The sequence below is a fragment of the Streptomyces corallincola genome (assembly GCF_019104725.1).
Taxonomy (GTDB): domain Bacteria; phylum Actinomycetota; class Actinomycetes; order Streptomycetales; family Streptomycetaceae; genus Streptomyces; species Streptomyces corallincola.
In genome coordinates this window covers 1-57,671 of record NZ_JAHRXF010000012.1, presented here as the reverse complement: position 1 = coordinate 57,671, position 57,671 = coordinate 1, and the positions used below count along the sequence as shown (strand labels likewise).

The following is a 57,671-nucleotide window of genomic DNA, read 5'->3' as shown; positions in this document are numbered from 1 at the left end:
TCGACACCGAGGGCGACCCCTCCTGGCGGCCCTACGTCGAGTCCGTCACCTGCGTACCCGCCGGGGCCACGCCCCGGCTGACCGGCTGGCGCGCGCCCATCGGTGGCCTCCGCCCCGGCCGGGAACCCGGCACGCTCCGGCTGGACGGGGACTGGCAGGTGGCGGTCACCCGCGCCGGACTCTGGGTCGGGCCGCACCGCACGCCCCTGCCCGCGTTCGCCGCCGCCCGGCCCGCCGACTCCGACGCGATGACCATCGACCTCGGCCACCCCGGTCACACTCTCGACGACGCCGGTCTCTGGCTCCCGCTCGGCCGCCTCCTCGCCGCCCTCCAGGACGACGTCCGCGAACGCACCGTGATCCAGGTCCACGGCGAGGCGTCCCCCGCGACCCACCGCGCCCTGCGCCGCCTGGCCGTGCAGCACGGCCTGGCCGTGACGGCACGGGGGTGGCGGGCGCCGGGTGCCGCGCCCGCGAGCGGATTCGTCAGCAGGAGTGTCGCGGGGGAGTCGGGTGCGGGGAGCGCCGTGTCCGTGGCCGCGACTCCGGTCACCCCTCCGGCAGTTCCGGACAGGGAAGCCGGTGCGGCGGTCAACGCGGCCTCCGCGCCCGTGGTTCCGGAGCCCGAGGCGCAGGACCCCGGCTCGGAACAGGGCCCCGGCTCGGAACAGGGCCTCAGCTCGGAACAGGACCCCGGCTCCGGGCGGGACGAGGTCTCGCCCGGTCCCGCTCCCGCCGCGCTGACCTCGGCCGGTGACGCCGGGATCGGCGCGGGTCCGTGTCCGATCGCGGTGGTGGGTACGGCTTCGGTGGACAGCGGGACGCCGAGCGGTGCCGGGGCTGCCTCGACCAGCCTCTCCGTAACGGGAGTTGATGTAAAGGCGACCGGTTCCGTCTCCCGGACCTCATCGCCGGTCGGTACATCCTGGGGTGCCGGTCCTGGCACCGGGAACGCCGGACCGGCCGCCTCCGAGCCCGCCCGCACCTCCGGCGACACCCCCTGGTCACCTCTCCCGCCCGCCGATGCCCCCGATGCCACCGCCCCGGACGAGGACCCCGAGGAACTCCCGGCGCCGGTGCGCCCCCTTCTCGTGTCCGAAGGCGACAGCACCCTGCCGGAAGGCGGCGCCGCCCAGGCCCCGGAACCTTCCCACCGGCACCCCGACCCCGAGCCCGAGTCCCGCACCGAGACCCCCGCCCCCCGGTCCCGCACCCTCACTCCCTGGACCGGTGTCCGCCCCTCCCGGCGCAGCACCCCCGCCGACCGGGACGCGGTGCGTGCGTTGCTCGGGGCCGAGTGGGACTCCCACAGCGCGGCCGTGTCGCGTGCGCTGACCCGGGTGCCCGGACTGCGCGGCGCGGCCGACCCGGAGGGCACCGCCGCCGACCTCGCCGCGCTGCACGCGTACCTCGCCGCCCAGGACGACTCCCCGTGGGTGCATGCCCGACTGCGCGACCACGCACCCGAGTTCGAGGCGTTCCTCGCCTCTCTCGCCTCGGCGCTGAACAGGCTGCCCTCGTTCCGGGGCACAGTCATGCGCCCGGTGGGAATACGACTCGGTGCCGTGGCCGAACTCCTCCTGCCGGGCGAGGAGTTGGGGGAAGCCGTGCCGGTGAGCGGGCTGGCGGTGGACCGGGCGTATCCGGTGCCGCCCGGCGACCACTACCTCATCTGGTCGGCGACCGGCCGCCGGGCGGGGCGGCTGTACGAGGCGGGCGCCGGTGCCGTGGACGAGGTGCTGTTCGCGCCCGGTACGCGGCTGCGGGTGCTGGCGGTGACGGAGGAGGAGGGCGCCACCGCCGTACTCCTGCGTGAACTGCCCGAAGCGGCGACGCGTTCGACTTCGGGCGAGCTGGACGAGGCCGACGAGGGCGCGCTCGCCCGGCTCCTCGCCCTCAAGGACCGGCCCGCCGCCACGGGTTCGGCTCCCGACTGGCCGGACCGGTGCTCCGGCCCGCTCGGTGTGCTCTCGACGAGCACATGAACCACGGCACCGAACCCCCCTTGCAAGCACACTACTTGAGGAGGACGGATGGCCCTGGACCATCAGGTGGGCGGCCCGTCGCCCACGGCGGGCACGGCGGCAGCGGCCGCGCCCCCGCGCATACGGCGGGCACTGGCCGTGCCCTTGGACGCGAACGACACCGGCGGCGCGGCGGCTTCCGCCGCGATGGCCGCCGTGCGGCTGGCCCCCGCGCCCGTGGCGACGGTCACCGGCGCGGCCTTCACGGCACCCCCGGCCGTGCCGGTACGGGAGGAGAGCTCTGTCACGGGCCGTCTGTTCCGCCCGGACGCCTGGCGACGGCAGCCGCAGGCCGCCGCCGGTGACGGGGACGGCCCGGACGCGCGGGCGACCGCCCGCGCGCGGGCCGCCGAAGCCGCCGAGGCGATCCTGACCGGTGGCCTGGCCGTCGCGGCGGCCGAGGGCCGTATCGTGCGGCCCGGTCGTACGACCGCCCAGCACCGCGCCAAGCAGGGCCGCTGGCCGCTGATGACCGCAGCCGCCTTCGCCGGGGCCGTGCTGGTGTCCGTGCCGTTCGTGCACAACAACAGTCGTCACGACAAGGTCGATTACGAGGGCGCCGCCGGACGCCCGGTGACCGTCGCCGGTGAGGGACAGGGGCGCGGAAGCGCCCCCGGCCCCGACGGCTACGCCAGCGAGAACCCGCAGCAGGAACAGCCCAGGGACACGGGCCCGCTCGTGCCCGAGTCCACGCCGCCGGGCAGCGGCACGGCGGCGGGTGAACCGCGCACCTTCGCCACGGGCCCGGTCGGCGCCGACCGGAACGCCTCCGGTGCGGACCCGGCCACCGAGGGCCCCGACCACGAGGGCGTCCACCCCAAGGGCGCCGGTCGGACCGAGGGCGCCGCCGACGCGCGTACCCCCGGCGACGACCTCGCGGGCGGACACCAGCAGCACCGCACCCCCGACACCAGCGCCCCGCACGCCAAGAGCGCGCTGGTGGGCGGCGGTTCGGCGGGCACCGCGCACGGTCTCGCCGGGACCGGGATCGCCCCGGAGCACGGCACCGGACGCGCCGCCCCGGACGACGACCGTGACCGCCGGAACCGCGCCACCGACCACCACGCCACAGACCGCCGCGCCACCGACACCACGACCGGTGAGAGCCCGGCGCACACCGTGAGCACCTTCGCGGTGAAGACCCCGGACCCCCGGTCGGGCCCCGCCTCCACGTCTGCCTCCACGTCCGCCTCCGCCTCCCCCTCCGAGTCCCGCTCGTCCACCGCGTCCGTCAGGGCCACGCCCCTGGTGACGCTCGCCGCCAGGACCCCGGCTGCGAGCGAATCCCCGGCCAAGGGCGAGGGCGTACCCGCCAAGGACACGGCCAGGGCCTTTACCACGGGCGATACGGTCAAGGCCACCCCGGCCGTGAAGCCCGCCGACATCGGTAAGACAGCCGACACCGGCAAGGCGGCCGACACTGGCCGGACCACCGCCGTTGACGAGGAATCCGGCGCGGCGTCCGCCCGTACGGGCCTCCGTGACCCGCAGCCCGCCACCACCGGGACCACGTCCGTCACCGGCGGGTCCACCGGGACCACGGCGGCCACGCCCGAGCGGACCGCCGAGGCCCAGCAGGCCCCGGCCGAGGGCCACCCGGCCGCCGCGCCGGTGGACGGCGGCGCCCCGGCGCACCCGCACACCCCGCACGCCGGGGCGTGGGTCCACGCCCGGCCCCCGGCGCACCCGCCGGTCCGCCAGGCACCGCCCACCCGCACCCCCTACGGCGTCTCCTCGGCGGCCGGATCGAACGCCGAGCCGTCCACGACCGCCATCGAGAACGCCGGCCGGTCCTCCGGCCCCCCGCCCCCGGCCACGCCCGCCACGGGCACGGACACCACGGACACCGCGGGCACGGACACCGGTACCACGGACACCACCGCGACCGACACCACGGCCTCCGGGACATCGGCGGACACCGCCACCGCCGACGCCACCGCCCCCGAGACGGACGCGGACACCGACCCCGCGTCCCCCGGGGACTGCGGCTGAGAGAGGCAGCCGCCGACCGGACCTGAGCCGCCCGCCCCCACGGGTAAAGTGGCAGGCCATCACTCCTGGCGATCAGGGAAGACGGGACCGAGACACCCGTCCCCGACCGGCGGACCCTTCCGACGAGGACGCTCCGGAGCGATCCGGGGCGGCCTCGTCGCGTCCCGGCGCCGTCGTCCGCGCAGTGCGGTCCACGCGACCAATCCGCGGGCCGCCCGGCCTCGGATCACACGGGGAGACCCCGGTCAGCCGCACCCTTGGAGCCCCGTAGTGAAGGAAGCCGTACACATCGGCCCACACCCCTCGTCCAAGCCGGACCTGCAACAACTCGTGCACGAGGCCGCGCTCGGCGACCAGGACGCGTTCGCCGCCGTGTACGACGCCGTGTCCGGTCCCGTACTCGGTGTGGTGCGCGCGGTGCTGCGCGACCGTGCCCAGTCGGAGGAGGTCGCGCAGGACGTGCTGGTGGAGGTGTGGCGCACCGCGCCCCGCTACCGGCCCGAGCTGGGCACCGCCATCAACTGGATTCTCACGCTCGCCCACCGGCGGGCCGTGGACCGGGTCCGTTCCGTGGAGGCCGCCGCCGCCCGCGACACCAAGGCCGCGCTGCTCGACCGTACCCCCGAGTACGACGAGGTCACCGAACAGGTGGAGACCCGCCTGGAACAGGAGCAGGTACGGCGCTGCCTGCGCACCCTGACCGACCTGCAACGGCAGGCCGTGACCCTCGCCTACTACCGCGGCCTGACCTACCGCCAGGTCGCGGAGTCCCTCTCACTGCCGCTCGGCACGGTCAAGACCCGACTGCGCGACGGCCTGATCCGGCTCCGAGACTGCCTGGGGGTGACCGCGTGACCATCATCGACCCGCACACGCTGACCGGTGCCTACGCGCTGCACGCGCTGTCCGACGAGGAACGCGCCGCGGTGGACCGCCACCTCGCGGACTGCGCGGCCTGCGCACAGGAGGTGGAGGAGTTCGGCGCCACCGCCGCCCGGCTCGCGCTGGCCGCCTCCACACCCGCCCGCCCTGCCATGCGCGAGCAGGTGCTGCAACGCATCACCACCGTCCGCCAGACACCCCCGGCCGACACCACGCCCATGCGTGCCGGGCGCGCGCTGCGCGGCGGCGCCGTCCGCTGGGCCCTCGCCGCCTGCATCGCCGCCGCGGCCGCGCTCGGCGGTACGACGTGGTGGCAATACGGCAACGCCCAGGACGCCCGGCAGCAGGCCGCGCAGGCCCAGCGGCAGGCCGACGAGGTGGCCGGAGTGCTGTCCGCGCCGGACGCCCGCACCCGCTCCGCGAAGATCGCCGGAGGCGCGGGCACCCTGGTGGTCTCCGCCGCCCGGGACCGGGCCGTGTTCGTCACCTCGGACATGCCCGCCCCGCCGCGGGGCAAGGTCTACCAGCTCTGGTTCGACGTGGACGGCACCATGCGCTCGGCCGGGCTGATGAGCCCCGACCGCGCCAGCCAGACCGTCCTCATGACCGGCGCGACCCACGACGCCTCGGGCGTCGGCATCACCGTGGAACCGGCGGGCGGCTCCCGGCAGCCGACCAGCAAGCCCGTCGCGCTGCTGAGCATGCCCGCCTGACGCGGCACGGAGGCAAACGAAAGGGGGACCCGCCACCCGGCGGGTCCCCCTTTTTCCGTCGATACCCGGCCGCTCAGCCGCGCGTCCGGGGCGGCAGCGGGAAGAACCCGCTGGTCCGCGCCTTGTACTCGGCCCAGCCCGGCCGCCCCTCCATCCGGCGCTCCAGCAGCCGCTTCCCGCTGCCGTTGATCAGCAGCAGACTCATCACCAGCGGAGCGACCACCGACACCGCCGCCGCCGCGCCGCCCGCGTCGCACGCGACGAGATACAGCCCCCACCACACGCAGAAGTCACCGAAGTAGTTCGGGTGCCGGGTCAGCGACCACAGCCCCCGGTCCATGACCACGCCCTTGTGCGCCGGGTCGGACTTGAAGCGGGCCAGCTGCGCGTCCCCGACCGCCTCGAAGACCAGGCCCACCGCCCACACCGCTGCGCCGATCCAGGCCAGGAACGACAGCGGGCGCGAGCCGTAGGACGCGGCCTGCACCGGGAGCGACACCAGCCACACCAGGGCGGCCTGGAGGAGGTACACCATCCGCAGCGCGTACAGCGCGCGGCTGCCCGGCGCGCGGGACAGCATCGCGTCGTAGCGCGGGTCCTCGCCGTGGCCCCGGCCGCGGCGGGCGATGTGCACGGCCAGCCGGGCACCCCACACCACGGTGAGCGCCGCGACCAGCAGGCGCCGCCCCGGATCGCCGTGCCCGGCCGACACGGCCAGCGTCACCACGGCGACCACCGCGAACGCCGCGCCCCACGCCACGTCCACCACCCGGTGGACGCCCGCGCGCAGCGCGTACCCGAACGTGAGGAGCAGCACGGCGAGGGCGGCGAGCGCCGCCCAGCCGAGGTTCGCCGCGAACGCGCCCCAGGCGAAGCCGCTCACCGGCCGTCCAGCCCGTCGTACCAGCGGGCCGGTTCGCCCTCGGGCAGTCCGCCGCCGCCGTCGGCGGTGGGCCGTACGGACAGGAGCTGGTCCACGCCCATCCGGTTCTGCTCGAACGCCAACGCCCCGCCGACCAGATACAGCCGCCAGACGCGGAACGTCTCCTCGCCGACCAGCTTCACGAACTCCGCCCGGCGCTCCTCCAGCGTGCGGTGCCACGCCTCCACCGTGCGCACGTAGTGCTCGCGCATCGACTCCACCGAGCGGACCTCAAGGCCCGCGCCCTCCAGCAGCCCGGCCGTCTCGCCCACCGGCCGCATGTGCATGTCGGGCGCGATGTATGCCTCGATGAACGCGCCGCCGCCGGGCGCGTTGCGGCCCCGCGACATCTGCTGCACCAGCACCCGGCCGCCCGGCCGGACCCGGTCGTGCAGCGAGGCCGCGAACGCCGGGTACTCGGCGTCACCGACGTGCTCGCCCATCTCGATCGTGGAGACCGCGTCGAACCCGGCGCCCGCGATGTCCCGGTAGTCCTGGCAGATCACCTCCACCCGGTCCTCAAGACCGCGCTCGCGGACCTGCCCGCGCACGTACGCCGCCTGCTCCTTGGCCAGCGTCACCGCCGTGACCCGCGCGCCGTGCCGCTCGGCCGCGTACAGCGTCAGCGAGCCCCAGCCGCAGCCGATGTCCAGCAGCCGGGCGCCCTCCGTGAGCCCCAGCTTGCGGCAGATCAGCTCCAGCTTGGCGCGCTGCGCCCCGGCCGGGGTCAGCTCCGGGTCGCCGGTCCACCAGCCGCACGAGTACGCCATCGTCTCGTCCAGCAGCAGCTTGTAGAAGTCGTTCGACAGGTCGTAGTGGTGGCTGATCGCCGCCCGGTCGCGGGCCTTGCTGTGCAGGCCGCCGCGGAGCCGCGCCTGCGAGGCGGGCGCCGCGAGACGCGGGCCGACCGCGCCGAGCCGTACGGCCTCGCCGACCGCGCGGGCCCGGTCCGCGACCGACAGCCGAGGCGCCGAGGCACCCCGGTCGCGGGCCGCCGCCCACATGGTGCGCAGCCCCTCGGCGAGATCGCCCTCCAGGTCCAGTTCACCGGTGACGTACGCCTGCGCGAGCCCCAGCTCGCCCGGCTGCCACACCAGTCGGCGCAGCGCCCGCCGGGACCGTACGACGACCACCGGGGTGCCCGTAGGACCGGCCTCGCTGCCGTCCCAGGCGCGCAGCCGGAGCGGCAGCGGAGTGCCGAGCGCCTCCTCCACGAGCGCGGCGAGCCGCTGCGCCACGCCGGTCCGGGTCCGCGTGAGGGTGGGAGCGGTGCTCATCGTGCGTCGTCCTCCTTGGTGAACAGGTACTGCTGTACGTCGAGATAGCCGGAGCGGAAGCCCGCCTCCGAGTAGGCCAGGTAGAACGTCCACAGGCGGCGGAACGTCTCGTCGAAGCCGAGCGCGTCCACCTCGTCGGCGCGCTCGGTGAACCGCTCCCGCCACAGCCGCAGCGTCTCCGCGTAGTGCGCGCCGAAACCGTCGCGGGCGGTCACCGCCAGCCGGGTGTGGTCGCGGACGCACTCCTCGACGGCCTCGGTGGAGGGGATCATCCCGCCGGGGAAGACGTACTTCTGAATCCAGGTGTGCGTGGACAGCGTGGCCCGCATCCGGTCGTCCGGCATGGTGATGGCCTGGAGCGCGGCCCGGCCGCCGGGGACGAGGCGCTCGTCCAGGGTGCGGAAGTACACCGGCCAGAACTCCGCGCCGACCGCCTCGATCATTTCGACGCTGACCACCGCGTCGTAACTCCCGGTCGCCTCACGGTAGTCGCACAGCTCGATCTCGACGCGGTCCGCGTACCCGGCCTCGCGGACGCGGTCCAGGGCGAGGGCGCGCTGCTCGCGGCTGAGGGTGAGCGAGGTGACGTGGGCGCCGCGCGCGGCGGCCCGCAGGGCGAGTTCGCCCCAGCCGGTGCCGATCTCCAGCACCCGGGTGCCCTCGCCGACCTGGGCCAGGTCCAGCAGGCGGTCGATCTTGCGCTGCTGGGCGGCGGCGAGCAGCGGCCACTCCGCCGGGAAACCCCGGAAGACGGCCGAGGAGTAGGAGAGCGTCTCGTCCAGGAACAGCGCGAACAGTTCGTTGGACAGGTCGTAGTGGGCGCTGATGTTGTCGCGGGCGCCGTCCGGGGTGTTGCGCTGGGCGCCGGGCTGGCGTTGCGCCCACAGGCCGCGCAGCCGCTGGAGCCGGGCCGGGACCAGATGCGCCGCGTTGGCGGCCAGTACGGTCAGCGCGCCGGTGAGGTCGGGGGCGTCCCACTCGCCCGCCATGTACGACTCGCCGAAGCCGATCAGGCCGGTGGAGCCGATCCGGGCGTGGAAGGCGTCCGGGTCGTGCACCTCGACGAGCGGGCCGCCGAGCCCGAGGGACGTGCCGTCGGGGAACCGGACGTTCAGCGGCAGCCGCTTCAGGGCGCCCCGGACGATGCCCGCAGCGACGGTCCGTACCGGCCAGGAGGCCTTCGGGGTGGCGGCTATGTCGGGCCAGCGGGCGGGGTCGGGTCGGCCGGTGGTGGCGCGGTGGGGGTGGCTGCGGGGCGGGGCTGTGGTCATGTCGCACTCTCCGTCGTGCGGTGGCCCGGGCGCGGTCGCACCGGAAGGCCCCGCAGGAACAGTCGTATGCCGTGGAAGCGGATGGCGGCCGACACCATGAGGGTCGGCCAGATGTGGCGGGCGGCGAGGCCGAGCAGCGCGGCCGGGGTGGCCGGGCGGCGGCTGCCGTGCACGGTGGCGGTGAACGGGGCCCCGCCGTCCGGCCGGTCGAGGCGGATCGACAGGTGCAGACGGTCGCCGGGCAGGGGCAGCCGCATGCGGTACCGGCCGTCCACGGGGTGGAACGGGGACACGTAGAACTCCTTGTCCACCGCGAATTCCCCCTCCGCGCCGTCGCTCACCTCCCCGTCCTCGCCGGGCCGGAGCAGATAGGCGTGGCGTTCGCCGTAGGTGTTGTGCACCTCGGCGACCACACAGCGCAGGGTGCCGTCCGGGGCGTGGCACCAGTACAGCGAGAGGGGGTTGAAGACGTACCCGAGGAACCGGGCGTTGGCCAGCATCAGCACCCGGCACCCGGCGGGGTCCACACCGTGCTCGGTGAGGAAGCCGTCCAGCGCGGCCCGCAGGGTCGGCGCGCGCCCGGTGAAGTGGTCGCGGGCCCGGAACCCGGCCAGCGGGCGCAGCGCGCGCGGCAGCACCGGCAGGTCGTCCAGATCGACCAGCCAGAGATACGTGCGGTGCCGCAGCGCGTACCGGGTGGGGGAGCGGCGCTGGTGGCTGACGGCGCACGGGTACAGCGCGGGCGCGCCGGTCCCGGCGGCCGGTCCCGCGGCGGCGGCCGTCTCGTCGCCCGTCACCACGTCACGCGTCACCGCCCCACCCGTGACCGTCTCACCCGTCACCACCTCACCCCCAGTGCCGCCGCTGCCTCCACCCCGCTGCGGCAGCCGTCCTCGTGGAAGCCCCAGCCGTGGTACGCCCCGGCGAACGCCGTGACGGAGGTGGTGAGTTCGGGCAGCCGCTGCTGCGCCGCCACCGACTCCGGGGTGTACACGGGGTGTTCGTAGGTCATCCGGGCCAGCACGCGGTCCGGGGCGACCCGGTCCTCGCCGCCCAGGGTGACGACGAACGTCCGCTCGGCGTCGAGCCGTTGGAGGCGGTTCATGTCGTAGCTGACCCGGACCCGGTCGGCACCGGCCCGGCACGAGGGCATCAGGTAGTTCCAGGAGGCGCGGGCGCCCGGCGCGCGGGGCAGCAGCGCGGTGTCGGTGTGCAGCAGGGTCTCGTTGCGGGAGTACCGGAAGGCGCCCAGCACTTCCTTCTCGGCCACGGTCGCGTCGGACAGCAGCCGGAGTGCCTGGTCGGGGTGGACGGCGATCACGACACGATCGTAGGACTCCGTGGTGCCGTCCTGGGCGGTGATCTCCACACCGTCCGTGTGCCGCAGCACCCCGCGCACCGGCGCGTTCAGCCGTACGTCGGGCAGTTCCGCGGCTATCCGGTCCACATAGGTGCCCGAGCCGCCGGTCACCGTGCGCCACACCGGGGAGCCGGTCACCGAGAGCATGCCGTGGTGGTCGAGGAACCGGAACAGATAGGCGGCCGGATAACGCAGCGCCGTCTCCGCGTCGCACGACCACACCGCCGACACCACCGGGGTCATGAAGTGCTCCCGGAAATAGGCCGAGAAGCCGCACCGGTCGAGGAACTCGCCGAGCGTCAGACCGGTTTCGGAACCGCGCGCCAGCAGCAGCCGGGCCGCCCGGTGGAACGCGGGCACCTCGGCGAGCATGCGCAGATACGCGGGACGGAACGCGTTGCGGGGCTGCGCGAACAGGCCGCGCGCACCTCGCGCACCGGCGTACTCCAGGCCGCAGCCCTCGCACCGCACCGACATGCTCATCTCCGACTCCTGCGTGGCGACGCCGAGTTCGCGCAGCAGCCGCAGCAGGTTCGGGTAGGTGCGGCGGTTGTGCACGATGAACCCGGAGTCCACCCGGTCGGTGCCTCCGCCGGGCGCGGGCAGCTCGTGGGTGTGGGCGTGCCCGCCGAGCCGGTCGTCGGCCTCGTAGAGCGTCACGCGGTGGGCGCGGGCCAGGATGTGCGCGGCGGTGAGGCCCGCCACCCCGCTGCCGATGACGGCGGTGCGGGGCGCCCCCTCGGCGGCTGTGTCCCCGGACGGTCGTCGCATGGTCTGTGGTCCTCCCCTTACGGTGAGCGGATGTGCGGTACTGCGGATACGGCGGCGGCCGGGCGGCGGCCGGACCTCGTGGATCCGGCCGTCGCCCGGCCTGTGGCGGTGCCGGGAAGGCGTCAGCTCTTGGGCATGAGCACCGAGTCGATGATGTAGACGTTGGCGTTGGCGGTCTTCACGTTGCCGCAGACCACCTTGGCGGAGTCGTTCACGGTGTACGACTCACCCGAGCCGGAGGTCATCAGCTTCGACTTCTCCAGGGTGTCGAAGGAGCCGTTCTCCAGGTCCTTCGGGGTGAGCTTCTGGCCGACGACGTGGTAGGTCAGGATCTTGGTCAGCTCGGCCTTGTCGTTCAGGACCTTGTCCAGGGTGGCCTTCGGGATCTTGGCGAAGGCGTCGTTGGTCGGGGCGAACACCGTGATGTTCTGGGCGTTGTTGAGGGTGTCCACCAGACCGGCCTTCTTCACGGCGGTGACCAGGGTGGAGAGCGCCGGGTTGTTGGAGGCGGCGGTGGCGACCGGGTCCTTGGACATGCCGTCGAAGGAGCCGGCGCCGTTCTTCGGCACCGAGGAACAGGCCGGGCCGAACGGCTGGTCCATCGCGGTGGCGTCGCCGGAACCGGCCATGTCGTCGCTGCTGCTCGTGGCGGGCGCGCTGGACTTGGGCGCCGAGTCGGCCTTGGAGTCGCTGTTGTCCGAGCAGGCACTCAGCGCCAGCGGCAGAACCGCGGCGGCGGCGAGGGCGACGGCGAGACGGCGGGTGGAGCTGTTCATCGTTGAATCTCCTTCACAGTGCGGCACATTGCCGCGAGGGGGGTGCTGGACAGTTGGTTCTGATGGGCCGTGCGGCCCGGCGTGGTCACCCGACGGTGACCACCACGGAGTGCCAGCCGCTCGCGCCGTCGGGCACGGTGCGGGTCCGGCGTTCGGTCTGGAGCCGTCCGGTGCGGTCGGTGGCCCGGACGGAGAGGGTGTGGCCGCCCTTGGTCGCGTCCCAGGGGAACGACCACTGGCGCCAGGTGTCGCGGGTGTCCTCGGCGGCCAAGTGCGCCTCCTGCCACGGACCGTCGTCCACCCGGACCTCGACCTTGTCGATGCCCCGGTGCTGCGCCCAGGCGACCCCGGCGACCATCACGGTGCCCTCCTTGGGCCGCGCGAACGGCTTGGGAGTGTCGATCCGGGACTGGGTCTTGATCGGCGCCCGGCGCGCCCAGCCCCGCTTCACCCAGTAGGGGTCGTAGGAGTCGAACGTGGTCAGTTCGAGGTCGGTCAGCCACTTGCAGGCGGAGACGTAGCCGTAGAGGCCGGGCACCACCATACGGACCGGGAACCCGTGCTCGAACGGCAGGGGTTCGCCGTTCATGCCGACCGCGAGCATCGCGTCCCGGCCGTCGAGGACGTCCTCGACGGGGGTACCCAGGGTCATGCCGTCCACCGAGCGGGCGACCAGCTGATCGGCGGGTCCGCCCCGCGACGGCGCCCGTACCCCGCACTCCTCGAGCAGGTCGGCGAGGCGTACCCCGGTCCAGCGGGCGGTGCCCGCGTAACCGCCGCCGACCTCGTTGGACACGCAGGTCAGCGTGACCGTCCGCTCGATCAACTCCCGGCGCAGCAGGTCCTCGAAGCCGAGGTCCAGCGGACGCCGTACGCCCTTGCCGTGGATACGGAGCCGCCAGGTGCCCGCGTCCACCTTGGGCACCACCAGGGCGGTGTCCACGCGGTAGAAGTCGGCGTTGGGGGTGATGAAGGGACTGACGCCGGGGATGCGCAACCCCGCCCGCGCCGGGACGGCACGGGCCGGTGAACCCGGCCGGGGGAGTACGACCTGATCGCGGGAGGCGATCGCGCCCTTCCCCTTGGCCGTGCCGAGGGAGCGGCCCGCGATCCCGGCGGCGGTGGAGCCCACCGCGACCCCGGCGGCCGTGAGGACGAAGCCCCGGCGGTCGAAGGGAACGGGAGTCCGGGAGTCCTGGGAACCGGAGTTCCCGGAACCGGCGTCCGATGAATCCTTGGAACCGGAATCCCCGGAATCGGCGTCTGTGGAACCGGAGTCCGCCGAACCGGGACCGGCACCGCCCGCCCCCACCGGGACGGCTGCGGGCCGGGCCCGCAGCCGTCCGGCCAGTGAGTACAGCACCAGCGCGCCCGCCACCGCGCCGACCACGGACGGCAGGCTGTCGGAGAGGCCGACGGAGTCGGGCCGTCCGAGCGCGGCCACGGCTCCGACGACACCGAAGAGAAGGACCCCCGCCGCTCCGGACCGCCGGTACCGCACGGCCGCCGAGCCCAGGACCAGGGCGAGGACGGCCAGTACGGCCAGGATGCCAAGCTGTAGGACGAGCTTGTCATTGGTGCCGAAGTGACGGATCGCCCAGTCCTTGACGGTTGCCGGGGTGCGGTCGATGGCCGCCCCTCCGACCGCGACGACCGGACCGGCTTCGGGCCGGACCGCCGCTGCCGCCAGCTCGGCCACCGCGAGTGCTGCGACTCCGGCGAGCAGCCCGCTCAGCGCACCCAGCGCCGTGCGCAGCGGTCCGATCCGCTTCGGTAGGTCCTTCTCTTGATCCCTCACGTGGGGAATCCGGCGCCGGGGCTGGGCCGGATGGGTCTGTTCCTCAGATCGGATGAAAAAACTTTCCGGACCAATCCGGGGCGCCCGCCGCTTCGTATTAGGGGGTTGAGCTGCGGATTCGAAGACGCGCCCGGAGCCGATGAGAAAGGCTCCGGGCGCGTGTGTGCGGGGGGTCCGCCATCGGGTCAGCCCTTGGCCGAGCCCAGGGTCAGACCGCTCACGAACTGCCGCTGGAGCGCGAAGTACACGACCAGGGTCGGGATCGCGGTGAGCAGCGCCCCGGCCGCGACGAGGTTCGGGTCGGTGAAGTACTGCCCGGAGAGGTTGTTCAGGGCCGAGGTGATCGGCATGTTCTCACCGGTGGAGATGAGCACCAGCGCCCAGAAGAAGTCGTTGTAGATCCAGATCGACAACAGGGTCGCCAGCGCGGCCATCGCGGGCCTGCACAGCGGCAGGGTGATCTGCCAGTACAGCCGCCACACGGAGGCGCCGTCCACGAGGGCGGCCTCGGTCAGTTCGTGCGGCAGCGAGCGCATGTAGTTGCTCAGCACGAACGCGCAGAACCCGGACTGGAACGCCACATGGATGAGGACCAGGCCGAGCGCGGAGTCGTACAGCTTGCCGCTCGCGGTGATGCCCGGCAGGTCGGTCAGCAGGTACAGCCGGTACAGCGGGGTGATGATCACCTGCTGCGGGAGCAGGTTCCCGGCGGTGAACACCAGCAGCAGCGCCAGGTTCAGCCGGAAGTCGAACCGGCTGACGTAGAACGCCACGCACGACGACAGGAACAGCGTCAGCAGCACCGCGGGCACCGCGATCAGCAGCGTGTTCCCGAAGTAGTGCGCCATGTCCGACTGGGTGAACGCGTTGGTGAAGTTGGCGAGGCTCAGTCTGTCCGGCCAGGAGACGTACCCCTTGGTACTGGTCTCGCTGTAGGGGCGCAGCGCCGAGAAGACGGCCCACAGCAGGGGAGCCAGCCAGGCCAGCGCGGTCCCGGCCAGGAAGACGTGCAGCAGGACACGCGCGGGACGGACGGGGGCGCGCCGCTTCAGCGGGACGGTGATCGTGCTCATGCGCGCCGCTCCTTGCGGAAGGTGGCGATCAGATACGGGATGATCACCGCGAGCGAGATCACCAGCAGGACCACCGCGATGGCCGAGCCGTACCCGATCCGGCTGGACTCGCCGATGATGTTGTTGGTCACCAGGATCGACAGCAACTCGGTGCCCTGGGCGCCCTTGTTGAAGACGAAGACCAGGTCGAACGCGCGCAGCGCCTCGATGATGGTGACGACGAGCACCACCGTGTTGGTCGGCCGCAGCGTCGGGAAGATCACGCCCCGGAACGTCTGCCACTCGTTGGCGCCGTCCAGCGCGGCGGCCTCCCGCAGCGAGGGGTCCACGCTCTTGAGGCCCGCCAGGTACAGGATCATCATGTAGCCGGTGTGCCGCCAGGACGCGGCGACCAGCACCGCCCACAGGTTGAGGTCCGGGTCCCCGATCCAGTCGATGTAGTGGCCGGGCCTGTTGGCGCCGATCAGGCTGTTGATCAGGCCGGTGTCCGGGTTGTAGACGAGCTGCCAGACGAAGCCGATGCAGGCCATCGAGATGACGACCGGCAGGAAGTAGGCCGTCTGGTAGACCCGGCTGAACCTGATCCGCTTGTCCAGCTGCACCGCGAGGAACAGCCCGAACGGCGTCGGGATCACGATGAGCACCGCGAACCAGATCACGTTGTGCTCGACGGCTGGCCAGAACTGCGGGTTGTCCGCGAACAGTTGGCGGAAGTTGTCCAGGCCCACCCACTTGATCGAGTCGAACCCGATGCCGTCCCAGGTGGTGAAGGCCAGCGCGATCGACGCCAGGGCGGTCACCCAGACCAGGAGTACATGGAGCACGGTGGGCACGCCCGCCATCAGGCCGAGCGTGACGCGGTCGCGGCGGGTCAGCAGCCGCAGATGGCCGGAAGCGCGCCGCTTCGCGCGCGGCGTGGCGCCCGCGGGCGGCTCGTCGGCCGCGCGCGGGGCGGGAGTTGTCGTCTCGGTGGTCACGGGTCCGCTCACTCGGAGGCGAAGATGGTCTTCTTCTGGCGCTCGATGGACGACAGCAGCGCGTCCACGCCCTTCGGGTTCTGTACGAACTTCTGCAACGCGGGCTGCATCACCGTGGAGGTGAAGTCGGGGCGGCTGTCGCGGTCCATGAACTGGGTGAGGCTCTTGGCGCCGCTGATCATCTCGTACATCTTCTTCTGCAGCGGGGTGTACGAGGAGGTGTCCGCCTTGGAGGAGGCGGCGACCACCGTCGGGTCGGCCTTGAGGTAGATCGCCTCGGCCGCCGGGGTGCCCAGGTACTCCAGCAGCTTGTCCGCGCCCGCCTTGTTCTTCGGGTTCCGGCTCAGCATGAACCCGTCGGTGGGGGCCTCCACGGTGTCCTGGCCGTACGCGGAGTTGATCTCCGGGAACGGGAAGAAGTCGAGGTCGTCCAGGTCGGCCTTGTTCGTGAACTGCTGGGCCACGAAGGAGCCGATGAGGTACATGCCGGACTTCTTGGCCACCAGGGACTGGGCGGCGTCCTGCCAGATGCGACCGGCCGCGCCGTCCTGGTGGTAGGGCAGGATCTCCGCCCAGTGGTCGAAGACGGCCTTCACCTTCGGGTCCGTCCAGGACGCCTTGCCCGCCATCAACTCGACGTGGAAGTCGTACCCGTTGAGGCGGAAGTTGATCTGGTCGAAGGTCCCCATCGCGGGCCAGGCGTCCTTGTCGCCGAAGGCGATCGGGACCAGCCCGTCCTTCTTCATCCGCTTGCACAGCGCGACCAACTGGTCCCAGGTGGTGGGCACTTCGTAGCCGTGCTGCTGGAACACGCTCTTGCGGTAGAACACCGCCCAGGCGTACGTGTACAGCGGCACGAAGTAGTACTTGCCGTCCGCGCCCTTGCTCAGCTTGTGCATGGCCTCGGGGAAGTTGTCCCCGACCTTCGCCCACACGTCGTCGATGGGCGTGGCCAGCTTCTTCGACGCGAAGAACTGCATGCGGTAGCCCGCGAACCAGTTGAACACGTCGTCCGGCGTGCCCTGGAGGTAGGAGTTGATCTGCTCCTGGAAGGTGTTGTGGTCCTTGGTGTTGACCGCGACCTTGACGCCGGACTGCTTCTGGAAGGCGGCGTACATCTCCGCGAACGCCTTCTTCGGCACGGCGTCCGAGGCGTTGGAGCCGAGCGAGACGGTCTTCGGGTCGCTCGCCGAGCCGCTGCCGCCGCACGCGGACAACAGCGGGACGCCCGCCCCGGCGAGCAGGGCGGCGCCGCCCGCTCCGCGCAGCAGTGAACGGCGGCTCGGGCCCGGAACGGACAGACCGGAGGGGGACAGGCGCATGACGGCTCCTGGTGAATGCGGGGTCCGGCCAAGGGATGAGCCGATCACCAAAAGGTCCTCGAAACCGATCAGAAATCAACTCGACCGAACATCGTGGGCGTAATAACAGCCCCGCGTCCCCGCACGCGTCAATAGCTGCGCTCGTACTCGGGCCCTCTCTTGCCCGAACCGTAATCCTCGCCCGTCACCTGCAACTTCCCCGGATCGGAGATAAGTTGACCTTGGCTCCGCACGCGGGCACGCGTCGGCGCACGGGTGCGCACGATTCCGTTTCACGGCCCGGGACCGGGTTCCCGCCCTGGCGCGAAATAATGTCAGGACAAAGTATTGACAGTGGGTCCCGGCAGGGACTTGGATCGCCTCCCAACGCAACAGCGTGCCTTCCCTTCAGCACAGTGAGGTGCAGGAAAGATGGACCGCTCTCCCCGTTACCGCTCCCGCGGACCGGCCCTGGTGGCCCTGGCCGCCGCGGCGGCGCTCGCCCTCGCCGGCTGCTCCAGCGGCTCCGGCGGGAAGAAGGCCGAGGAGGAGGGGTCGGGCGCTTCCGCCGGGAAGGCGAACACCCCCCGGATGACCGTCGCGCTCGTGACCCACCAGGCGCCCGGCGACACCTTCTGGGACATCGTCCGCAAGGGCGCCGAGGCCGCCGCCCAGAAGGACAACATCAAGCTCGTCTACTCCGCCGACCCCAACGCGGGCAACCAGGCCAACCTCGTGCAGAACGCCGTGGACCAGAAGGTGGACGGCATAGCGATCACCCTGGCCAAGCCGGACGCCATGAAGGACGTCGTCGCCAAGGCCACCGCCGCGAAGATCCCCGTCGTCGGTCTCAACTCCGGCCTCAGCGACTGGCGCAAGCTCGGTCTCACCGAGTTCTTCGGCCAGGACGAGACGGTCGCGGGCGAGGCCCTCGGCAGGAAGCTGGACGAGGTCGGCTCCAAGAAGGCCGTCTGCGTCATCCAGGAGCAGGGCAACATCGGCCTCACCCAGCGCTGCGACGGGGTGAAGAAGACGTTCTCCGGCACCCTGGAGACGCTGTACGTCAACGGCACCGACATGCCGTCCGTGAAGTCCACCATCACCGCCAAGCTCAAGCAGGACAAGGGCATCGACTACGTCGTCACCCTCGGCGCCCCCTTCGCGCCGACCGCCGTGCAGTCCGTCGAGGAGTCCGGCAGCAAGGCCAAGGTCGCCACCTTCGACCTCAACAAGGAACTCACCGGCGCCATCAGCAAGGGCACCATCCAGTTCGCCGTGGACCAGCAGCCCTACCTCCAGGGCTACCTGGCCGTGGACTCCCTCTGGCTCTACAAGAACAACGGCAACTACAGCGGCGGCGGCGAACAGCCCGTCCTGACCGGCCCGGCCTTCGTGGACAAGTCCAACGTGGACCGCGTCGCCGCCTTCGCCGCCAAGGGCACCCGGTGATGAGCACCGCCGAACAGGCCGGACCGGCGGCCGGGGGGCCGTCGGCCCCCGGCCCCGCACCCCGCGACGGCCGCACCGCGCACCGCCCGCTCGCCCTGCGCCTGCTGGCCCGCCCCGAGGTCGGCGTCTTCCTCGGTGCCCTCGCCGTCCTGGTCTTCTTCCTCGCCGTCGCGCCCTCGCTGCGCCAGGGCGGCTCGCTGGCGACCGTGCTCTACCAGTCGTCCACCATCGGCATCATGGCCCTGCCGGTGGCGCTGCTGATGATCGGCGGCGAGTTCGACCTGTCCTCCGGCGTCGCGGTCGTCACCTCCGCGCTCACCGCCAGCATGCTCAGCTACCAGCTCACCGTGAACGTCTGGACCGGCGTCCTGCTCGCCCTCGTCCTCTCCCTCGCCATCGGCGCGTTCAACGGCTGGATGGTCGTCCGCACCGGGCTGCCCAGCTTCCTCGTCACGCTCGGCACCTTCCTCATCCTCCAGGGCGTCAACCTCGCCGTCACCAAGCTGGTCACCGGCAACGTCGCCACCGACGACATCAGCGACATGGACGGATTCGCGCAGGCCAAGGCCGTCTTCGCGTCCTCCGTGGACATCGGCGGCGTCCAGGTGAAGATCACCGTCTTCTACTGGATCGTCTTCGCCGCCCTCGCCACCTGGGTGCTGCTGCGCACCAAGTACGGCAACTGGATCTTCGCCGTCGGCGGCAGCAAGGAGAGCGCCCGCGCCGTCGGTGTGCCCGTCACCTTCACCAAGATCTCCCTGTTCATGCTGGTCGGCCTCGGCGCCTGGTTCCTCGGCATGCACCAGCTGTTCTCCTTCAACACCGTGCAGTCCGGAGAGGGCGTCGGCCAGGAGCTGATCTACATCGCCGCCGCCGTCATCGGCGGCTGCTCCCTGACCGGCGGACAGGGCTCCGCCATCGGACCCGTCTTCGGCGCCTTCATGTTCGGCATGGTCAACCAGGGCATCGTCTTCGCCGGATGGAATCCCGACTGGTTCAAGGCGTTCCTCGGCGTGATGCTGCTCGGCGCCGTCCTGATCAACCTGTGGGTCCGGCGCACGGCCACACGGAGGTGACCCCGATGACCACCAACGGAACCGGCACCCACGACACGGTCCGCCCCGACACCCCGCCCGCGGGCGACGGCCCCCTCGTCGAACTGCGCGGCGCGGGCAAGTCCTACGGCAACGTCCGCGCCCTGCACGGCGTGGACCTCACCGTGCACGCCGGGCGCGTCACCTGCGTCCTCGGCGACAACGGCGCGGGCAAGTCCACCCTCATCAAGATCGTCTCCGGGCTGCACCAGCACACCGAGGGCGACTTCCTGGTGGACGGCGCACCGGTGCGCTTCGGCACGCCCCGCGAAGCACTGGACCGGGGCATCGCCACCGTCTACCAGGATCTCGCCACCGTCCCGCTGATGCCGGTCTGGCGGAACTTCTTCCTCGGCTCCGAGCTGACCCGCGGTCCCTGGCCCGTACGGCGCCTCGACATCGCCCGGATGAAGGACACCTGCGACCGCGAACTCCGCGACATGGGAATCGTCCTGGACGACCTGGAACAGCCCATCGGCACTCTCTCCGGCGGCCAGCGCCAGTCCGTCGCCATCGCCCGCGCCGTCCACTTCGGCGCCCGCGTCCTCATCCTGGACGAACCCACCGCCGCCCTCGGCGTCAGACAGTCCGGGGTGGTCCTCAAGTACATCGCCGCCGCCCGCGAACGCGGCCTCGGCGTCATCTTCATCACCCACAACCCCCACCACGCCTACATGGTCGGCGACCACTTCACCGTCCTGCGCCTCGGCACCGTCGAACTCAGCGCCGCCCGCTCCGCCATCACCCTGGAGGCGCTGACCAACCACATGGCGGGCGGTGCCGAACTCGCGTCTCTCAAGCACGAGTTGGCCCAGGTGCGCGGCGTGGACGTGGACGAACTGCCGGACACCGGGACACTGGACGGCGGCGGCCCCGGCGAGGGGGGCGCAGGGAGCGGCAAGGGCTGAGGCACGCGGGTGCAACCGTCCGACCTCCCGGCGCGTCCAAGGGGTGCACAGGTGGCACCGCCCAGCGAGGAGGCCGGAGTGACACACCAGGACCGGACCGACGGCATATGCGAGAAGTCCCCGGCCGGGCAGCCCCCGGCCGGGGACTTCCGGGCAGGCGGGGGACCGGCCCCGGACGGCGCGGCGGGCGCCCGGCGCGCCCGCTTCGGTACGCTGCCCGACCGGGTCCGCCCCGAGGACACGGTCGAGACCCGCCCCGCCCTGCCCAGGGACCCGGCGCGGGACGCGTACAACCCGGACGAGTGGCTGGTGCGCTACTGCGGCTGAGGGCTGAGGGCTGAGGGCTGAGGGCTGAGGGCTGAGCGCCGAGGCCGGGTGCGGGGCGGGGCGGCCCGGTCAGTCCCGCCGTACCTCCGCGATCGTCACCGGCCGGTGCTCGTGCAGCGACAGCGTGCACGCCTCCGCGATCCACCCTGCCTCCATCGCGTCCGCGACCGTGCACGGCGAGGGCCGGGTGCTCGCGACGACCTCGGTGAACGCGGTCAGCTCCACCCGGTACGCCTCGGTGAAACGGTCCATGAAGAAGTCGTGCGGTGTACCCGCGGGGAACGTCACCCCCGCCTCCACCGACCGCAGCGGCAACTGGTCGTCCAGGCCCACCGCGATGGAGTCCCGGAACCCGTGCAGCTCCATCCGCACGTCATAACCCCGGCCGTTGTAACGGGAGTTGGACACCACCGCGAGGGTGCCGTCGTCCAGGGTGAGCACCGCGCCGGTGGTGTCCGCGTCACCCGCCTCCTTGATGTACGCCTCGCCCCGGTTGCCGCCCGCCGCGTACACCTCGGTGACCTCGCGCCCGGTGACCCAGCGGATGATGTCGAAGTCGTGCACCGAGCAGTCCCGGAAGATGCCCCCGGACGCGGCGACGTACGCGGCGGGCGGCGGCGCCGGGTCCAGCGTGGTCGAACGCACCGTGTGCAGCGGGCCCAGTTCCCCGGCGAGCACGGCGGCCCGCGCGGCGGTGAAACCGGCGTCGAAGCGCCGGTTGTAGCCGATCTGCACCGGCACGTCGCTGTCCCGCACCGCGCGCAGCACCGCCACGCCCTCGGTCATCGTCCGGGCCACCGGCTTCTCGCAGAACACCGGGATTCCCGCCCGCACCGCGGCCAGGATCAGCGCCGGGTGCGCATCGGTCGCGGCGGCCACCACGACCCCGTCCACCCCGGCCGCCAGCAACGCCTCCGGGGTGTCGGCCACGTGGGCGCCGAACCGCTCGGCCGCGGCCTTGGCCGCCGCCGCGTTCGGGTCGGCGACGACCAGGGACTCGACGGCGTCGAGCCCGTGCAGGGTCTCGGCGTGGAAGGCACCGATACGGCCGAGGCCGAGAATTCCGATACGCATGGGTGCTGCAACTCCTGTGGTACGAGGGTGTGTTGAACGTAGGAGGTAGGAGGTAAGAAATAGGAGGTAGAAAGGGGATGGAGAAGGAGGGGGCGGGGGTCAGTCCATGCAGCCGAAGACCGTCTGGTCCCAGTCGATCACCGAACCGGTGACCACCCCGGACCGGGCGGACAGCAGCAGCACCACGAAGTCCGCGATCTCGTCCGGCTGGCCCAGTTTCCCCATCGGCAGCCGCTCACCGGCCCGCTCCCGCCAGTCGTCGCCCGCGCCGTGGTACTCCCGCTGGGTCGTGTCCTCGCCCTCGGTGTCCGTCCAGCCGATGTTCAGCCCGTTGATCCTGATCCGGTCGAACCGGTGCGCGTGCGCCGCGTTCCGGGTCAGCCCGATCAGCCCCGCCTTCGAGGCGACGTACGGCGCGAGATACGGCTGCCCGCCGTGCGCGGCGGTCGTGATGATGTTGACGATCGTGCCCGGCGCCCCGCGCCCCTTCATGTCCTCGACGGCCGCCTGCATGGCGAAGAACGGTGCCCGCAGGTTGACCGCGATGTGCGCGTCGAACAGCTCGGGCGTGGTGTCCAGCAGCGACCCGCGCGCGGTCAGCCCCGCCGAGTTCACCAGGCAGTCGATCCGCCCGTACGCGGCGACGACCTCCGCCACCGACCCCTTCGCCCGCGCCGGGTCCGCCAGGTCGGCGCCGACGAACATCGCCTGCCCGCCCGCCCCGGTCAGCTCCGCCACCAGCGCCTCACCTGGCTCGGCGCGCCGCCCGGTCACCGCCACCACAGCGCCCTCGCGGGTCGCGGCACGCGCGATCGCCGCGCCCATGCCCAGGCTGCCGCCGTTGACCAGGACGACCTTCTCGTCCAGCAGTCCCATGATCACGAACTCCCCTCAGTTCCCTCGCCGCTCGGCGCCCGCCCGCAGTTCCGCACGCAGCCGCTCCACCGGCCACTCCTCGCGCAGCGCCCGCCGCAGCAGGTCCGCCTGGGAGGCCGGGGCGAGTCCGTCCACCGGTGGATCACGGTCCAGGTCGGTCGGGAACGGATAACCCTCCGCGCTCGCCGCGATCACCTGCTTCAGCCACTCCGCGCGGGCCCCCGCCGCCTTCCGCCGCAGCAGCACCGGGTACACCGCACCGGCCACCGCCTCCCGGTCCACCGTCTCCATCGCCCGCCCGAACGCCGAGGACACCTGGAGCAGATTGGCCGAACGGCGCACGTCCGCCGTGCGGTTGGTACCGGCCGCGTGGAACACCGCAGGGTTGAAGAACACCGCATCGCCCTTGCTCAGGGGTAGTTGGACCTGCCGCTCCTCGAAGTACGCCCGGAACGCGGGCAGTCGCCACGCCAGATAGCCGGGCTCGTAGCGCTGGGAGTACGGCAGATACCGCGTCGGCCCCGACTCCACTGGCATGTCGCAGTGCGCCACCGCGCCCTGGAGCGTGAGCAGCGGGGAGAGCCGGTGTACGTGCGCCGGGTAGGCGGCGGCCGTCGCGTTGTCCAGGAACCCCAGGTGGTAGTCGCGGTGCGAGGTCTGCCCCTCGCCGCCGGGATTGACCACGTTGACCTGCGAGGTGATCTGGTAGGCGGGCCCCAGCCACGCCGTGGACACCAGCGCGAGCACATCGTTGGCGTAGTAGTCCGCGAACGCCTCCGGAGCGCGCAGGGCGGTCTTCTCCAGCGCGTTCCACACCCGGTCGTTGGCACCCGGCCGCGCGAAGTGGTCACCCCCGCCCCCGCCGGAGGCCCGCTGCTCGGTGATCAGCGCGTCGAACACGGCTGTCACCCGGTCCACCACGGAGACGTCCGGGAAGGCGCCGCGTACTACGACCACTCCGGGTCCGTCGGTCAGCGCCCGCACCAACTCCGTTCGCAGGACGTCCTGTTGGTCCGCCTCGGTCGTACGGAGCCGGTCCGCGTCGTACACGAGCACCTGGCCCTCGGCCGTGCTCGCGTGCGGGTAACCGGCCGGATCGGTGGTCCGCTCGACCAGTGCGCGGAAGGCGTCCAGATCGCAGTCGTCCTCGGAGAACCGGCCGGGACGGTACGCGCGGGGAGCGGAGGTGGCGGGGGCACCGGAAGAGGCGGGGGTGAGGGACATCGGCGTCCTTCTTTCGCAGTGAGGGTGCTTCCCCCGGCCGGAGCGCGGGGGCCGCCTCCACCGGCACGCGGCGACCCTGTCATTCTTGTCAGTACAAACCCCTCGAACAACCGGCAGCGACCCTTCAAAAACCCCTCAGGCGCAGCGCCGGGGGAGACCTCTCAAGGAGCCGTCGTATGGGCCATCCGTTCCCGCTGCGGGAGATCGCGCGCCAGGCGGGCCTCAGCGAGGCCACCGTGGACCGGGTGCTGAACGGCAGGGGCGGCGTGCGCGAGAGCACCGCCCAGGAGGTGCACCGGGCCATCGCGGACCTGGACCGGCAGCGCACCCAGGTCCGGCTGGTGGGCCGCACCTTCATGGCCGACATCGTCGTACAGGCCCCGGAACGCTTCACCACCGCCGTGCGGGCCGCGCTGGAGGCCGAACTGCCCTCGCTGCACCCGGCGGTCGTCCGCTCCCGCTTCCACTTCCGCGAGACCGGCCCGGCCGCGGGTCTCGTCACCCTGCTCGACCGCATCGCCCGCCGGGGCTCCCAGGGCGTCGTCCTCAAGGCACCCGACGTCCCGGAGATCACGGCCGCCGTGGGCCGCCTCACCGCCGCGGGCATCCCCGTCGTCACCCTCGTCACCGATCTCCCCGCCAGTGGCCGGATCGCCTACGTCGGCATCGACAACCGGGCCGCCGGAGCCACCGCCGCCCACCTCGTCGGCCAGTGGCTCGGGGACCGCCCCGGCAACGTCCTCACCAGCCTCAGCAGCGGCTTCTACCGCAACGAGGAGGAACGCGAGATGGGCTTCCGGGGCATCATGCGGGCCCGGCATCCCGACCGCGCCCTGGTCGAGATCGCCGAGGGGCAGGGCCTGGACGCCACCCAGTACGACCTCGTCCGCGCCGCGCTCGACAAGGACCCCGAGATCCGCGCCGTGTACTCCATCGGCGGCGGCAACATCGCCACGCTGCGCGCGTTCGCGGAACTGGGCCGGGAATGCGTGGTGTTCATCGCCCACGACCTCGACCACGACAACACCCGGCTGCTCCGGGAACACCGGCTCTCCGCGGTCCTCCACCACGATCTGCGGCACGATCTGCGCGAGGCGTGCCACGAGGTGATGCGGTTCCACGGCGCCCTGCCGCCCGCCGGGCCACTGGCGCCGTCCGCGATCCAGGTCGTCACGCCCTACAACATGCCTACGCCACCGGCAGGTTGACCCACGCCCCGCGCGTCACCGACTCCGCCATCGCGTCCAGCGCGGCCGCGGCCCGCACGGCGTCGGCCGGGGTCGCGCCGTACGGCTTGCCCTCCGCGACCGAGCGCAGGAAGCGGTACGCCTCGATCACCTTCAGGTCGTCGTACCCCATCGCGTTGGCCGCGCCCGGCTGGAACGCCCCGAACTCCCCGTCGCCCGGACCGACATGCACGGTGCTCACCGGCTGGTCCTGGTACGACTCGCCCCGGCCCACGGCGAGTTCGTTCATCCGCCGGAAGTCCCAGGAGAGGACACCGCTCGAACCGTGCACCTCGAAGCCGTAGTTGTTCTGCTCGCCCACCGACACCCGGCACGCCTCCAGCACCCCGCGCGCCCCGGAGACGAACCGCAGCAGGCAGCTGACGTAGTCCTCGTTCTCCACCGGGCCCGGCTCCCCGCCGGACGCCAGCGCGTGCCCGGCCGTCGCCCCGGCGGGCCGGGCCCGCTCGGGCACGAAGACGGCCGTGTCGGCGGCCAGCGCGGTGATGTCCCCGAGCAGGAACCGGGCCAGGTCCACCCCGTGCGACGCGAGATCCCCGAGCACCCCGCTGCCCCCGCGCCGCCGCTCGTACCGCCAGGTGAGCGCGCCGTCCGGATGGGCCGCGTAGTCACTGAACAGCCGGACGCGGATGTGCGTGACCCGGCCGATCCCGCCCGAGGCGATCAGCTCGCGGGCCGCCTCCACGGCGGGCGCGTTGCGGTAGTTGAAGCCGACCGCGCTCTGTACGCCCGCCTCCGCCACCGCGTCCGCGACGGCCTGCGCGTCGGCCCGCGAGAGCCCGACGGGCTTCTCGATCCACAGGTGCTTGCCCGCCCCGGCCATCGCCACGCCGATCTCCCGGTGCAGGAAGTTCGGCGCGGTGACACTGACCGCGTGCACGCGGGGATCGGCCGCGATCTCCCGCCAGTCACGGGTGGCGGTGGCGAATCCGTACCGCCCGGCCGCCTCCTCCGCCCGCCCCGGCACCTCCTCGGCGACCGCCACCAGCTCCGGGCGCAGCGGCAGCTCCGGATAGTGGTGCCGCACACGGGCGTACGCCTGCGTGTGCACCCGCCCCATCCAGCCGAACCCGACGACGGCGACACCGAGCGCATCCACCATGACAGCCCCTCGTTGGACCGGTCCGCATCCGTGGGGCCACTTTGTACGGACATGCCGCGGGGGTCAAGGGGCGGGCGGAGGGGGCGGGGCGCCGGTGGGCCCCGAGGTTCCCGGCAGCGGGGCGCCCGCGGGCACCTCCGGAGGCTCCCGTGCGCGTGCCCCGTACGGGCTCAGCGCCCGGTGCGGACCCCGTCCAGGGCGATGGACAGCACCCGGTCGCGCTGGGTGTCGTCGTCGAAGGCGGTCGCTGTGATACCGGCGACCATGCGCAGCAGATCGACGAAGTCCATGTCGGTGCGGGCGACCCCGGCGGCCTGGGCGCGCTCCAGGAGGGGACCGCCCGCCGTGTACATGGAGTCGCGGCAGGCGGTGATGACACCGGACTCGTCGTTCAGCGCCTCGCGCACGGCGCGCTTGGTCACCATGTAGCCGGTGAACCGGTTCAGCCAGGCGACCAGTGCGTCCCAGGGCTCCCGGTCGGCCACCTCCACGGCGGCCCGGCACAGCGCGTTGACCTCGTCGGCGTAGACCGTCTCGAAGAGTTCGCGGCGGGTGGGGAAGTTCCGGTAGAGCGTGGCGATGCCGACACCTGCCCGGCGCGCGATGTCCTCCAGCGAAGCCTCCGCGCCGTGCTCGGCGAACGCCTCGCGGGCCGCCGTGATCAGGGCGTCGTAGTTGCGGGCGGCGTCCTTGCGGTGCGGTCGGCGCGTGGCGACGATCTCGCTGACGGGGTACGGCGTGGCCGTCACGGCTGCCTCCGGAGGAATGGGGGGAGTGGGTGCGTGCGGGAAGAGCGGGGGCGTACGGGGGAGTGCGGGGAGCGTCGGGGGTGGGCGCGGTGCGGGATCGGCGGGTGGCGAGGGCGCGGCTTGAAGCGGAGGGGCTCCTCCGTTACAGTGGAGGGGTACCTCCACTTTAGCAGTGCGGAGATACCGCCGCCGTGACCGGGAATCCTTCCCGGGACGGCCCCCACTCCTTGACCCTGTGTACGCGTTCCCGGCGCGCTCCGCGCCCTCACGCCTGCCCGGATGTTCGTCCCCCTCGTCCCGCCCGTCCCACCCTCCGCGTCCGGATTCCGGAGAGGCTCCCTCATGCCCCGCTCGTCCAGCCGTCTCACCTTCGCGGTGCTCGCCACCGGCGCCGGTGTGTTCTCGATGCTCCAGTCGCTGATCGCACCCGCCCTGCCGACCGTCCAGCACGCGCTGCACACCTCGCAGTCCACCGCGACCTGGGTGATGACCGCGTATCTGCTGTCCGCCTCGGTCTTCACCCCGATCCTCGGCCGCGTCGGCGACCTCGTCGGCAAGAAGCGCACCCTCGTCGCGGTGCTGCTCGCCGTGCTCGCCGGATGCCTGGTCGCCGCGCTCGCCCCGACCATCGGCGTCCTGATCGTCGCGCGCGTCGTACAGGGCGTCGGCGGCGCGCTGTTCCCGCTGTCGTTCGGCATCATCCGCGACGAGTTCGCGGCCTCCGAGGTCAGCGGCAGCATCAGCAACCTCTCGGCCGTCATCGCGGCGGGCGGCGGCGTCGGCATGGTCGCCGCCGGGCCCATCGTCTCCGCGCTCGACTACCACTGGCTGTTCTGGATACCGGTCGCCGTCGTCACCATGACCGTCCTGATCGCCCTGCGCTACGTCCCCGAATCCCCCAAGCGCGCCCAGGGCAAGGTGAGTTGGCTCGGTGCCGGGCTGCTCTCCGCCTGGCTGGTCGCCCTGCTGCTCCCGCTGAGCCAGGCCGGACAGTGGGGCTGGGGCTCGGCGCGCGTCCTCGGCCTGTTCGGCGCGGCCGTCGTCCTCTTCGTGCTCTGGCTGGTGGGCGAGGCCCGCTCCGAGCACCCGCTGATCGACCTGCGCGTGATGCGCCTGCCGTCCGTGTGGACGACCAACGCCGCCGCCCTCCTCTTCGGCGCGGGCATGTACGCGATCTGGTCCTTCCTGCCGGGTTACGTCCAGACGCCCACGTCCGCCGGGTACGGCTTCGGCAGCAGCGTGACCGCGTCCGGACTGCTGATGCTGCCCATGCTGCTGGCGATGTTCCTCTCCGGTGTGCTCTCCGGTCGCCTCGAACCCCGTTTCGGCGCGAAGGCCCTGCTCACCACCGGTGCCGCGCTCGGCGCCCTGGCCTGCGCGATCCTCACCCTGTGGCATGACGAGCAGTGGCAGATCGGGGTCGTCGCGGGGGTCTTCGGCCTCGGTATCGGTCTCGCCTTCGCCTCGATGGCCAACCTCATCGTCGGCAGCGTCACGCCCGAGCAGACCGGCGCGGCCACCGGCATGAACGCCAACATCCGCACCATCGGCGGTTCCATCGGCGCGGCCCTCACCAGCGTCCTCGTCACCGGCCGCCTCCAGCCCTCCGGCCTCCCCCACGAGTCCGGCTACACCCACGGCTGGGCCCTGCTCACCCTCCTCTGCCTCGGCGCCGCCGGTGCCGCCCTCCTCGTCCCGGTCCGCCGCACCACCGGCCCCACCACCCACACCCCGGTCGCCTCCGGCACGCCCCGCGCACCCGCCCGCGTACGGTAGGCTTGACCTGCGAGATCACGCGGCCCGCGCCGCGTGGGACCGCACCGGGACGTGGCGCAGCTTGGTAGCGCACTTGACTGGGGGTCAAGGGGTCGCAGGTTCAAATCCTGTCGTCCCGACTCGTGAGAGTCACCGGCAAGGGCCGACTTCGAAGGAGTTCGAAGTCGGCCCTTGGCTTTTCCGCGGGTCGCGCCGGGCGCCGGGAGCGATCCCGTTGATCACTTCGCCACCGTCCGCCGCGCGGGGGCTCCACCGCACACACGCTGCGGTGGAGCCCCCGGAGGACGGGACTACTTCTTCTGCCAGCCGACCAGCTGCGGCGGGCCGATGACGCCGTAGCTGCCGTAGAACTGGGCCGACCCGTAGTTGGCGAGACCCTTCTTCACGGCCCAGATGGTGGGGCCGTTGTGCAGCGGCATGATGCCGTAGGTCTTCATGGCCTCCAGCTCGACCTTGTTGCCGGCCGTGATCTGCTCGTCCAGGGTCGGCAGGTTGGTGACGGCCTTGACCTCCTTGTCCATGCTCTTCGGCACCGAGCGCGAGACGTTGAGGGAGGAGTCGGAGCAGTACATCTGGCAGATGTAGAGCATTCCGTTCGGGTCGCTGGAGATGAAGCCCATGCCGAAGATGTCGAAGGCGCGCTTGGTGAACACCTTGTTGAAGTCCGCGGAGGGGCGGGACTCGATGTCCAGCTTGATGCCGATGTTCTTCATCATCTGAGCGATCGCGGTGGCACGGGCCTTGACGGTGGAGCTGTCACCGATGGTGGGGAAGGTCAGCTCCAGCTTCTTCCCGTCCTTGGCGCGCACCCCGTCCGAGCCGACCTTCCAGCCCGCGGCGTCCAGGTCCTTCTTCGCCGTCGCGGCGTCGAACTTCACGAGCTTCCCGAAGGTGTCCTGGTACCCCTTCTGGAAGGGGAAGAGCAGGAAGGAGCCGGGCAGGGGCTCGGTGTAGCCGAGTCCCTGGAACGTGATCTTCGCGAGCTGGGAACGGTCGATCCCCTCCATCAGGGCCTTGCGCACCGCCGGGTCCTTCAGCTGCGGCGAGGTGCTGTTGAAGACCAGGAGGTTGTTGGAGGTGGTCGTACCGCGGCGAAGCTCGGTCCCCTTCACCGACTTCACCTGGGCGAGCTCCTCGGCGTTGGCCGCCTGGACCGCGTCGATCTGGCCGTTCTTGAACGCGTTGAGGCTGGCGCTCGACTCCATCTGCACGAAGGTGAGCTCGTCCAGATGCGGTTTGGCACCCCACCAGTTGGGGTTGGGCTTGTAGGAGACGGTGCCGCCCTTGGCGTCGAACTTGGAGATGGTGTACGGGCCGGCGCCCCACTCCGGGTGCAGCTTGCTCACGTACGCCTTGTTGAAGGCGTCGGCCTTGGCGATGTGCGGGTTGACGAGGGAGGAGAAGAGGGACTTCCAGTACACGAACGGGCCCTCGAAGGTGATGACCGCCTGCTTGGCGTCCTTGCCCTTCTTGACCGAGGTGATGCTGGAGTAGCCGTCGCTGGAACCGACGACGTACTCCTTGTTCTTCCCGTTGAGCGCGTTCCAGGTGTCCCGGAACGCGGTCCAGTCGATGTCCTGGCCGTCGTTCCACTTGGCCTTGGGGTTGATGTCGTACGTGACCTGGGTCTTGCCGCCCACCGTCGTCTGCTTGACGTCGGCGAGGAAGTCCGGGTTGTACGTGATGTTGCCCTTGGGGTCGTTGAAGGACAGCTGCGGCTGGTAGAACCACGCGATCTTCGACGTGTACAGCGACGCGTTGCCCTGCAGCGGGTTGAGCTGGTCGGGGATCTCGACGATGGGAAGCGTCAGCTTGCCGCCCTGCTGCAGATTGCTCGCGGGCTGCGGGTTGTACGAGGTCAGCACCTCGCTCTCCGAGGTGGCGCCCTTGGACTTCTCCTGGCCGGAGTTGTCGGTGCTGCCACTGGTGCACCCCGAGAGGACGAGGGAAGCGGTGGCGGCGATCGCCAGCCCGCTCAGAACAGCTCTCTTCATGACGGCCTTTCGGTTCAGTGGTCAACGGACACGGGCGTGTCCGCGAAATGGCATGCGTCCTGGTGGTCCCGCTCTTCCCGCTCCGTGAGCTGCGGAGTGACCCCGCGGCACCGTTCCTTCTGCGGCTCCGACAGGGTCAGATGGAGCGGACACCTGGTGACGAACCGGCAACCGGGCCGGTCATCGGTCGGGTTGGGCAGATCGCCCTTGAGCAGGACCCGCTCCCGAGTGCGTTCCGCGACCGGATCGGGCAGCGGGATCGCGGAGAGGAGTGCCTTGGTGTAGGGGTGCCTGGGGTTGTCGAAGACGGCGTCGGTGGTGCCGACCTCGACGATCCGGCCCAGGTACATCACGGCCACGCGGTCGGAGATGTGACTCACCACCGACAGGTCGTGAGCGACGAAGAGGTAGGACAGGCCCAGCTCGGCCTTGAGCTCGTTGAGCAGGTTGATGACACCGGCCTGCACCGAGACGTCGAGTGCCGAGACGGGCTCGTCGAGCACGAGCAGCTGCGGCCTCGTGGCGAGGGCCCGGGCGATGCCGATGCGCTGCCGCTGTCCGCCGGAGAAGGCCGCGGGGAAGCGGTCGCGGTGCTCGGGGTCGAGTCCCACGAGTTCCATCAGCTCCGCCACCTTGCCCGCGAGCACCTTGCTGTTGCGTTCTCCGACCGCGCGGAGCGGTTCCGCGAGGATGTCGAAGACCGTCATGCGGGGGTCCAGTGCGCCCATCGGGTCCTGGAACACCATCTGCATGTTGCGGCGGACGGAACTGATGTCCTGCTTCCGCTTCAGGTCCGCCGTGTCCTGGCCGCAGACGGCGATGCTGCCCTGCTCGGGCGGCTTGAGCCCCATGATCTCCAGGAGCGTGGTGGTCTTGCCGCACCCCGACTCGCCGACGAGTCCGAGCGTCTCGCCCTCGCGGATGTCCAGGTCGATGCCGTTGACGGCGAAGACGGTGCCCACCTTGCGCTTGAGCAGGCCGCCCTTGGTGAGCGGGAAGGTCTTGGTGACACCCGAGAGCTCCAGGACCTTCGGCCGGTCCTCACGGGGGACGGCCGCGACCCGGTTCTCCCTGAGGGCCGGGACGGGGTAGATCGGCTCGCCGCCGATGGCACCGTCCTCGATCTCCGCCGCACGTCGGCACGCGGCCGAGTGCCCGTCTCCGTCGCTCCCGGTGACGGCCAGCAAGGGGGGTTCGGTCTCCCGGCAGGCGTCCTGCACGACGGGACAACGCGCCGCGAACGGGCAGGCGTCGGGAAGGTCCACCAGGAGCGGCGGAGTCCCCGGAACCGGGGTCAGGGCGTCCCTGGCGCGGTCGTCGAGGCGGGGGATCGCTCCCATCAGGCCGATCGTGTACGGCATACGCGGCCGTGCGAAGAGTTCGTCCACCCCGGCGTGTTCGACCGGTTTCCCGGCGTACATCACCATGACGTCGTCGGCGGAGCCGGCCACCACCCCGAGGTCGTGGGTGATCATGATGACCGCTGCCCCGGTCTCGCGCTGGGCGGTCTTGAGGACGTCGAGGATCTGCGCCTGCACGGTGACGTCCAGGGCGGTCGTCGGCTCGTCGGCGATGATCAGGTCGGGGTCGTTGGCTATCGACATGGCGATGACGGCCCGCTGGCGCATCCCGCCGGAGAACTCGTGCGGGAACCCCTTGGCGCGGCGGTCGGGATTGGGGATGCCGACCAGATCCAGCAGTTCGACGGCCCGTTTCGCGGCGGCCGCCGCCGAGATGTCTTGGTGGATCTGGAGGGCCTCGGCGATCTGGTCCCCGATGGTGAAGATCGGGGTGAGCGACGACAGCGGGTCCTGGAAGATCATGCCGATCTGCCGACCGCGCACCTTCGACATCTGCCGGTCGTCGAGATCGAGGAGGTTCCGCCCGCCGAGCGTGATCTCGCCGGTGATCGCGGCGTAGTCGGGCAGCAGTCCCATGACGGCCATCGACGTGACGGACTTGCCCGAACCCGATTCGCCCACGATGCCCAGGGTTTTGCCGCGGTGCAGGTCGAAGGAGACACCGCGGACGGCCTCCACCCGGCCCGCCTCCGAGGGGAAGGCCACTCTCAGGTCACGTACGGACAGCAGGGGCTGCTGGGTGTCGAGCGGGGTCGTGACGGCGCGCTGCTCGATCATGCGCGTCCTCCAGACTGCGAGGTGGGGTCGAGGGCGTCCCGCAGACCGTCGCCGATCAGCGCCATCGCCACGGTGAGCAGCACCACCAGGGCTGCGGGCAGGTAGAACAGCCAGGGAGCGGTGGACAGGGTGTTCTGGCCGTCGGCGAGCATCGAGCCCAGTGACACGTCGGGCTGCTTGACGCCGAAACCGATGAAGGACAGCGCCGTCTCGGCCTGCACGGTCGAGGCGACACCGAGGGTGAACGTCACGATGAGCAGGGACCCGATGTTGGGCACCAGATGGCGGACGATGGTGCGCATCGCGCTGACACCCATGAAGCGGGCCGCCAGCACGTACTCGCGTTCCCGCAGGGAGGTGGCCAGGGACCAGATCACGCGCGCCGTGAGCATCCAGCCGAAGAGCGTGAGGACCAGGACCAGGACCTGCCATTCGCCGCGGAAGCGCGTACCGACCAGGGCGATGATGAGGAACGAGGGCAGGATGAGCAGGAAGTGCACGAAACCGAGCATCGCCCGCTCGATCTTGCCGCCGAAGTAGGCGGCGGTGGTGCCGAACAGTCCGGCTATGGCGGTGGTCAGCAGCGATACCGTCACCGCGATGATCAGCGATCTGCCGAGGCCGTGCACGAGCTGGGCGTAGACGTCGTTCCCGGCGCCGTTGGTGCCCAGCAGGTGGCCGTCCACACCCGGCGGGACGGAGAGCGCGGTGAAGTCCGCCTCCATGTAGTCCCAATGGGTCAGGTAGGGGCCGAACAGCGAGAAGAGCACGAGAAGGACGAAAAGGATCAGACCGCCGAGCGCCGGCTTGTTGCGCGCGAAGCGTCGCATGTAGAGCTTGGACGGTGAGAGCCGCTTGCCACCGGAACCGGTCTTTCCCGCTTCCCGCGCAACGGACTCGTCGGGGTGGGTCTGTTCGGCGTCGGGACCGACGCCGGGCATGTTGATGGCCACGTCAGCTCACCCGGATCCTGGGGTCGAGGGCCACGACCGCGAGGTCGGCGAGAATCGCGCCGATGGCCGTCATGAGGGCACCGAAGGCCGCTACGGCGACGACGCCGTGCACGTCGTTCGTGCTGATCGTCTTGGTGAAGTACTCACCCATTCCGTGCCAGGCGAAGACCGTCTCGGTGATCACCGCGCCGGTGAAGAGCGCCGGCATCGCGAACGCGACCTGAGTGGCGACGGGAATGATCGAAGTCCGCAGCCCGTGACGGTAGATGGCCTGTTTCCGCGTCAACCCCTTGGCCCGTGCCGTACGGACGTAGTCGGAGTTGATGTGGTCCAGCAGCAGGGAGCGCTGCAACAGGTGATATCCGGCGTAGGAGATGAACGTGAGCGAGATCGTCGGCAGGATCGCGTGCGTCGCTCTGGACCCGAAGACCGACCAGAAACCGGAGACGTCGGGGCTCTGCGCTCCGGCGACGGGAAGCAGCGTGCTGCCCAGAGCCTGGTTCAGCGCGATGGCCGCGAACACAACGCCCAGGGAGGCCACAGCGGAGGGCGTGTTGAAGGAAAGCACCGAGAACCCCTGCAGCACCCGGTCGGAGGCCTTGTACTGGCGCGACGCCGTGTAGACGCCCAGCCCGACTCCAATGACGATGGACAGGATCGTCGAGCCCAGGACCAGCTGGCCGCTGACGAAAATCCGATAGGCGACTTGGTCGTTGACGCTGCCACCGGTCGGCGACTGGCCCCAGTCGAAGTGAGTCACGATCTGGGATATCCAATGCCACCACCGATCTGTGATCGGCTTGTTCGGATTCAGATTGTATAGCGCCAGCGAACGGTTGATCTGGGCTGGAGTTCGAGGTGGTCGCAGCGCGGTGTAGTTCGACGCAGGTTTGAGGAACGCGTTAGCGAGGAAATACGTGAGGTTGGTCGCGATGGCGATCATCAGGAACCAGCCGACTATCTTGCGGGCGATGTAACGCAGCACTGTTAGCCGGTCTTTCATGATGTGGGCGTAGGCGTATTCGGCCCGCAAGTCCGGTGAGCGAAGGGAATCGAGGTCGGGTTGACCCGGCACCGGGTCGCGAGCCCTCGGGCAGGGAGTGCGGACCCTCGGGAGGTCATAAAACGAGTGGCGCGGCCTCGCTCGGTTGCGTGAGACTGAGCTGTGCCGGCGGAGCCGCATGAGTGGGTGAAGCGTGAGCGAGCAGTGCGCCGGGCATGAAGCGACAACCTTGCGTGGGAGTAAGTCAGTTCAAGTCGGACGCGTGGTCAGCGCCGCCGCCGACAATTCCAACTGCCCCTGCGGCAAGTCAAGGTTGATCAGGTCGCGATCCGGTTAAGCGAAGTCACATATTGGACTTTTTCGCGAAAATCTTCCAACGTGGCGACAAACGTGCGGTGAACGGCGAAGGCTTGAATGCTCCAGAAGAAACAAAACGGAACTTCCTTCGCGCTTGTCTCTTGGTGCTCCCTTTGTGAAGTCTTCGGGGGTCAGGAGGTGTTTGGGTGCGTTTGGGTTAGTGCGACAGTGAACGTGCCGGATGGTCACCCACGGATCGTCCTGGGTGGCCGAGCTGCCCCCTGCGTCCCCGCTCCCGGTGCCCGAAGGCGCGCCCGCCCGCCCCGCATAGGTCCTGCCACCACGGACGAGTGGTCAACTATGTGCTTTCCCCACGGGGTGCTGTGACTCTGGGCTACCTTTTGGGACAGAGAGTGCAGGGACCGCTTGTCGCGTGGGTGCGGAGTCGTTGTGCCGTACGGCGTGGGGGAGTTGTCCGCTGGTGTCGATCGGCGGGGTGAGGGCATGGGGCGTGACGAGGTGACTTCGGATCGGATGCCGCCGATCGTGGTGCGGGTGCCGGACGAGCCCGTGGAGGCGGTGCGGGAGGCCGACGCGCGTGACGCGGCGTCCGAGGTGCGGTCGGTCGTGGTGCGCGGGCCGCTGTTCGGCGTGGCGGTGCAGAAGGAGGGGGAGGAACCCCGCTGGCGGGTCATGATCTCGCTGGAGTCCGGCTGCGCCCAGGAGGCGCGGGACAGCCTCCATTCCCGGTTCTGGTTCCGGGCGAAGGACGAGGCCGAGTCCAAGGAGGAGCGGCGCGCCCTGCTGGCGGCGGTCGCCCGGCTGGAGACCGAGCGCGTTGACGAGATCACCGTCCTGGACGAGCGGTACCGCATCGTCCGGGTCGAGGAGTACGTTGGCATGGGCCCCGGCGGTATCGAACTGCCCCGCCCCACGGACCCCCAGCCGGCGGTCCTGAGCTGGGAACGTAAGCACGTGGCCCGTGTGGACGAGGGCCTGCTGCTCGATCCGGCCGCCCCGATCACACCCTCGCAGGCGGCGGAACGGCTGGCCCTGCGCAGCCTGGCGTACACCAGCTCGCGTTTCCCCAAGCCCGTGCTCCGCGACGCCCGTGACGCGTTGAGGAGCCACCCCGATGTCATGCTGCTCCCGCCCGCGTTCCGGGTCCTGGAGCGCGACGGCGACGCCTGGTCGCCCGCCACCCGACTGCAGGCCACCGCCCATGAGGCGCGCAAGGCACTGGACTTCGTACTGACCTGGCTGATCCCCCGCCAGCAGGGGCTGCTCGCCATCGAGACCGACCCCGCAGCCACCGCCCGCAGCCGTGCCGCCGAGGACCCGGTCGGGGTGGACCCGGAGCTGGCCGAACTGGCCCAGGCGTCCGACCGCCTCCGCGCCGAGAACTCCAACGAACTCGAAGTGCAGGGCACCCTCTACCGCATCTGCCGTATCCGCCGCCTCGTCCGCTGGGGCCTCGACGGGCCGGAGGGCCCCCGGCCGTCCGACGTGGACAGCCATCCCCCGGAGAAGATGCACCCGTTCATGGACGAGGACGGTGTCGTCCACCCCGAGCGGGAGAGCGACAGGCGCGACGACGCCGACGAGGACTGAGTCCGGGCGGGCGTTCGGGTACCCGGTCGGGACGGGGCGGGCGCCTCGTCCCCACTCCGAGCAAACCCGTTCAAAGACATGTGAACTTTTATCACCCGTACACGCGTGAACACCACGGGCGCCCTTTATCGAGGCGGTCCGCCCGAGCCGCGAAGTCATTCGTTCGCCGGACACCGTGATGGGTGGTGCTTCTTGGCCGTTGTACTGCCCTCCCGGCGCACCGCAGACCGTCAACACCGTCCGTTCGAGCGGCGGTTCCGTGCTTCGGCAGCGCCCGCGACCCACCCGCACCGTGCCGCCATGTGCGCGCACGGGCCGTGAGGTCTGGATGCCCCATGAGGTGCGGTCGCTGCCCGAGGAGGAGGCGTCCGCCTCGCGTACGACCGGACGGCCGGGCCGTCCTGCCCCCTGACCGGCGCCGATCCGGGTGCCGCCCGCCACTGAGTGTTGCCGATCTCCTGACCGAGGGAGCATGAACGCCCATGAGCGTGCTTTCCGAAGGAAGCAGACTCACCCTGGACGAGCCGATGCTGCCGCTCAATCCACTGCTGCCCACCCATGCCGAGGGTCAACTGCTGCGCCGCTACGGCCCGTTGGTGCCCGTCTCGCTCCAGGACGACGTTCGGGTGTGGGCGACCACCACCCACGAGGCGAGCCGGATCGTACTGGAGCACCACCCGCACCTGGCGAAGAACTCCGCGCACTGGGGCGCTCTCCGGCGCGGTGAGATTCCGGCGGGCTGGCCGCTGCTGCCGTTCGTCGTCGGGGAGTCGATGCTGTTTGCCGACGGCGCCGACCACCGGCGGCTGCGGCGCGCGGTGGTCCCGGCGTTCACCGCCCGGCGGGTGGCCGCGCTCACCCCGCGCATCGAGCAGCTGACGCGCGAACTCCTCGACGAGATAGCGGTGTTGGCCGAGGCGGCGCCGGACGGTGTCGTGGACCTGAAGGAGCGGTTCGCCCACCCGCTGGCGCTGCGGATCATCTGCGAGCTGTTCGGGATCTCCGACGCCGAGCAGCAGAACTCGCTGCGCGACCACTACGCGGGGATGCTCAGCCTCGCGGGCCCGGACACGGAGCGCCAGGCGGCGGCCGAGGGGCTGATCGCCGACCTGGCACGGCTCGTCGAGGCCAAGCGCGCGGTTCCCGGCGACGACCTGACTAGCGATCTCGCCGCCGTCCGGGAGGAGGGCACGGACCGGCTCACCGAGAAGGAACTGCTCGACACCCTCCAGATCGTGCTGATCGCCGGGCACGAGACGGTCCTCAACGCGCTCACCAACACGGTGCACGCGCTGCTCACCCACCCCGACCAGCTCGCCCTGGTGCGCGACGGCGTCCACGAGTGGTCGGCCGCGCTGGAAGCCGGGCTCTCCTGGGACGGGCCGCAGCGCAATCTGTACATGAGGTTCGCGCTCCAGGACACCGAGATCCTGGGCATCCCGATCCGCGAGGGCGAGCCCATCATCGTGCTGCTGGCCGCCTCCGACCGTGACGGCGGTTTCCAGTCGGGGCCCACCCGCTACGACGTCACCCGCAGTCACAAGGGCCACCTCGCCTTCGGCGCCGGTCCGCACCTCTGCGTCGGCGCCCCGCTGGCCCGCCTGGAGGGCACCGTCGCCCTGCGTGAACTCTTCACCCGCTACCCGGACCTGAACCTCGCGGTCCCCGCACAGGAACTGGAGTTCCTGGTCTCCCCGGCGATCAACGGCGTGACGGCGCTGCCGGTCCGGCTGCGGTGAGGTGACCGGTCCGGCACCGGACCGACCACCGGGGCCGGTACCGGAACCGTTCCGGTACCGGCCCACACACACCGCCGCACACACACCGCCGCACACGGTGGGCGTGCCGGGGCTACGTTCGGTGGTGCAGCCGGGCCAGCAGTTCGTACGCCCGCTGCTCCGTCGCCGCCAGTTCCGTGGGGTCGATGCCCGCGGGCCAGAGTTCGCCCGCCGCCGCGTCGTCCGCGTCGCGGAGTTCGACGGCGGCGGTGGCCAGTCGGGCCTGAACCAGGGAAGAGGGTGCGCCGGTCGCGCCGGAGAGGGTCCGCTCGGCCTCCGACACCGCCGCCCGGCAGGCGGACAGCGCCCGGTCCACGCGGACGGCGGCCCGGTCGTGGACCACGAGGAGCGCGCACAGCAGACCCGTACCGATACCGACGACGCTGCCGAGTACCCGGTCCACGACCAGCTGACCGGCGGGGGAGGGGGCCGCCAGATCGCTCATGAGGAGGGCCATCGGGGTCAGGAACACCACGCCCAGGCCGTAGTTGCGCGGGACGACGTACTCCAGCAGGAATTCCAGCGCGACGATGACCAGCGCGAGTACCACCGGGCGCAGGTCGGCCGCCAGGACGCCGAGGGCGATCAGGAGTCCGGCACTGGTGCCGAGGACGCGTTGGACCGCGCGCTGTGCCGTCGTCCGCAGGTTGACCGAGTGCAGCACGGCCGCGGCCGAGATCGAGGCCCAGTAACCGTGTTCCAGGTTCAGCGCCGCCGCGATGCCGCCCGCCACTGCCGTACCGAGCGCCATCCGCAGCGCGGGGACGGCGAGCACGGCGAGACGGTCCGCCCGGACGCGGCGGCGGCGGCCGGTCAGGAGTTCCGTGGCGCGGGGCGCGACTGCCGGAGCGGCGGGCACGCGCCGCAGTTCCGGCAGGACGTCCGGGGTGCGGCGGTGCCGGGCCGTGAGCAGGGCGGCCTGGCACCGCAGCGAGCGCGCGGTGCCCGACGCCGCCGGAATCCCGCCCGCCGTGCCGACCAGCAGCGTCCAGGACAGGTCGGTCAGACAGGTGAACACCGCCTGCCCGCGCGCGGGTCGGGGCGTGCCCGGAGCGTCCGGCGGGCGCTCCTCCAGACACGCGTACGCCCGGAGCACCGCCACCGTCGCCCCGTGCCGGACGCGCGCCGGAACCGGCCCCGCCTCCGCCGCCTCCAGCAGCTCCGCGAGCCTGCGCAGCGCCGACGCGACCGCGAGCCGCTGCGGGCGCTCGGGATGGACCAGTCGGCCCGAGAGGGCCAGCAGCCAGGCCAGGGCCGCGCCGGACGCGGCGAGCGCCGTGCGGTAGGGCACCTCGCTCCAGGGGGACGGCGCGTTGGCCGACACCGCGAACGAGAACAGCAGCAGCACCGCGCCCAGTCCGGTCAGCCGTGCCGCGTCGCACGCCAGCTTCGCGCCGCCCGCCACCAGTGCCGTCGCGGCGACCACGACGGCCACGCCCGGCGCGCTGCGGTCCGGTCCGGCCCAGGCCGCCAGCGCCGAACCCCCGCCCACGCACGCGGTCATGGCCAGGGCCGCCACCGCGAGCACCCGCGCCCGGCGGCCGTAGGGCATGTTCCGGCCGAACGTGGTGGTGAACGAGCCGAGCATGGCGTACACCGCGAGATCGGGGCGGCCCGTCGCCGTGAGCGGTACGGCGATCAGGCCCATCGCCAGCGCGGCCCGTACGGCGAACAGCAGCGCGCCGTCCACCGCGCGCAGGGCCAGCGCGCCGCGCGGCGACAGGGCACGCCACACACCGGCGACGGACACGGGTGCGTGGCGTGCTCTGTCGCCGTCACGGCGCGGACGATGGGTGAATCGGCGCAATCCCGGCATGGTCGGTTTATACCCCGACGGCCCGGCCGACCGGATCGACGGACCCCGGCGACGCGCCCGCGCTCCGGCACACGACGTCGTGCCGCTGCGACGGTTGAACGGACCGCCCGCGAACATGGCCGGAATCTTTCGCCTTTTATGTGCGGATTCATACGGAAGGCGGCAGGATGAGGGCAACGACGGCGGCCTCCGCGCCGCCCGACAGTCGTGCCCGAGGTGACAGCCGCACACTCAGGAGGAGGCCGCGCCGTGGTCGATTCGCAGCCCGTGGTGGATTCCCAGCCCGTGATCGTCGAGCCCGCCCGCACCGCCGTGTTCCTCACGGTCACCATCGACCCCGGTGGCGAGGAGACGGTCCGCGATCTGCTGGAGGACTCCGCCGGACTGTGCCGCTCGGTCGCCTTCCGCGCGCCCGGTGAGGAGTTGAGCTGCGTCGTCGGCATCGGCGCGGAGGCGTGGGACCGGCTGTTCGTCGGCCCGCGCCCCAAGGAACTGCACCCCTTCCGCGAGCTGCGCGGCGACCGGCACCACGCCCCCTCCACCCCCGGTGACCTGCTGTTCCACGTACGGGCCCGGCACATGGACCTCTGCTTCGAGCTGGCCCGGCTGTTCACCGACCGGCTGCGCGGCGCGGCCACCGTGGTGGACGAGGTCCAGGCGTTCAAGTACTTCGACGAACGCGACCTGCTCGGCTTCGTGGACGGCAGCGAGAACCCTGACGGGCGGCTCGCCACCGAATCCGTGTACGTCGGCGACGAGGACCCGGACTTCGCGGGCGGCAGCTATGTCATCGTCCAGAAGTACCTGCACGACATGGCCGCCTGGAACGCGCTCACCGTCGAGGGCCAGGAAGGTGTGATCGGGCGGACCAAGCTGGCCAACGTCGAACTCTCCGACGAGATCAAGCCCGCCGACTCGCACGTCGCCCTCAACACCATCGAGGACGAGCACGGCAACGAGCGCAAGATCGTCCGCGAGAACATGCCGTTCGGCACCCTGGGGCAGGGGGAGTTCGGAACGTACTTCATCGGGTACGCGCGGACACCGGACGTCACCGAGCAGATGCTGCGCAACATGTTCCTGGGGGACGGCGACGCCGCCCACGACCGTATCCTCGACTTCTCGACCGCCGTCACGGGGTGTCTGTTCCATGTGCCGACGGCGACCTTCCTGGACGACCTGCCGCCCGCGCCCGGCCAGGGCTGACCGCTGACGGGATCTCTCGGGGGCGGCTCGGGGATCGCCCCTACGTGCCGCCCAGGGACACCACCGAGACCGTGGCGCGGCCCTCGGGGGCGTCGTAACTCACCGAGTCGCCCGCGTGGTGGCCGAGCAGGGCGCTGCCGAGGGGGCTGTCGGCGGTGACCAGGGTGACCAGGGTCTGGTCCAGGACGGCCGCCGTGGCGCCGATCTGGACCGTCTCCCGGGTGCCGTCGCCGAAGCGGACGGTCACGGTGCTGCCGACGCCCACTTCGTCGGTGGCGGGCGGTCCCGCGTCGGCCGCCTGTCGCAGCCGGGTGGTCAACTCCTCGATCCTGGCGTCGAGTCGGGACACGTCACCGGCGCGCTGCAACTCGTCGGCGCCGTCCGCCATGTCACCGGTCAGGGCGTCGTCGTCGCGGAGTGTCGCGGCCACCTTCGCGCGTTCCGCGCGCGCCTCGGCCAGCTCCTGCTCGATCGCCCGCTGCGCGGCCGTACTGATCGGCTCGGGTTCGCTGCTCATGCGTACTCCTCGGGGGAGGGACGGCGGAGCGGACAAAAAGGGTGTAAGGGTCATGCTACTCGTACGGTTGGGCGGTGGTGGGGCGACTCCTCGGCCCGCCCCGGCCGGACGGCTACCCCCAGGTGACCGGGAGGGTCCGCGGGCCCCGGATCATCGTCCGGTGCCGCCACTCGACGGCCTCCGCCGGGACCGCGAGCCGCAGCCCCGGCAACCGGTCCAGCAGGGTGTCCACCAGCAGCTCCGTCTGCATCCGGGCGAGGACCGCGCCCGTGCAGTAGTGGGCGCCGTGGCCGAAGGCCAGATGCGGGTTGTCCCCCCGGTCCGGGTCGATCCGGTCCGGGTCGGGGAAGACGGCCGGATCGCGGTTGGCGGCCAGATAGGAGACGTACACCGGCTCGCCCGCCGCGATCCGCTGCCCGCCCAGCTCCACGTCCTCCAGCGCGATCCGGGCCAGCCCGACCGTGCTGCGGTGCGGGATGTACCGCAGCAGCTCGTCGAGGACCGGGCCGCGCTCCGCCGGGCGGGAGCGGACCCGCTCCAGCAGTTCGGGCCGGGTGAGGATCAGGAACAGCATCTGACCGCAGTTGTGGGTGACGGCCTCACCGCCGATCTGGAGCGGCCCGGCGAGGCCGACCGCCTCCTCCTCCGCGATGTCGCCGCGCGCGACGGCCGCGCCGAGCAGGGAGTACACGTCCTCCCCGGTGCCGTCCTGCCGGGCCCGTACGGTCTCGGTGATCCAGCCGTACAGCCCCTGCTTGGCGCGGCCCGCCGCCTCCGGGCCGCCCGCCGTGGAGATGATCTGCCGGGTCCAGTCGTGCACGCGGTCCCGGTCCGCGCGCGGCACGCCCATCACCTCGCTGACCACGGTCAGCGGGAACGGCTCCAGCACGCGTTCCACCAGATCGGCGGGCGGACCCTCGCGCAGCACGGCGTCCACCAGATCGTCCAGGACCTCCTGGGCGCGCGGGCGCAGCCGCTTCGCCGCGCCCACTGTGAAGGCACCGGCGACCGCCTTGCGCAGCCGGTTGTGGTCCGGCTGGTCCGCCCAGGCCAGCGAGCCGGGCCGGGGCGCGAAGTTCGGCGCCATCCGGGTCACCTGGCAGCGGGTCACCTCGGTACGGCTGAACCGGGGGTCGTTGGTGACCAGCCTGACGTCCTCGTGGCGGGTGGCGAGCCACGCCCACCCCTCGCCGAACGGCAGCGTGATCCGGGTCAGCGGGCCCTCGCGCATCAGCGACGCGAGGACCGGGTCGAAGTCGGTGCCGTCCAGGTCCGGCGTCGGCCACTCCCGTACGGGCGGCGCGTCCTGGGCGGTGCGCGTGATGGTCTCCTCCGTCATGCCCCAACCCTCGTACGCACGCCGGGCGCTGTCCTGTCGGAGTGCTCCAGCCGGAGGTGTCCTCACAGGCCCTGGAGTGCCTCAACGAGCCGTGCCAGCGCCCCCGCGAGCCGGTCCAGCCCCGGTCCGGGCGGGCCGCCCGGCTCGGTCATGTAGGTGTCCCGGCGGATCTCCACCATCAGCGCGCTCACCCGCCGGTCGCGGCCGTAGTGCGCCAGCGGGACGTACGTCCCCGCGAACGGGCTGTCCAGCCCGGTACCGCCGCACTCCGCGAACGCCGCGCGTGCCGCGTCCCGCAGCTCCGGCGGGGTGTGGAACGGGTCGGTCCCGAGACACACCGGCGGGCGCGGCCCGGACCCGTGCAGTTCGTACGGCAGCGGGGCGCTCGGGTAGGAGTGCACATCGATCACCACCGCCCGCCCGGCCGCCGCGAGCCGCTCCTCCACGGCCTGCGTCATGGCAGCCGCGTACGGCCGGAAGTACCTGGCCAGCAGGGGTTCCGGGGCGTACCCGTCGGCCCGCAGCACGCCCTGCTGAGTGGTCCGGGTGTAGACGGCCCCCATTCCCACGGCCGCCATCTCCTCCCGGTCGTCCGGGAACCGTTCCGGGTCCACGACCAGCCGTGACACCTCGTTCACGAACCGCCAGGGCACACCGTGGGCCAGTTCCGCCGCCCGCTCCGCGAGCAGGGCGGTGTGCGCGTCGGTGATGTGGTCCAGTTCCCGGTCCAGCGCGGCGTCGTCCAGCACGATCCCCGCCCGGGCGTCGGTGGGGACGCGGCGCGCGGAGTGCGGGACGTGCAGGAGGACGGGGGATTCTGGGGCGCCGGGGAGGAGCGTGAAGGACGGCGGCTCGGTCACGGAGGCTCCCGGGGCGGTGGGGGGAGGCGGGTGGTGCGGACACGGTGTCATACGCCCCGCGCCGCGGGTTCCTCCGGTACGCGACCGGGCCGGTGCTCGGCCTCCTCGTACGGTCAACTCCGCCTCCAGTGGCAGCTGCTTCCCGGCGGCCCGCCGCCCGCCCCGTACGACTCCGCCCCCGGCCGGAGGAACCGGGCGGGGGCGGAGGTCGGGACGGGGTGGCCGGCGTCAGCTGAGGGACGCCAGGGTCTCGTTCCAGGTGGCCGACGGGCGCATGACCGCGTCCGCCTTGGCCTTCTCCGGCTGGTAGTAGCCGCCGATCTCGGCCGGGGAGCCCTGTACGGCGTTCAGCTCGGCCACGATCGTGGACTCGGCCGCCGTGAGCTGCTCGGCGAACGCGGCGAACGCCTTGGCCAGGTCGGCGTCGTCGGTCTGACCGGCCAGCTCCTGCGCCCAGTACAGGGACAGGTAGAAGTGGCTGCCGCGGTTGTCGATGCCGCCGACGCGACGGGTCGGGGACTTGTCCTCGTTGAGGAAGGTCGCCGTGGCGCGGTCGAGGGCGTCGGCGAGCACCTTGGCCTTGGTGTTGCCGGTGGCCTCGGCGTACTGCTCCAGGGACGGGACCAGGGCGAAGAACTCGCCGAGGGAGTCCCAGCGCAGGTAATTCTCGCGGACGAGCTGCTGCACGTGCTTGGGGGCGGAGCCGCCCGCGCCGGTCTCGAAGAGGCCGCCGCCCGCCATCAGCGGGACGACCGACAGCATCTTGGCGCTGGTGCCCAGCTCCAAGATCGGGAACAGGTCGGTCAGGTAGTCGCGGAGCACGTTGCCGGTGACCGAGATGGTGTTCTCGCCCCGGCGGATGCGCTCCACGGAGAGCTTCGCGGCCTCCACCGGCGCCAGGACGCGGATGTCCAGGCCCTCGGTGTCGTGCTCGGGCAGGTACCGCTCGACCTTGGCGATCAGGTTGGCGTCGTGGGCGCGGGTGGCGTCCAGCCAGAACACGGCCGGGTCGCCGGTGGCGCGGGCGCGGGTGACGGCCAGCTTGACCCAGTCGCGGATCGGGGCGTCCTTGGTCTGGCAGGCGCGGAAGATGTCGCCCGCCGAGACGGCCTGCTCCAGCACGGCCTCGCCGGAGGCGTCCACGACGCGGACGGTGCCGGTGACCGGGATCTCGAAGGTCTTGTCGTGGGAGCCGTACTCCTCGGCCTTCTGCGCCATCAGGCCGACGTTGGGCACGGTGCCCATCGTGGCCGGGTCGAAGGCGCCGTGGGCGCGGCAGTTCTCGACGACGGCCTGGTAGACACCGGCGTACGAGGAGTCCGGGATGACCGCGAGGGTGTCGGCCTCCTGGCCGTCCGGGCCCCACATGTGGCCGGAGGTGCGGATCATGGCGGGCATGGAGGCGTCCACGATGACGTCCGAGGGGACGTGCAGGTTGGTGATGCCCTTGTCGGAGTCCACCATCGCCAGGGCCGGGCCCTCGGCCAGCTCGGCGTCGAAGGACGCCTTGATCGCGGCGCCCTCGGGCAGGGTCTCCAGGCCCTTGAAGACGCCGCCCAGACCGTCGTTCGGGGTGAGACCGGCGGCGGCGAAGGTCTCGGCGTACCGCGCGAACGTCTTCGGGAAGAAGGCGCGCACCACGTGGCCGAAGATGATCGGGTCGGAGACCTTCATCATCGTGGCCTTCAGGTGCACGGAGAACAGGACGCCCTCCTCCTTGGCGCGGGCGATCTGCGCGGTCAGGAACTCGCGCAGCGCGGCCACGCGCAGCACGGAGGCGTCCACGACCTCACCGGCGAGCACGGGCACGGAGTCGCGCAGCACGGTGGTGGAGCCGTCGTCGCCGACCAGCTCGATGCGCAGGGTGCCGTCCTCGGCGACCGTCACGGACTTCTCGGTCGAGCGGAAGTCGTTCTGGCCCATCGTGGCCACGTTCGTCTTCGACTCGCCGGACCAGGCGCCCATGCGGTGCGGGTGGGTCTTGGCGTAGTTCTTCACCGAGGCCGGGGCACGGCGGTCGGAGTTGCCCTCGCGCAGGACCGGGTTCACGGCGGAACCCTTGATCTTGTCGTACCGGGCGCGGATGTCGCGCTCCTCGTCGGTCTTCGCGTCGTCCGGGTAGTCCGGCAGCGCGTAGCCCTTGCCCTGCAGCTCGGCCACGGCGGCCTTGAGCTGCGGGATGGACGCCGAGATGTTCGGCAGCTTGACGATGTTCGCGGCCGGGGTCTTGGCCAGCTCGCCCAGCTCGGCCAGGGCGTCCGGGATGCGCTGGTCCTCGGTCAGGTACTCCGGGAAGACGGCGATGATGCGTCCGGCCAGCGAGATGTCGCGCGTCTCGACGGGCACACCGGCCTGCGAGGCGTACGCCTGGATCACCGGCAGGAACGAATGCGTCGCCAGGGCCGGGGCCTCGTCTGTGTAGGTGTAGATGATGGTCGAGTCAGTCACCGGGTGCTCCGCTCCACGTCTGCAACATTGCTCGACATCAAGATATCTCCTGTGCGGGGCGGTCTCGACAGGGGTCGGCCGGTGCGGTCTCCGTCCGGCCGTCCTGCGTGCCGCCCCGCTGCTGGGGGATCAGCACCGCACCCTGCTGGAGGGCGACCGTACGGGCCGGGGCCGGGATGCGGATGCCCTCCGCGCGGTAGCGGCGGTGCAGGCGCTTGATGAACTCGTGCTTGATCCGGTACTGGTCGCTGAACTCCCCGACACCGAGGATCACCGTGAAGCCGATCCGGGAGTCCCCGAAGGTGTGGAAGCGGATCGCGGGCTCGTGGTCGGGCAGCGCGCCGCCCACACCGGTCATGGTCTCCGCGATCACCTCGTGCGTGACCCGCTCGACGTGGTCGAGGTCGCTGTCGTAGCCGACGCCCGCCTGTACCAGGATGGTCAGCTTCTGCTCGGGGCGGGTGAAGTTGGTCATGTTCGACTTGGCGAGCTGCCCGTTGGGCACGACCACGAGGTTGTTGGACAGCTCGCGGACCGTGGTCTGGCGCCAGTTGATGTCCACGACATAGCCCTCCTCGCCGCTGCTCAGCCGGATGTAGTCGCCCGGCTGCACGGTCTTGGAGGCGAGGATGTGGATGCCCGCGAACAGGTTCGCCAGGGTGTCCTGGAGGGCCAGCGCGACCGCGAGACCGCCGACGCCCAGGGCGGTGAGCAGCGGCGCTATGGAGATGCCGAGGGTCTGGAGCACCACCAGGAAGCCGATGGCCAGCACCAGCACCCGTGTGATGTTGACGAAGATCGTCGCCGAGCCCGCGACGCCCGAGCGGGACTGGGTGACCGAGCGGACCAGGCCCGCGATCACCCGTGCCGCCGACACGGTCACCACCAGGATCAGGCCGACCTGGAGTGCCTGGTCCACGTGGTGCCGGACGGTCCGGGTCAGCGGCAGCACGGCCGCCGCCGCTGCCGCGCCGCCCGCGACCGCCGCCCACGGCAGCACCGAGCGCAGCGCGTCCACGATCACGTCGTCCCCGCTCCAGCGGGTCCGTTCGGCGTGGCGGCCCAGCCAGCGCAGCAGGGCCCGGGCGAGGAAGCCCAGCAGCAGCCCGGCGCCCAGCGCGACACCGGCGAGGACGAGATCGTCCAGGGTGAGCGCGCGGTTCACCGCACACCTCCGGGGCTGCGGCGGGCCGGGTGCGGCCCGGTGCGATGTCTCGGCACGTTGTCACCTGTTCGCTGTGCGGAAGGACCCCGGTGGCGTTTCGCGTCCGGGAAACGGCGATCGCGCCGCCCCCGCCCCTCGGCGGTGGTCGGCGCGATCGCTCATCCTGCCGTATCCGGTACGGGAGTTCGCACCGGAACGTGTTCCGCGTACGCCCCTCAGACGATGCCCTCGGCCAGTTCGGCCTGGTCCTGGTCGCTGCCGTAGGCGGCGGTGGTCGGGGTGCCGTACGAGCGGCGGGCGACGTACCACCAGACGCTGGCCAGCACCAGGACGACGACCAGGGCGACGACCGCGTAGTTCATGGTCTCCACGTTGACCGGCGAGGACTGCGGCAGGCAGAACAGCACGGTCACGAAGGCCACCCAGACCACCGCGATCCAGCCGACCGGCTTGCTCCAGCGGCCCAGGCTCCACGGACCCGGCTGGAACCGGTCGCCCGCGCGCAGCCGCAGCAGCACCGGGATCGCGTAGGCCGGAGTGATGCCGATGACGTTGATCGCGGTCACCGCGCCGTACGCGGTGGCCGAGTACAGCGACGGCAGGGCGAGGACGCCCGCGACGATCACCGACAGCCAGACGGCGGCGACCGGCGTCTGGGTGCGGGTGCTCACCTTGCGCCACAGGTGCGAGCCGGGCAGCGCGCCGTCCCGGCTGAACGCGAACACCATCCGGCTGGCCGCCGCGACCTCCGCGTTGCCGCAGAACAACTGGGCGACGATGACGACGAGCAGCAGCGCGCTCGCCCCGTCGGTGCCGAGACCGTCCAGCAGGATCTGCGCCGGGGGCACGCCGGTGGCGGTGTTGCGGGTGGCGTCGTAGTTCTGGATGGCGAAGGTCAGACCGGCCAGCAGCACGAAGCCCGCGATCCAGGACACCCAGATCGCCCGCACGATGCCCTTGGCGGCCGAGACGGACGCGTTGGAGGTCTCCTCCGACAGGTGGGCGGAGGCGTCGTAGCCGCAGAACGTGTACTGGGCGAGCAGCAGGCCGATCGCGGCCACGTACAACGGGCTCGACCAGCCGGTGTTGTTGGCGAAGTGGGTGAACACGAACGACGCCGACTGGTGGTGGTCCGGGACGATCGCCAGCACGGCGACGATCAGCGCGACACCGGCCAGGTGCCACCAGACGCTGATCGAGTTGAGCAGGCTGACCAGGCTCACCCCGAACAGGTTCAGCACCGCGTGCAACATCAGGATCACCAGGAAGATCAGCATCGTCTTGCCCGGCGTGGGCTCGAAGCCCCACTGGAGGTTGGCGAACGCCCCGGCGAACAGGGCCGCGCCGTAGTCGATCCCGGCTATCGCGCCGAGTAGGCCCAGCAGGTTCAGCCAGCCGGTGTACCAGCCCCAGCGGCGCCCGCCGAGCCGGTCCGCCATGTAGTACAGCGCGCCCGAGGTCGGGTAGGCGCTGGTCACCTCGGCCAGCGCCATGCCGACGAACAGCACGAACAGGCCGACGCCCGCCCAGCCCCACAGCATCACGGCCGGGCCGCCGGTGTTCAGGCCGAAGCCGTACAGCGTCATACAGCCCGACAGGATAGAGATCACCGAGAAGCTGATGGCGAAGTTCCCGAACCCGCCCATCCGGCGGGCCAGCACCGGGCGGTAGCCCAGCTCACGCAGCCGCTGCTCCTCGTCGTGGTGTTCCGTGGGCGGTGCCTTCTCCGGTGTGGGCGACATGACGGGGACCTCCGGTCGGGTGGCTCTTGGGGGGACGAGTGCATGACATGTGCGGGTGCGGGTGCGGGTGCGGGTGCGGGTGCGGGTGCCGGTGCCGGTGCGGGCCCGGCCGCGCAGGGCGGCGGCCCGGGTCAGGTCCGGGTGCCGGGCGGGCCGCCGCCGGGCGACCGGGCGGCACTCCGGCAGCGGTCGCGGGCCCGCTGGAACACCTCCACGGCACGCGACCGGTCCGGCGTGCGGTACATCCACGGCGGCGGGGTCACATAGGGGCCGATCGCGTCGAACACCCGCGCCGCCTCCGGGAACTGGAGCGCGCCCCACAGCGCGTGGGCCAGATGGTTCAGGTCCAGCAGCGACCGCTCGGCGTCCGGCGCCCGGTCGAACCAGGCGTCCAGCGTCCGCAGCGCCTCACGGGTCGCGTCCTCCGCCACCCAGTGCAGGTCCAGCGCCGCCGTGTGCCCGGTCGCCCGCCGGTAGCGCTCCACCCGGACGTACAGCGGCAGCACGTGCAGCGCCGAACCGTCCGGCGCCGAACCGGCCGCCCACTGCGCGTAGTGCGATGCCTGTGCCAGCCGGTCCGTCGGACCGATCGCGTACAGGAACTGCAGCATCCGGTGGTGCGCCTCGCGGTTGTGCGGATCACGCGTGCGCGCCTCGGCCAGCAGCCCCCACGGCCCGTGCGGCAGCACCGGCTCGGGCGGCGCCACCCGGTGCTCCTGCCAGCTCTGCGCCGTGTCCAGCTGCGCCAGCGCCAGCAGGCACACCCAGGGCACCGGGTCGGCGGGCGCGGCCTCGGTGGCCGACTGCGCCGCGTCCCACGCCTCGATCCACAGCTCGTGCGTACGCCGGTGCTCCTCGCGCCGCGCCCGCAGTGCCCGTTCCACCCCGACCCGCGCGTGCATCACCGCCGCGGCGACGCTGCCGGGCTCCTCCGCGCGCCAGGCCCGCACCACGTCGGTTCCGGCCGCCGCGGCGGCCAGCACCTGGGTGCGCTGCGTCCACCGCCACCATTCCGTCGTCTCCGCGAGCAGGGCGCGCATCGCCATCCAGCGGCCGGTGCGCAGCTCCTGGAGCGCGCCGCGCAGCGCGCCGTCGTGACCTGCCGGGTCGTAGGAGGGGCGGACCCCTTCGCGGGCCATCAGCCGCGCGCCTCGGGGCGGCGGCGGACGGGCGGTACGCGGCGCGGGCGGACGGGCGGCACGGCGGGATGGAGTGGCAACAGCCCTCCCTTGGGATGTGGTCGAGGTCGGCTCTCGGACGGCGGTCACTATAGGGGGCTGGTTTGCGCCGAGCCACCGCCGCCAACTGACGGACCCGGCATAGCAGTTGATCTCGCACAAACCGTCCTTGACGCGGGGTGCGGCGCGACGGCAGGCTGTGCGGACCGATCATCGGCGTGGCTGGAATCCGGAGGGTGCGACAGCGTGCGCGTGGGCGAGGGTGCGATCACGGGGCCGGTGCTCGCCGTGGACCAGGGCACCTCCGGCACCAAGGCGCTGGTGGTGTGCCCCGAACGCGGCGTCCTCGGCAGCGGCTTCGCCGCCGTACGGCCCCGCAACCTGCCCGGCGGGCGGGTCGAGGCGGACCCCGAGGAGCTGTACGGCTCGGTGCTCGCCGCCGGACGGGCCGCGCTCGCGGAGGCGGGCGAGGACGTCGTCGCCCTCGGCCTCGCCAACCAGGGCGAGACCGTGCTCGCCTGGGACCCCGGCACCGGCCGCCCGCTCACCGACGCCCTCGTCTGGCAGGACCGCCGCGCCGCCTCCGTGTGCGCCGAACTCGCCGACCGGGAAGCCGATTTGCGGGAGCTGACCGGGCTGCCCGTGGACCCGTACTTCGCCGCGCCGAAGATGGCGTGGATTCGCCGCCACCTCACCCGCGAGGGCGTCGTCACCACCTCCGACTCCTGGCTGGTCCACCGCCTCACCGGCGCCTACGTCACCGACGCGGCCACCGCGGGCCGCACCCAACTCCTCGACCTGGACTGGGTCCAGTGGTCCCCGCGCGCCCTGGAGGCGTACGGCCTCACCGACGAGCTGCTGCCCCGGATCGTGGAGAACGCCCAACCGGTGGGCAGCACCAGTGCGTTCGGCCCGGAGATCCCGGTCACCGGACTGGTCGTGGACCAGCAGGCCGCGCTGCTCGCCCAGCGGATCACCGCGCCCGGCGGCGCCAAGTGCACCTACGGCACTGGGGCGTTCCTCCTCGCGCACACCGGGGACGCGCCCCGGCGGGGTACCTCCGGGCTGGTGAGCTGCGTGGCCTGGCGGCTGGCCGGGGAGACCGCGTACTGCCTGGACGGGCAGGTGTACACCGCCGCCTCCGCCGTGCGCTGGCTCACCGACCTCGGTGTCATCTCCTCCGCCGCCGATCTCGACCCGGTCGGCGCCTCGGTCCCCGACAGCGGGGGCGTCACCTTCGTCCCGGCGCTCGCCGGACTCGCCGCCCCCTGGTGGCGCGGCGATCTGCGCGGCTCGCTCACCGGACTCGGCCTCGGCACCGGCCCCGGCCATCTGGTGCGCGCGCTCTGCGAGGGTCTCGCCGCCCAGGTGGTCGGACTGGCGGACGCGGCGGCGGCCGACCTCGGCACCCCACTGGACACCCTCCGCGTGGACGGCGGCCTCACCCGCTCGGCGCTGCTCATGCAGACCCAGGCCGATCTGCTGCAACGCCCCGTCGAGGTCTCCGCCCTGCCCGACGCCACCGCGCTCGGCGCCGCCGCCCTCGCCCGCCTCGGCGCCGACCCGTCGCTCTCCGTGCGGGACGCGCTGCCCGAGTGGAAGCCCGCCGCCGTCTACGAGCCCCGCGTCTCCGCCGACCAGGCTGCCGAGCGGCTGGGCGTGTTCCGGGAGGCGGTCGCCGTGCTGCTCGCGTCGGGGGTACCGGGTGCGTCGGGTGCGGCCGGTGCATCGGGTGCGGCCGGTGCGGGGACATTGGGGTCGGGGTCGGGTTCGGGTGCGGGGAAATCCGGTCCGGCTTCGGGGCGGTCCGGTTCGGAGTCGGAGCGGTCCGGCTCATGACGCCCGCGCCCACGGCGGCCGGGCCCGGCGCGGTCACCGCCGAAGGACCTCTGCCCGGCCGGACGTACGACGTGGCCGTCGTCGGCGCCGGGGTCGTCGGCTCCGCCGTCGCCCGCGAACTCGCCCGGCACCCGTCCCTGGGCGTCGCCCTGATCGAGGCGCGGGACGACGTGGGCCAGGGCACCTCCAAGGCCAACACCGCGATCCTGCACACCGGTTTCGACGCCGTCCCCGGCTCGCTGGAGGCCCGGCTGGTCCGTGAGGGCTCCCGGCTGCTGGCCGAGTACGCCGCCGCGTGCGGCATCCCCGTCGAACCGGTCGGCGCCCTCCTCGTCGCCTGGGACGCCGAACAGCTCGCCGCGCTGACCGAGTTGGCGGCCAAGGCCGTACGGAACGAGTACGTCGATGCCCAACTCCTCGGCGCCGAAGAGGTGTACGCCCGCGAGCCCCACCTCGGCCCCGGCGCCCTCGGCGCGCTGCACGTGCCTGGTGAGAGCATCGTCTGCCCCTGGACCACCACCCTCGCCTACGCCACCCAGGCGGTGCGGGCCGGTGCGGACCTGCACCTCAACACCCTTGTGGAACAGGCGTCGTACGACGGTGTCCACCAACTCGGCACCTCCAGAGGCATGGTGCGTGCCCGGCATCTCGTCAACGCGGCCGGACTGCACGCCGACACCCTCGACCGGCGGCTCGGTCACGACGACTTCACCGTCACCCCGCGCCGTGGCCAGCTCGTCGTGCACGACAAGCTCGCCCGCCGCCTGGTCCGGCACATCCTGCTGCCCGTCCCGACCGCGCTCGGCAAGGGCGTCCTCGTCGCGCCCACCGTCTACGGCAACGTCCTGCTCGGCCCCACCGCCGAGGACCTGCCCGACAGGGCCGCCACCGAGTCCACCGCCGACGGACTCGCCACGCTCCGGGAGAAGGGCGCCCGCGTCCTGCCCGCCCTGCTGGACGAGGAGGTCACCGCCGTCTACGCCGGACTGCGGGCCGCCACCGAGCACGACGACTACCGCATCACCGGCCACCCCGAGCAGGCGTACGTCACCGTCGGCTCCATCCGCTCCACGGGTCTCACCGCCTCCCTGGCCATCGCCGCGCACGTCGTCGGACTGCTCACCGAGGGCGGACTCGACACCGGGCCCGTACGGGACCTTGAGCCGATCCGCATGCCCATGATCGGCGAGGCGTTCCCGCGCCCGCACCAGCGGCCCGAACTCCTCGCCGCCGACCCGGAGTACGGCACCCTGGTCTGCCACTGCGAGCGCGTGTCACGCGGTGAGATCCGCGACGCCCTCGCCAGTACGGTCCCGCCGCGCTCCCTGGAGGGGCTGCGGCGCCGGACGCGTGCGCGGTCGGGGCGGTGCCAGGGGTTCTACTGCGGTCCAGCCGTACGGCGGTTGTTCGAGGAGGGGCGACCATGAGCGAGGAGGTCTCCGGGGGCGCGGGCGAGGCAGCGGCATCGGCGGACGGTGCCCGGGGTGGGGTCGTGGGCGGGGTCGGGGTCGAGGGCGTCCGGGAGCGGGCTGTCGATGTGCTGGTCGTCGGAGCCGGTCCCGCCGGGCTCGCGGCGGCCACCCGGCTGGCCCGCGCGGGTGTGGGGCGCGTGGAGGTGCTGGAGCGGGAGACACGGGCCGGGGGAGTGCCCCGGCACTGCGCGCACGGCGGCTTCGGCACCTGGACGCGCCCGCTGGACGGCCCCGGATACGCAAGGCGGCTCACGCGGGGCGCGCTCGGTGCGGGAGTCCGGATACGCACCGGGGTGACGGTGCTCGACTGGGCGCGGGCCACGCGCACCGAGCCGCCCGCGCTGACCACGGTCGGCCCCGGCGGACTGGAGACGCTCACCGCGCGTGCCGTCGTGCTCGCCACCGGCTCACGCGAACGCCCGCGCTCCGCACGGCTGGTGCCGGGGACCCGGCCCGCCGGGGTCTACACGACCGGTGAACTCCAGCAGGCGGTACATCTGTTCGGGCAGTCCATCGGGACCCGGGCCGTGGTGGTGGGCGCCGAACGCGTCTCCTACGCGGCGGTCGGTGCGCTGCGGACCGTCGGAGCGGAAGTGGTCGCGCTGGTGGCCGACCGGGCGCGGGCGCCCCGGACCACCGTCCAGTGGGCCCGGCTGGGGCGGGGCACTCCGCTGCTGACCGGGGCATCGGTGGCCGAACTCCTGGGCCGCGAGCGGCTGTCGGGGGTACGCATCCGGCACCGGGACGGGCGCGGAGCCGTACTGCCCTGTGACACCGTCGTGTTCACCGGTGACTTCGTCGCCGACGACGAACTCGCCCGCCGGGGTGCCGTCGCGCTCGGCCCCGGCCCCGACACCTCCCACCCCGCCGTGTTCGCGGCCGGTGCGCTGCTACGACCCGGCGAGCGGGCAGCGGCGGCCCACCGGGCGGGGGAGGCGGCTGCGGGGGCGGTACTGGAGTGGCTGGCGGCCGAGGGAATCTAGCGGCCGGTCGCGGGGCGGACCGTACGGGGTGAGGGTGCTGCCCGGTGCTCCCGCTCGGCCGGAGGGTGCCTGGTGGCCGGTCGTCGGGCCAGGCGGCGACGCCGGGCCAGCGGAGCGACGGTGATCGCCCGTGCCGGGGCCTGGTCCCACTCCGTGACGAGACTGCCCGCCGCCGGGGTCGCCGGGTCGCCGGGGTCGCCGGGGTCGCTGGGGCCGCCAGGACCTCCCGGCCGACGCCCGCCGTGGTGTCGGGGAGCCGTCGAACCCACCGTGCAGCAGGGTGAGCCCCCGACACCGGCCGCCCGGTCGGTGCGCGCCCGTGTCACTCGCCGGTGAAGGAGCCGTGCCGTCCCGCACCCCCGGCGAAGCGGGCGGCACCCTCCAGGCCCTCGGCCAACACGGCCATGCCATAGCGGAGTTCGGTGCGCATCGCGGTCTCCTCGTCCTGGCCCGCCTGCTCCCGCAGGGAGGCGAGGTCGGAGCGCAGGCAGTCCTGCGGGAAGCGGGCGAGGGACGCGGCGAGGTCCTCCGCCTCGGCGCGGGCCCGCCCGGCGGGGACGAGGCGGTTGACGAGGCCGATGTCGTACGCCTCGCGGGCCGGGACCGGCCGACCGGTGAGGATCAGGTCGGCGGCGCGGCTCGCGCCGATCAGCCGGGGGAGCCGTACCGTACCGCCGTCGATCAGCGGGACGCCCCAGCGGCGGCAGAACACCCCGAACACGGCGTCCTCCTCGGCCACCCGCAGATCGCACCACAGGGCGAGTTCCAGGCCGCCCGCCACCGCGTGCCCGGAGACCGCCGCCACCACGGGCTTCGTCAGCCGCAGCCGGGTCGGCCCCATCGGACCGTCCCCGCCCACGGCCACCCGGTTCCCGCGCTCCCCGCCCATCGACTTCAGATCGGCCCCGGCGCAGAAGGTCCCGCCCTCGCCCCAGAGCACGGCCACCCGCGCGTTCTCGTCCGCCTCGAACTCCCTGAAAGCAGAGGCCAGCTCCTCCGCAGTGGGGCCGTCCACTGCGTTGCGCACCTCGGGGCGGGAGAGGACGACGGTGGTCACCTGGCCGTCGCGCTCGACACGAACCGACACGGGGTCTCCTTCCGGAAGGGGTGCGCCCACTGTGCCGTACGGGGGCGGGGGACCGGTCGGCGGGCCGTGTCCGATCGTGCCCCGCCGTGCGAATGCAGAGTGGCCCATCCCGAACGCGGCGCCCCCCTCAGATCACCTTCAGCCGCACCAGCACCCCCAGCGTCACCGCTCCTGGTATCAGCGGCAGCCACACCGTGATCAGGCGGTAGGCCAGGACGACCGCCGTCGCCACCGGCGCCGGGGCGCCCGCCGCGACCAGGGCGACGATCAGGGCCGCCTCCACCGAGCCGACACCCCCCGGCATCGGCACCAGGGCCACCGCGACCGTCGCCGCGAGGTACGCCAGGGCGACATGGGTGGCCGGTACTGGCAGGGACAGGGCGTGGCCGACCGCCATCAGACCCACCGCCTGGAGAGCGGGGAAGGCGAACGAGCCGCCCCACAGGCCGAGGGCACGCGCGGGCCGGGTGTGCACCGAGCGCGCCTCGCCCAGCGCCGCACGGGCGAAGCGGACCAGGGGCGCGCGCAGACGTCGTACCAGTGCCGGGACGGCGACCGCCGTCGCCAGTACGCCCGCGACCGTCCACAGCAGCGGCCCCGCCGCCCCGCTCGGCAGCAGCGGCCCGACGCGCAGCGCGTCCGGGAACACCAGCAGCAGCACGCCCAGCAGGGCGACTCTGCCGACCGACTCGGCCAGCAGATACAGCGCCAGCGCGGCCGAACCCCGAACCGCCGGGACCCCGCACACGGCCATGAACCGGAGATTGACCGCCCCCGCGCCGAGCTCCGTCGGCAGCAGATGGTTCGCGGAGGACGCGGCGAACTGTGTCGCCAGCAGCCGTCTTCGGGGCAGTCGTTCCCTCACCGCGCCCTGCCGGGTGACGGCGGCGGCCACCCAGGTCAGTCCGGTCGCCCCGGCCGCCACGAGCAGCCACGGCCAGGACGCCGTACGCAGCAGCCCGACCCCCTCGGCCAGCACCGACCGCTGCCGCACCGCCACGAACGCGACCAGGAGCAGCGGGAGCAGGCACAACAGGCGCCGCCACGGCAGCCGTTCGGCCACCCTGCCCGGCCGGGAGCATCTGACCCGTTGGACGAGTCGGCCCGCCCGTGCGGCACGTCCATCGGGGGCAGCGGGCACGCTGAGTACGGTCACATCTCGAGAGGCTCGCCCCACCGCCCCAACACGAGGTTGCGACGGCACGGCCCCCGGCTTACGGCCTGCCCTCCCCCCAGGTGAAATCGCCCCCATCCCAAACCTCAGCCTCAGCCCCGACCTCGA

At 72.1% G+C, this 57,671-nt stretch carries 44 protein-coding genes, 1 tRNA gene and 1 pseudogene (1 of these 46 running past the window's edge); 17 read left to right on the top strand and 29 right to left on the bottom strand.

Annotated elements, in window-relative coordinates; all coding sequences use genetic code 11:
* The 4 genes from KUM39_RS11065 to KUM39_RS11050 form a co-directional block, all read left to right on the top strand.
* Positions 1 to 1,985 carry the 3' portion of a hypothetical protein gene (locus KUM39_RS11065; RefSeq protein WP_217785319.1) on the top strand. Its footprint begins 916 nt before the window's first position, so only the last 1,985 of its 2,901 coding nucleotides appear in the window; its start codon lies off the left edge, out of view; its stop codon occupies positions 1,983 to 1,985.
* A 48-nt stretch (positions 1,986 to 2,033) separates the two neighbouring features.
* Positions 2,034 to 4,016 (top strand): hypothetical protein, encoded by a 1,983-nt coding sequence (locus KUM39_RS11060; protein ID WP_217785318.1) that lies wholly within the window; start codon positions 2,034 to 2,036, stop codon positions 4,014 to 4,016.
* A gap of 270 nt (positions 4,017 to 4,286) precedes the next feature.
* Positions 4,287 to 4,871: a sigma-70 family RNA polymerase sigma factor gene (locus KUM39_RS11055; RefSeq protein WP_217785316.1), complete on the top strand. Its 585-nt coding sequence runs from the start codon at positions 4,287 to 4,289 to the stop codon at positions 4,869 to 4,871.
* The gene (locus KUM39_RS11050; RefSeq protein WP_217785314.1) at positions 4,868 to 5,611 is read left to right on the top strand and encodes an anti-sigma factor; all 744 of its coding nucleotides are present in this window, start codon (positions 4,868 to 4,870) and stop codon (positions 5,609 to 5,611) included. The genes KUM39_RS11055 and KUM39_RS11050 overlap by 4 nt, the downstream gene beginning before the upstream one ends.
* Positions 5,612 to 5,684: 73 nt before the next feature.
* On the opposite strand, the gene KUM39_RS11045 is transcribed toward KUM39_RS11050, so the two are convergent.
* The 10 genes from KUM39_RS11045 to KUM39_RS11000 form a co-directional block, all read right to left on the bottom strand.
* A complete protein-coding gene (locus KUM39_RS11045) occupies positions 5,685 to 6,494 on the bottom strand; it encodes a DUF1295 domain-containing protein (RefSeq protein ID WP_217785313.1) in 810 nt (269 codons plus the stop codon).
* Positions 6,491 to 7,810: a class I SAM-dependent methyltransferase gene (locus tag KUM39_RS11040; protein WP_217785311.1), complete on the bottom strand. Its 1,320-nt coding sequence runs from the start codon at positions 7,808 to 7,810 to the stop codon at positions 6,491 to 6,493. Before KUM39_RS11040 ends, KUM39_RS11045 begins: the two co-directional genes overlap by 4 nt.
* Positions 7,807 to 9,081 carry an SAM-dependent methyltransferase gene (locus KUM39_RS11035; protein ID WP_217785310.1) on the bottom strand — a complete coding sequence of 425 codons (1,275 nt, stop codon included), beginning with the start codon at positions 9,079 to 9,081 and terminating at the stop codon, positions 7,807 to 7,809. Before KUM39_RS11035 ends, KUM39_RS11040 begins: the two co-directional genes overlap by 4 nt.
* On the bottom strand, positions 9,078 to 9,878 hold the full coding sequence (locus KUM39_RS11030) for a DUF1365 domain-containing protein (protein ID WP_217785397.1): 801 nt from the start codon (positions 9,876 to 9,878) through the stop codon (positions 9,078 to 9,080). The genes KUM39_RS11035 and KUM39_RS11030 overlap by 4 nt, the downstream gene beginning before the upstream one ends.
* Before the next feature lie 41 nt (positions 9,879 to 9,919).
* Entirely contained in the window at positions 9,920 to 11,212 is a 1,293-nt protein-coding gene (locus KUM39_RS11025; RefSeq protein WP_217785308.1) for an NAD(P)/FAD-dependent oxidoreductase, read from the bottom strand.
* A 122-nt stretch (positions 11,213 to 11,334) separates the two neighbouring features.
* On the bottom strand, positions 11,335 to 11,988 hold the full coding sequence (locus KUM39_RS11020) for a fasciclin domain-containing protein (RefSeq protein ID WP_217785306.1): 654 nt from the start codon (positions 11,986 to 11,988) through the stop codon (positions 11,335 to 11,337).
* Positions 11,989 to 12,073: 85 nt separating this feature from the next.
* Positions 12,074 to 13,786, bottom strand: a complete 1,713-nt coding sequence (locus tag KUM39_RS11015; protein ID WP_308288104.1) for a sulfite oxidase — start codon at positions 13,784 to 13,786, stop codon at positions 12,074 to 12,076.
* A gap of 185 nt (positions 13,787 to 13,971) precedes the next feature.
* Entirely contained in the window at positions 13,972 to 14,859 is an 888-nt protein-coding gene (locus tag KUM39_RS11010) for a carbohydrate ABC transporter permease (protein WP_217785304.1), read from the bottom strand.
* A complete protein-coding gene (locus KUM39_RS11005; protein WP_217785303.1) occupies positions 14,856 to 15,836 on the bottom strand; it encodes a carbohydrate ABC transporter permease in 981 nt (326 codons plus the stop codon). Before KUM39_RS11005 ends, KUM39_RS11010 begins: the two co-directional genes overlap by 4 nt.
* A gap of 8 nt (positions 15,837 to 15,844) precedes the next feature.
* Positions 15,845 to 17,158 carry an ABC transporter substrate-binding protein gene (locus tag KUM39_RS11000; protein WP_217785301.1) on the bottom strand — a complete coding sequence of 438 codons (1,314 nt, stop codon included), beginning with the start codon at positions 17,156 to 17,158 and terminating at the stop codon, positions 15,845 to 15,847.
* 411 nt (positions 17,159 to 17,569) lie between these two features.
* Here KUM39_RS11000 and KUM39_RS10995 point away from each other — a divergent pair, with 411 nt between their 5' ends.
* The 4 genes from KUM39_RS10995 to KUM39_RS10980 all read left to right on the top strand — a co-directional run bounded on the left by KUM39_RS10995 (position 17,570) and on the right by KUM39_RS10980 (position 20,915).
* Positions 17,570 to 18,586 carry a sugar ABC transporter substrate-binding protein gene (locus KUM39_RS10995; protein ID WP_217785300.1) on the top strand — a complete coding sequence of 339 codons (1,017 nt, stop codon included), beginning with the start codon at positions 17,570 to 17,572 and terminating at the stop codon, positions 18,584 to 18,586.
* Positions 18,586 to 19,662: an ABC transporter permease gene (locus KUM39_RS10990; protein ID WP_217785299.1), complete on the top strand. Its 1,077-nt coding sequence runs from the start codon at positions 18,586 to 18,588 to the stop codon at positions 19,660 to 19,662. The genes KUM39_RS10995 and KUM39_RS10990 overlap by 1 nt, the downstream gene beginning before the upstream one ends.
* A gap of 5 nt (positions 19,663 to 19,667) precedes the next feature.
* The gene (locus KUM39_RS10985) at positions 19,668 to 20,588 is read left to right on the top strand and encodes an ATP-binding cassette domain-containing protein (RefSeq protein ID WP_217785298.1); all 921 of its coding nucleotides are present in this window, start codon (positions 19,668 to 19,670) and stop codon (positions 20,586 to 20,588) included.
* A gap of 105 nt (positions 20,589 to 20,693) precedes the next feature.
* Positions 20,694 to 20,915, top strand: a complete 222-nt coding sequence (locus KUM39_RS10980; protein WP_372455738.1) for a hypothetical protein — start codon at positions 20,694 to 20,696, stop codon at positions 20,913 to 20,915.
* Positions 20,916 to 20,984: 69 nt separating this feature from the next.
* On the opposite strand, the gene KUM39_RS10975 is transcribed toward KUM39_RS10980, so the two are convergent.
* The 3 genes from KUM39_RS10975 to KUM39_RS10965 all read right to left on the bottom strand — a co-directional run bounded on the left by KUM39_RS10975 (position 20,985) and on the right by KUM39_RS10965 (position 24,089).
* A complete protein-coding gene (locus tag KUM39_RS10975; protein WP_217785297.1) occupies positions 20,985 to 21,989 on the bottom strand; it encodes a Gfo/Idh/MocA family protein in 1,005 nt (334 codons plus the stop codon).
* Positions 21,990 to 22,088: 99 nt separating this feature from the next.
* Positions 22,089 to 22,865: an SDR family oxidoreductase gene (locus KUM39_RS10970; protein WP_217785296.1), complete on the bottom strand. Its 777-nt coding sequence runs from the start codon at positions 22,863 to 22,865 to the stop codon at positions 22,089 to 22,091.
* 15 nt (positions 22,866 to 22,880) lie between these two features.
* Positions 22,881 to 24,089 carry a phytanoyl-CoA dioxygenase family protein gene (locus KUM39_RS10965; protein WP_217785295.1) on the bottom strand — a complete coding sequence of 403 codons (1,209 nt, stop codon included), beginning with the start codon at positions 24,087 to 24,089 and terminating at the stop codon, positions 22,881 to 22,883.
* A gap of 176 nt (positions 24,090 to 24,265) precedes the next feature.
* Here KUM39_RS10965 and KUM39_RS10960 point away from each other — a divergent pair, with 176 nt between their 5' ends.
* Complete coding sequence (locus KUM39_RS10960) at positions 24,266 to 25,297, top strand: LacI family DNA-binding transcriptional regulator (RefSeq protein WP_217785294.1); 1,032 nt, start codon at positions 24,266 to 24,268, stop codon at positions 25,295 to 25,297.
* Here the strand turns inward: KUM39_RS10960 and KUM39_RS10955 are convergent.
* Complete coding sequence (locus KUM39_RS10955; protein ID WP_217785293.1) at positions 25,278 to 26,438, bottom strand: Gfo/Idh/MocA family protein; 1,161 nt, start codon at positions 26,436 to 26,438, stop codon at positions 25,278 to 25,280. The genes KUM39_RS10960 and KUM39_RS10955 overlap by 20 nt on opposite strands.
* Positions 26,439 to 26,608: 170 nt before the next feature.
* The gene (locus tag KUM39_RS10950; protein ID WP_217785292.1) at positions 26,609 to 27,187 is read right to left on the bottom strand and encodes a TetR/AcrR family transcriptional regulator; all 579 of its coding nucleotides are present in this window, start codon (positions 27,185 to 27,187) and stop codon (positions 26,609 to 26,611) included.
* A gap of 342 nt (positions 27,188 to 27,529) precedes the next feature.
* Here KUM39_RS10950 and KUM39_RS10945 point away from each other — a divergent pair, with 342 nt between their 5' ends.
* Together KUM39_RS10945 and KUM39_RS10940 are read left to right on the top strand one after the other, a co-directional pair.
* Entirely contained in the window at positions 27,530 to 28,963 is a 1,434-nt protein-coding gene (locus KUM39_RS10945) for an MFS transporter (RefSeq protein WP_217785291.1), read from the top strand.
* A gap of 45 nt (positions 28,964 to 29,008) precedes the next feature.
* A tRNA-Pro gene (locus KUM39_RS10940) sits at positions 29,009 to 29,082 on the top strand.
* Positions 29,083 to 29,253: 171 nt separating this feature from the next.
* Here the strand turns inward: KUM39_RS10940 and KUM39_RS10935 are convergent.
* The 4 genes from KUM39_RS10935 to KUM39_RS10920 are packed head-to-tail and all read right to left on the bottom strand — an operon-like array spanning position 29,254 to position 35,081.
* The gene (locus KUM39_RS10935) at positions 29,254 to 30,957 is read right to left on the bottom strand and encodes an ABC transporter family substrate-binding protein (protein WP_246619939.1); all 1,704 of its coding nucleotides are present in this window, start codon (positions 30,955 to 30,957) and stop codon (positions 29,254 to 29,256) included.
* A gap of 14 nt (positions 30,958 to 30,971) precedes the next feature.
* Positions 30,972 to 33,095: an ABC transporter ATP-binding protein gene (locus tag KUM39_RS10930; protein WP_217785290.1), complete on the bottom strand. Its 2,124-nt coding sequence runs from the start codon at positions 33,093 to 33,095 to the stop codon at positions 30,972 to 30,974.
* Positions 33,092 to 34,048, bottom strand: a complete 957-nt coding sequence (locus tag KUM39_RS10925) for an ABC transporter permease (protein WP_217785289.1) — start codon at positions 34,046 to 34,048, stop codon at positions 33,092 to 33,094. Before KUM39_RS10925 ends, KUM39_RS10930 begins: the two co-directional genes overlap by 4 nt.
* A gap of 1 nt (position 34,049) precedes the next feature.
* Positions 34,050 to 35,081, bottom strand: coding sequence for an ABC transporter permease (locus KUM39_RS10920; RefSeq protein WP_246619938.1), 1,032 nt, complete (start codon positions 35,079 to 35,081; stop codon positions 34,050 to 34,052).
* 801 nt (positions 35,082 to 35,882) lie between these two features.
* Between KUM39_RS10920 and KUM39_RS10915 the strand changes: the two genes are divergently transcribed.
* Entirely contained in the window at positions 35,883 to 36,959 is a 1,077-nt protein-coding gene (locus KUM39_RS10915) for a DUF5954 family protein (protein WP_217785288.1), read from the top strand.
* 482 nt (positions 36,960 to 37,441) lie between these two features.
* Positions 37,442 to 38,698 carry a cytochrome P450 family protein gene (locus KUM39_RS10910; protein ID WP_217785287.1) on the top strand — a complete coding sequence of 419 codons (1,257 nt, stop codon included), beginning with the start codon at positions 37,442 to 37,444 and terminating at the stop codon, positions 38,696 to 38,698.
* Between the two features lie 112 nt (positions 38,699 to 38,810).
* Here KUM39_RS10910 and KUM39_RS10905 read toward each other — a convergent pair whose 3' ends face one another.
* Entirely contained in the window at positions 38,811 to 40,553 is a 1,743-nt protein-coding gene (locus tag KUM39_RS10905) for an FUSC family protein (RefSeq protein WP_217785286.1), read from the bottom strand.
* A gap of 267 nt (positions 40,554 to 40,820) precedes the next feature.
* Here KUM39_RS10905 and KUM39_RS10900 point away from each other — a divergent pair, with 267 nt between their 5' ends.
* Complete coding sequence (locus KUM39_RS10900; RefSeq protein WP_217785391.1) at positions 40,821 to 41,759, top strand: Dyp-type peroxidase; 939 nt, start codon at positions 40,821 to 40,823, stop codon at positions 41,757 to 41,759.
* A 40-nt stretch (positions 41,760 to 41,799) separates the two neighbouring features.
* Here KUM39_RS10900 and KUM39_RS10895 read toward each other — a convergent pair whose 3' ends face one another.
* From KUM39_RS10895 to KUM39_RS10865, 7 genes are all read right to left on the bottom strand, one after another.
* Complete coding sequence (locus tag KUM39_RS10895) at positions 41,800 to 42,276, bottom strand: GreA/GreB family elongation factor (protein WP_217785285.1); 477 nt, start codon at positions 42,274 to 42,276, stop codon at positions 41,800 to 41,802.
* A 112-nt stretch (positions 42,277 to 42,388) separates the two neighbouring features.
* Positions 42,389 to 43,615, bottom strand: coding sequence for a cytochrome P450 (locus KUM39_RS10890; RefSeq protein ID WP_217785284.1), 1,227 nt, complete (start codon positions 43,613 to 43,615; stop codon positions 42,389 to 42,391).
* Between the two features lie 62 nt (positions 43,616 to 43,677).
* A complete protein-coding gene (locus KUM39_RS10885) occupies positions 43,678 to 44,526 on the bottom strand; it encodes an N-formylglutamate amidohydrolase (protein ID WP_217785283.1) in 849 nt (282 codons plus the stop codon).
* Between the two features lie 177 nt (positions 44,527 to 44,703).
* Positions 44,704 to 46,923 carry an NADP-dependent isocitrate dehydrogenase gene (locus tag KUM39_RS10880; RefSeq protein ID WP_217785282.1) on the bottom strand — a complete coding sequence of 740 codons (2,220 nt, stop codon included), beginning with the start codon at positions 46,921 to 46,923 and terminating at the stop codon, positions 44,704 to 44,706.
* A 37-nt stretch (positions 46,924 to 46,960) separates the two neighbouring features.
* Positions 46,961 to 48,088 carry a mechanosensitive ion channel family protein gene (locus KUM39_RS10875; protein WP_217785281.1) on the bottom strand — a complete coding sequence of 376 codons (1,128 nt, stop codon included), beginning with the start codon at positions 48,086 to 48,088 and terminating at the stop codon, positions 46,961 to 46,963.
* A 215-nt stretch (positions 48,089 to 48,303) separates the two neighbouring features.
* Complete coding sequence (locus KUM39_RS10870) at positions 48,304 to 49,830, bottom strand: amino acid permease (protein WP_217785280.1); 1,527 nt, start codon at positions 49,828 to 49,830, stop codon at positions 48,304 to 48,306.
* Between the two features lie 131 nt (positions 49,831 to 49,961).
* Positions 49,962 to 50,969: a hypothetical protein gene (locus KUM39_RS10865; protein WP_217785279.1), complete on the bottom strand. Its 1,008-nt coding sequence runs from the start codon at positions 50,967 to 50,969 to the stop codon at positions 49,962 to 49,964.
* Between the two features lie 306 nt (positions 50,970 to 51,275).
* Between KUM39_RS10865 and KUM39_RS10860 the strand changes: the two genes are divergently transcribed.
* The 3 genes and pseudogenes from KUM39_RS10860 to KUM39_RS10850 all read left to right on the top strand — a co-directional run.
* Complete coding sequence (locus KUM39_RS10860; RefSeq protein ID WP_217785390.1) at positions 51,276 to 52,847, top strand: FGGY family carbohydrate kinase; 1,572 nt, start codon at positions 51,276 to 51,278, stop codon at positions 52,845 to 52,847.
* Positions 52,844 to 54,274, top strand: a complete 1,431-nt coding sequence (locus KUM39_RS10855) for an FAD-dependent oxidoreductase (protein WP_217785278.1) — start codon at positions 52,844 to 52,846, stop codon at positions 54,272 to 54,274. Before KUM39_RS10860 ends, KUM39_RS10855 begins: the two co-directional genes overlap by 4 nt.
* 65 nt (positions 54,275 to 54,339) lie before the next feature.
* A pseudogene (locus KUM39_RS10850) lies at positions 54,340 to 55,287 on the top strand (FAD-dependent oxidoreductase); the annotation flags it as partial.
* A 337-nt stretch (positions 55,288 to 55,624) separates the two neighbouring features.
* Here KUM39_RS10850 and KUM39_RS10845 read toward each other — a convergent pair.
* Positions 55,625 to 56,389 (bottom strand): crotonase/enoyl-CoA hydratase family protein, encoded by a 765-nt coding sequence (locus KUM39_RS10845; RefSeq protein ID WP_217785276.1) that lies wholly within the window; start codon positions 56,387 to 56,389, stop codon positions 55,625 to 55,627.
* 127 nt (positions 56,390 to 56,516) lie between these two features.
* Positions 56,517 to 57,452: a lysylphosphatidylglycerol synthase transmembrane domain-containing protein gene (locus KUM39_RS10840; RefSeq protein WP_308288102.1), complete on the bottom strand. Its 936-nt coding sequence runs from the start codon at positions 57,450 to 57,452 to the stop codon at positions 56,517 to 56,519.
* Positions 57,453 to 57,671 lie beyond the last annotated feature (219 nt).

Excerpts from the sequence above, each read along its gene's own strand:
- KUM39_RS11060 (WP_217785318.1), top strand. The coding sequence starts at position 2,034 with ATGGCCCTGGACCATCAGGTGGGCGGCCCGTCGCCCACGGCGGGCACG.
- KUM39_RS11040 (WP_217785311.1), bottom strand. The coding sequence starts at position 7,810 with ATGAGCACCGCTCCCACCCTCACGCGGACCCGGACCGGCGTGGCGCAG.
- KUM39_RS11035 (WP_217785310.1), bottom strand. The coding sequence starts at position 9,081 with ATGACCACAGCCCCGCCCCGCAGCCACCCCCACCGCGCCACCACCGGC.
- KUM39_RS11025 (WP_217785308.1), bottom strand. The coding sequence starts at position 11,212 with ATGCGACGACCGTCCGGGGACACAGCCGCCGAGGGGGCGCCCCGCACC.
- KUM39_RS11020 (WP_217785306.1), bottom strand. The coding sequence starts at position 11,988 with ATGAACAGCTCCACCCGCCGTCTCGCCGTCGCCCTCGCCGCCGCCGCG.
- KUM39_RS11010 (WP_217785304.1), bottom strand. The coding sequence starts at position 14,859 with ATGAGCACGATCACCGTCCCGCTGAAGCGGCGCGCCCCCGTCCGTCCC.
- KUM39_RS11000 (WP_217785301.1), bottom strand. The coding sequence starts at position 17,158 with ATGCGCCTGTCCCCCTCCGGTCTGTCCGTTCCGGGCCCGAGCCGCCGT.
- KUM39_RS10995 (WP_217785300.1), top strand. The coding sequence starts at position 17,570 with ATGGACCGCTCTCCCCGTTACCGCTCCCGCGGACCGGCCCTGGTGGCC.
- KUM39_RS10990 (WP_217785299.1), top strand. The coding sequence starts at position 18,586 with ATGAGCACCGCCGAACAGGCCGGACCGGCGGCCGGGGGGCCGTCGGCC.
- KUM39_RS10985 (WP_217785298.1), top strand. The coding sequence starts at position 19,668 with ATGACCACCAACGGAACCGGCACCCACGACACGGTCCGCCCCGACACC.
- KUM39_RS10975 (WP_217785297.1), bottom strand. The coding sequence starts at position 21,989 with ATGCGTATCGGAATTCTCGGCCTCGGCCGTATCGGTGCCTTCCACGCC.
- KUM39_RS10970 (WP_217785296.1), bottom strand. The coding sequence starts at position 22,865 with ATGGGACTGCTGGACGAGAAGGTCGTCCTGGTCAACGGCGGCAGCCTG.
- KUM39_RS10965 (WP_217785295.1), bottom strand. The coding sequence starts at position 24,089 with ATGTCCCTCACCCCCGCCTCTTCCGGTGCCCCCGCCACCTCCGCTCCC.
- KUM39_RS10960 (WP_217785294.1), top strand. The coding sequence starts at position 24,266 with ATGGGCCATCCGTTCCCGCTGCGGGAGATCGCGCGCCAGGCGGGCCTC.
- KUM39_RS10955 (WP_217785293.1), bottom strand. The coding sequence starts at position 26,438 with ATGGTGGATGCGCTCGGTGTCGCCGTCGTCGGGTTCGGCTGGATGGGG.
- KUM39_RS10945 (WP_217785291.1), top strand. The coding sequence starts at position 27,530 with ATGCCCCGCTCGTCCAGCCGTCTCACCTTCGCGGTGCTCGCCACCGGC.
- KUM39_RS10935 (WP_246619939.1), bottom strand. The coding sequence starts at position 30,957 with ATGAAGAGAGCTGTTCTGAGCGGGCTGGCGATCGCCGCCACCGCTTCC.
- KUM39_RS10930 (WP_217785290.1), bottom strand. The coding sequence starts at position 33,095 with ATGATCGAGCAGCGCGCCGTCACGACCCCGCTCGACACCCAGCAGCCC.
- KUM39_RS10915 (WP_217785288.1), top strand. The coding sequence starts at position 35,883 with ATGCCGCCGATCGTGGTGCGGGTGCCGGACGAGCCCGTGGAGGCGGTG.
- KUM39_RS10910 (WP_217785287.1), top strand. The coding sequence starts at position 37,442 with ATGAGCGTGCTTTCCGAAGGAAGCAGACTCACCCTGGACGAGCCGATG.
- KUM39_RS10905 (WP_217785286.1), bottom strand. The coding sequence starts at position 40,553 with ATGCCGGGATTGCGCCGATTCACCCATCGTCCGCGCCGTGACGGCGAC.
- KUM39_RS10895 (WP_217785285.1), bottom strand. The coding sequence starts at position 42,276 with ATGAGCAGCGAACCCGAGCCGATCAGTACGGCCGCGCAGCGGGCGATC.
- KUM39_RS10890 (WP_217785284.1), bottom strand. The coding sequence starts at position 43,615 with ATGACGGAGGAGACCATCACGCGCACCGCCCAGGACGCGCCGCCCGTA.
- KUM39_RS10885 (WP_217785283.1), bottom strand. The coding sequence starts at position 44,526 with ATGACACCGTGTCCGCACCACCCGCCTCCCCCCACCGCCCCGGGAGCC.
- KUM39_RS10870 (WP_217785280.1), bottom strand. The coding sequence starts at position 49,830 with ATGTCGCCCACACCGGAGAAGGCACCGCCCACGGAACACCACGACGAG.
- KUM39_RS10865 (WP_217785279.1), bottom strand. The coding sequence starts at position 50,969 with ATGGCCCGCGAAGGGGTCCGCCCCTCCTACGACCCGGCAGGTCACGAC.
- KUM39_RS10855 (WP_217785278.1), top strand. The coding sequence starts at position 52,844 with ATGACGCCCGCGCCCACGGCGGCCGGGCCCGGCGCGGTCACCGCCGAA.